Genomic DNA, 57,292 nt, shown 5'->3' with positions numbered 1-57,292 from the left:
AATTGGCAGAACAATATAACATTGACCCTGAATTAATGCATCGTATTGCTTCTTTGGCTTCCGGCGGTTTGGATTCACTACCACATAATGGGGCAATAATAACAATGCTAACTATTTGTGGTTTGACTCATAGAGAGTCCTATAAAGATATATTTGCGACTGCTGTGGTCATTCCATTAATTGCTCTCACTCTAGTCATCATACTCGGTACTATGTTTGGTTCTTTTTAGAAAGATGTGATTTCCTGTCTATGTAGCTATGGACGTTTGTCATACATTCTTAGCTACAACTGCTTTTTCCGATAAAGCTCTATCAATAAGCAATAGCACGCACTATCACTTGATAGCTGGCAAATAGCATCACAAAATCTAAAACTGCATGTTGCCTTAAAGCAATACGAAACGCTTTTCTTATCAATTTTAATGAAACCTCCTAGCTTTCTTATCTCGTCATAAACACCCTCTAAATTCTTAACATTGAGATTTTCGGTCTATGAACAGAATTGTCATCAGTTTTGTCTACAAAAGCTCAGAAGCATAGTAAGACGTCATCAGCTGTCGCTTAATTTAAGTTTTTGCCTCAAAACCTCACAAATTGGCTTTCAATTGTTTGCTAATACTCGTAAGTTATTAGTGGAGGTCAATACACGGGATACAACGACCAAGTCATCAACTCAATATCTTAGTGGGAAAGATATGAAATCACTGTCGATCGCTAAGCTACAAACACTCAATGTGCTTGTATATCCAGAAATCATTAGTCTGTTTGATATTTATACCTGCCATATCAGACCACTTCTGAATAGCCATGCTATCGAACTTGAGCAAAGTAATGCTTGCTCAAAACTTACCTGCTTTATAAAAGAGGAAGAAAAGTGGTTCTTGCTCAATAACTTTGAGCTATTTCATATAGTAAAAAGTCCTTATATTGATTTTGATGTATTAAGAAAAGAAGTAGCCGTGAAATATATATCACAGAATCAGTTTGATTTTGACATTATTTTTTTACGAGCTCATTGATCTCATTGCAAAATACAACAAAAAAATAGATATCAAGCTCATTTACTCGCAGCTAAGCGAGGTCTTGGATCAAGAGATAAACCAAAAATTATTTGGCAAAAATATTTTTGCTATTACTACATTTTGTCGGCTTATAAACATAAGTGAGCAAACTTATTACAAGCGACCTTCTGAGGCTGTTTTATGACTGAGAATGATGATACCTCTCCCAATGAAGAACACTGGCTGTCGGCACAGACCATTGCTCATATAAAGAATAATAAAGCACTTGTTTACCCAGAATCTGTCTTAAAGGTTATCTCTACCATTATTGCTACAGTAGATGGTAGTTATGAACGAGATGACAATGCGATTGAGTATTTATCAGAAACTGTCATACAAACACTACAAAAAAAGGCCAGTTGACGATCAGTATATGCAAATTAATCGTAAGGATTTGGCACAAAAACCATTGATGATGCAACTGCTTATCCTAATGCAAGATATCGTCATTAAACGGCAGTTAGGTCAAGCAGTGCAACAACTAGTTTGGTTATCCATAGCGATGCACACAGCAGCTCTACTTATCGTTCACAATAGAAAAACTGATACTAAAGATATACTGATGCAGTTCAAACAGGCTCAGTTTTCATCATCTTCTAGACGAACATGGATTTGGCGTGAACTACCCGATTTACCTCAGATGGCCATAAGTGTAGAGTACATATCTACCACCCTCAATGATCTATTAAAGCAGAAAAAAAGTGAGAAAGTAAAGAAAGATGAATCTGATGAAAAAGCCAAACTGAGCCAAATAGAAAAAAATAACGACCGCATATCGAAATGCGCATGTGTTACGCAAGCCTAGACCCAAGTATAAGAAGCCGCCTAAACATATTAAAATTATAGCCATCAACTTAGCAGACAACACATCGAGATTGCCCTTAGACTCTACTGCAACGAGTCACAACTGGAATACTACTACACTCAGTAATGATGCATGGGGTTACACACGTGATGATATAGAACACAGCGCTATCGCCATAGATCTTGCATTTTTAGAAGCTAATACTGAAAGCTATGAAGGGTTAACCACCAGCTTTGAAGAGCGTATTGACCACTATGAGGAACCCTATGTTAGCTATGGCGAATATCCAAACCCGTTAATCAAACACTCTATACCGCTCCAAACTATAGATTTATCGCTACAGCAAAACTACATGTCTCAGCGCAATCTAGCGCTTAACTCTAACACGCGCTTACTGTCCCTTGCCGGCTACCAAGCGTTATTTGCTGCACTCAATCAAGACGCAAGCACCTTACCAGAATCAGAGACTGATAAAACCTGTGCGGGTATTTTACTGTTATCTATGATTACCGGGCTGCCAGTTAAGTCCTTACTAATACCCGGCTATATCAGTCATTCTAGTATTTTCAATCTTGAAGGCAAAAAGTATTACATTAAACACAGGTTAGGTATTACTAAAAGGTCCACAAGCCAAACATTGCCCGTAAAGAATTATGAAAATACTTTTGATACCATCAAAGTTCCACTGCCATTGTGGCTGATAGATGATTTACTTGCTTGCGAGTTGCCATTAAAAGAAGATTTTACGGCTTATCTTGCCGTCTTACGTAGCAGCCTTGGATTGCCTTACCTGTCCGTCAATCGTATAGAGACTGCACTACATGTCGTGCTCTCTCGCTATACGCCTGATTGTCATGCGCATATCGCTGATATCATCTGTCGTACGCCTGCGCCCCATGCTCCTGCGATGTACTATAGTAGCCACACCAGCGAAGCACTTATGGCTCACTATAAATCAGCACTGGGTATATTTAATAGCAACAGTGATTTTGACTTAACTTATATCACTCCTTGGCATAAATATACGGTGGGCTCAGCGTTTGCGTTGAAGATTGAAACAGTTTGCGACATCATAAATGAGATGAAGTACTGGACCGATCAAAGTTCAAACGATGAGGAGCACTTTAACAGAACCAGTATTTTTGTATGGTTTGTCTTTTGCCTTTTAACCGGCGTGCGACCGAACAACGGCCTTGGCAAGATGTACGATATCGATCTTGATATGGGTTGGCTGCTCATCAATGACAAGCCTGTTAAGAAAGTTAAAAGTGATCGTCTCATTCCGCTATGCCCCACACTTATACGCCATCTAACAGACTATAGAGCGTATTTGATTAATTATCAGGCAAAGCACCAAGGTCATCATGACATCAGCGCTATCGTTGACAATATCCGTTTGGGTAATGATGAAGCACTATTAAAGCTGTTGTATGAGCGAGCTCCTACTGCTAACTCCCCTACTCTTAAAGACATTAAGCGTGGCGATGCTTATCATATGACCAAGCACATCATTGACGCCAATCCCTACTGGACACGCCACTTTGTTCGTACGCAGCTTGAAAAGCTTGGCGTTTCCTTATCGCTGATTAACACGGTTATTGGTCATGAAAAAGCTCGTCAAGAAGTATTGGGACGTTTCTCATCAAGTAGTAAAGCAGATATTAAGCGTGTAGCGTCCGTGTTTGAACAGATCGCAGCACAGCTTGGGTTATCAGATATCATAATCAACCATTACCCTAATTCAAATCATGTTGGCACAAGCACTGCAGAGGTTGACCATGCTAATAAATGAAATACAGCTGCCAAAAATTATTGATGACTTAGCAAAGTTTGATGGTAGGAAAAAGCGCTACGTGCCTTACCCATCTATACTCAAAGACAGTGACACGGCAAGGACACGTGAGATACAGCTACTCGCCGACTTACAAACCGAATGGGAGTCGTTGAAAAGGATTCATCCTGGAAGTATCGGATTCATAAAGTCTTTCAATAAATACTATCAACAAGCGCTTTGGCCCAATGAACGCATCTTTTCATTTTCGCCAAGCTCTAGCGATTATTTCGATTTGTCATGGCTATCTTGGAGTCAATCTTTGAGCCAGTTTCAGATAGAGCTTTATAGACAATTGGAACCATTGTCTCGAGAGGGTTTTGATGAGTTTCAGTCAATCATTGAAAACAAAATTGCAAAAGCTTACGAGTCATCTAGAACACTCAAACATGTCTGGCAAGTCGTCGTTAAGTTCGTTGACTATCAAAATAAGTACCATATGCTTGCTGAGCATCACTATCCTAAGATAATCGCGCCACAGCCTACTAAAATTAATCCACTAATTACAAATACAGCTTGGTTAAAAGACGGTAAGGCGCTGGTCAAAATTATTCGCGCAGTAGAGCATAATTGGGAGCAAACAGCGACTATAGCCAAGATCAGATTATAGGCTGGCTGATATTCTCAGGAATTGTATATGGTGGCATCAACGAGGTACAAATGCTTCAAGGCTGGCTTATCTCATTGCTCACCAAAGAGTATCAGCCATTCATCAAAGAAAGGATAATGGTCTCGCCGCGCTTTGTACAAAAGCGCTTTGGTAATGAGCGAGAAGAAGAAAGTGACAAGCTTTACAACACCAAGCAAATCGTTGTAGATATGGTCAGTCAGTGTTGGCTGATGCATTATCATACAAAAAGTAGTCAAGTAGAGTTTGAACCTATCATTGCCAAGCTGTCAGAAGATAAGATAAAACAATACTTGGCTGTGGCTTTGTCTGACGTGATCAAGCCTTTGGGTATTAAGCCACTTCCCTTTTCAAGGTTTTTATATTACGCCAGTTACTACTGGGAGGAGCTGGAGGGCGCTGATATTGATCATGCTTCAGTTGGGGTGCTGCGAGGTATGCATAACACGGCTGGACTGAGCACGCAGGACTTTGGTCGTTTTTGAACCAAAAACATCAGCATAAAGAGGAGCCGTATGTTCTAGAACATATTTTGACGCTGTCTATCAGCAAAAACTCTGTTAATCAAAACGAGACATCTAGTAGTAGTTCTACCAAAAAGATAGAGGTTAGAAAGTCTGATTTAATTATGAACCTGACTAAAGACTTCAAAATGGATAAAAAAACAGAAAAAGAAAAAAAACCAGCAAAAAGCCACCTACTCTTATCGAAAGAGTACAAAAACGTTATAAGCAATACGATGATTTAAGTGAAAAGATTTTATTAGATTGGGTACTCAGTTTGCTAAGCCGAGAAGCACCACCGAACAACGTAACTATTTTGAAATATATTAAAACCATAGGCTATGAGTGGTTGTATTTCACAAAAGCGCAGCCGCTTGATATTTGGTCAGAGGAAGAGTTTGAAGAGCTCTATGAAGACATCTTAGAATACAAAGCTGTCGTACGAAACAATACTGACATTGGATATTCTGCCAATTTATTAAAGAGTATGCACAATTTTGCTAAGAGCAAATACAACCTTCCCTCCGTGAACTTTCAACACGCCAAAAATGGTCGGCGTGTACGTGCGGAGCTGATATCACCGCAAGCGTACCAAGCCATTATTACGCAGATACTGGGTTCTGTAGATATATTGGAGCGGGAGATGTTCGCGCTTTTATTTATCTTAGTCTATCGTACTGGGATGCGCAAAAAAGAGCTGTTAGGACTTAAGTATAATGACATCGAAGGTCTAAAGGCAGCCACACCCTCAGTGGTGATCAGCCCAATAGCTATCGTCCAACTAAGACTCAAAGTAGTATTCGCCGCGTTCCCTTATTTGCCCTCCTAAAGCCTAATGAACTGAGTTTTTTTATTAACTTTGTGCAAAGTAATATCGGCGGCAATTCAAACAAATTTATCTTTACCTTATCATCGGATCAGCGCCCTATTGATGACCATGTTCCGTTAAAATTACTCAAACGAATCTTAAAAGACATATCGGTAGATGATAATGTTACAGACCATACTTTTCATGGGTTTAGGCATACGGCAGTGAGTAACCTATCTCTGGTGCTAGTAGGCCATTCAGATCTCGTAGAAGCCCTTACCGATTATGACGAAAGCGATGTACTTCGCATTAAACAAGGCATACTCGGAGAGCATATTAATGCACAAGATCGCTGGTATGCTCTCTCAGGTATTATGGGACACTTATCGCCTGAGCGGAGCTTTGAGTATTACAACCACTTTGCCACACTGATGGCGACCTATGCGCTTAGTAAAGCAGATATAACATTGCCAGAGCGGACGCTGTATAACGTAACAGGTTTTACGAACAAAAAGCTTAAGGAAAATAATGCGACTGTTCGTAATAGTAGCGTCAGCATACCTAGTATCCGTACACTTTTATTTAAAAATATTATAGAAGGCAAACGCAAGTCACCTAAATTTACGATAGAGAACTGTGATAAGCAATTTCTCTTGAGTACCAATACGCTAGCCGCTGATGAATTGTTTGGTCGTTATGGTCTAAACCGAGTTCAACTGCTACTACAGACCTATGATAAAGAGATGCCATTAAGTAAGGCAGCCCAGTTAGCAAATATTTCTATTCACGATGCAAAGGTTCTAATAGAACGTGCCAGCGAGATTATCGACATCACTACCAAACGCGGCAAACCTCGCTTTGTTAAGCTATCAGATTCAAATACCCCTGTACTGAGTCCACTGAACATTCAATACCAAAGTGACTTAAGATTGCTATCGCTTTTGTTAAGTAATGCTTACCGTCTACGAGAAAAGTCAGGGACTGACTGGACTTGGTTTATTGAGATATGTCGTGAAAAACTGTCTAATAGCCGAGCATACCTACCATTTAGAAAAGAAGATGAGAAGGAGTTGCAGCGGTTCATTGGTATTGCTGAGAAACTGCTGCCTTTGAAACGTTGGCTGGTGAGTAGCAACGAAGATTTATTGATGAAAACTATGTCATCTACTGACTATCAAGATATTAAGCAGCAATCTAATGATTCGAAAAATGCTCTCCATATCGGTATTGCTAGCCGAGATCCTAGAGATCAAACGAATAGGTGGCAATACTCACCGCTACTACGGTTTTTTGTGCATATGATGCTAATCACAGATGAGAAACTATCTATTGTGAGTTGATTTTTCTAAATTATTCACAGATTTTTTTAGATGCAAGCCCGATGTAAGTCATTATAAGAACTATAATATGCTTGAAAATCTAATCAACATATATATCCCCATACCAACCATCATGATGTTTTCAGTCAAAGACACAAAACCAAGCGGTACATTTGAGTTACCACCAACGCAGGCACATTTTAACTCACGCTTGTCTATGTAGACGGCCTTAAATACTGAGAGGCCATTGATACCGCCTATAAATATAGCAACCACAGACGCTACTACACTTAGCCATGCGACATCTGCTAACATGGCAATACCTACAAACGCCTCGGCGAAAGGATAAACGTAGGCGTAACGGACCACCTTACGTGCTAACAAATCATATCCCAAAAATTGATTGGTAAAGCTCTCCAAGTCTTGCAACTTTTGAATAGCAAGCACGATCATGGATAAGGCAACAAACCAGATGATAGTTTGTACCGAAAACAATGTGCTGCTAAAACCCCAAGTGAGTGAAATACTAGCGAGTGCTGTGGTTGCGAATATCGCGATCACTGGCGTGTAGCTCATCTCAGTACTTTCAGAAACCTCTTTGCCAAAAAAAGGCTTGCAGATCATCATACCCGCCTATGCGCTCACCATCGATAAAAATTTGCGGCGTAGTTTTAACATTGAGCTTGTCTTTAAGTGCTTGAGTTTCAGCATCATTCGTCAAATGCTTGTCCTCGACCTGATAACCATTACGCTCTAAAAGATCGAGTGCTTTTAAACCAAATGGACAAACATGATCAGGTTTGACCATGCGATAAACCACGGCTGTTTTCATAATACACACTCCTATCTAACATATAGATCCTATCTTTTAAACCTTTTACGCTTCATTCAAGCTCTTCAATCAACTGCTGCATTTCATCAATTTCGCGCTTTTGTGCTTTTATAATGTCGTCGGCAAGCTGCTGCACACGCGGATCTTCAATATCAGCACGACTACTAGTGAGAATAGCAATCGAGTGATGCGGTATCATGGCCTGCATCCAATCGACTTGATCGACAGTTGCTTGAGATCTAACGCCCCAAATACCAACAGCAAACATCAACACGCTCAGACCATAGATCATCAAATTGACCTTGGTCTTCTTATACATATTAGTCATAAATGCCAACATGACCACTGCCATACCAGCACCCATGTAGAGCGCCATATAAGCTCGGGTTTCACTAAAATAAATATGACCCCATTCATAAGTGTTGAAATACATCATGATGTACATCACAATCGTAGACGTTAGAATCATCAGAGTGAACTTTACATAAGGGTTCATGCCCTGTTGATGATTCATGTTGTTTTGATCTGAAGCATTCATAGTATATCTCCTATTATTTTAATAATATTAAAACCAGAACTTAACCCCCGCAGTTAAACTACTGCTATCAACCGATTCATTATGTTGACGTCGTTGACCACGAGCCTTGCCAAGCGCTGTCTCATAACTCACACCGATGTAAGGCGCGAGTTGGCGACTGAATGTCTCATAAGTAAGCCTAACTTCCGTTTCCATCTCATTAAAGCCCTTGGTAATGTCATTATCATGGTCATCTTTACTAAAGGCAGTCAACCCCACCTCCGGTATAACTACCCAATGCTGATCCAAACGCCACTCGTATTCTGCACCTAAATCAAGACGAAGTTGACCATCGGTATATAAGTACGCCCTAGCGTCCGTTTCGATGAAATACGGCGCGGTACCGACAATACCTGCAATCACTGCAGATTTGTCGTTTTCAGTATCGTAAGCGACACCGGCCTCACCGTTCCAAAAAATACTCAGTGGTTTCCAATAAGCGAGCGAGCTCAAACTATCGATTTCTTTATCATCTTTAGTCTGAGCACTACCTTCAGTGCGTAGCCTTACACGATTACTATCCGTACCGTACCAGCCCGTTGCTTCGAAGTTGATTTGATCGTCATCAAACTGATAGCCCAAGTCGTCTACTGACACTCCCCATAATAGCATGCTGCCCATCATCATTGGCTTACCATACTGCCCGTAGGGAACCCCATTTGAATAGTCTGGACTACGAGCATCAGCCGGTGGTTCACCGCCTTGCATACCAGACATGTCCATACTGCTGTGATCCATACCAGACATGTCCATACCGCTGTGATCCATATCAGACATATCCATACTACTGTGATCCATATCAGACATATCCATACTGCTGTGATCCATATCAGACATGTCCATACCGCTGTGATCCATGATGGGCATCTCAGCAGCATTTGCTAAAGGTAACGTTAATAACATCAAAGATGACATGCCAATAAACGGTAGACTTACTTTATAAATTTTCATAATAAGGCTCATATTCGAAGGTTTATTAAACGACGGCCACTTCTCTGAACATACCGGCTTCCATGTGATACAGCAGATGACAATGCCATGCCCATCGTCCAGCTTCTCCTGTCACATCGAAGCTAATCTTTTGCGCTGGCTGTACCATAATAGTATGCTTGCGCACCTGAAACTCGCCGTTAGGCATACGTAAATCACTCCACATCCCATGTAGATGCATCGGATGATTCATCATCGTGTCATTAACCAAGGTAATACGTACGCGCTCACCCGGCTTAATATTCACTGGTGTCGCGTCACTAAATTTGACCCCATCGAACGCCCAAATATAGCGCTCCATGTTACCGGTTAAATGTAGTTCTATCTCTCGGGTAGGTTTGCGCTGCTCCGCAAATATTGCCTCATCGACAGAGCGCAGCTGACTATAATTCAATACCTCTCTATTAACATTGCGCAGGTTGATACCGGGATCATCAAGGTTCATACGTGGACTGTCCACACGCATATCACTCTTAAAATCGTATTCTGTTTTGGCATGACGGGCTTTATAACCATCAGCACCCATAGCGCCCATCATATCTGCATTGTGAGCCATTCAACTTTGTCCATAGCAGGTATCGCAGCACGAGCGCCTTCTTTAGTTGCAAGTGTTGCTGCAACATAGCCTGAACGGTCTATGTTTTGGGCAAATATGGTATGGGCATCTTTGGTCGGGGTAACGATGACATCATAAGTCTCAGCCACACCAATACGAAAATCATCAATCGCAACTGGTGCGACATCGATACCATCGGTTGCCACCACAGTCATTTTGAGACCGGGTATGCGTACATCAAAGATAGTTTGCGCTGAGGCATTGATGAAGCGTAATTTAACGCGCTGTCCTGCTTTGACGATTTGCGCCCAATTAGCTGCGGTCGTTTTGCCATTGATAAGGTAGGTAAATGTGTTTTCACCCGACAAGTCCGTAAAATCAGTGGGCATCATGCGCATCTGATTCCACATTTTGCGCTTATCAAACGCGGTTTTCATATCCGTTTCGGCAATATCAGCAAGCAGTTTTTTGAAGTCTGGTAGATGGTAGTTGTCAAAGTCGGCGCGCTGTTTGAGCAGCTTCAAGAGATTATGCGGGTTGCGGCTGGTCCAATCACTAAGCACGATCACATGGTCTTCGTCGATAGGATGACGCTCACGCCCTTTAGGTTCAATCACAATGGCACCCAGCATACCGGTTTGTTCTTGGAACCCACTGTGTGAGTGATACCAATAAGTGCCTGATTGTTTTAATTTGAATTTATAAGTAAAGGTGCTATGCGCAGGAATGCCCTCAAAGCTAATTCCAGGTACACCATCCATTTCAAACGGCACCAGCAACCCATGCCAATGAATAGATGTTGATTCATCCATCTGATTATGAACACGTATCACCACCGTATCACCTTCACGCATCTTTAGCGTTGGTGCTGGCAGTGAATCATTGATGAGCGTTGCCATGCTCTTTTTACCGTTCACAATAGCAGACTGTTTACTGACGTATAAATCAAACTCTTTGCCTGTCAATACAGGTACTTTATGAGTGTTTTGATCACTATTAATGGTGGCCGCCTGACTGCTCGAGCGATTCGAATGTCCCAATGCGCTACTGGCAATGGTCGGTATCAAGGAAGCACCAAGGACAGCAGAAGATCCAGTCAAAAAACGTCGGCGGTTCAATATGTTCTGTTTATTCATAATGATGACCTAATTTAATTTGCGAGATGGTGGTTAAGCTTTTGGCTGTTATATTTTTTTATATTTAACGAATAATTTAATCACAGTTGCTGCTGAGGAGACTCAATATCCGCATAAACTTCTGTGGTGCCATCTTTATTAAGTTGCATTACCTTGTAAGGCATAAACTTACCTTCATACTCCATACCGGGGCTACCAACAGGCATACTTGGTACAGCAAGTCCAATGGCTTGTGCAGGAGTATTTGCTAAGAACTGTGCCATGTATTTTGCAGGAACATGTCCTTCAAAAACAAAGCCATCGGTGGTAACGGTGGTATGACAAGAACGCATCTGCTGCGGTACGCTATAGCGTTCTTTGAATAAAGACAAATCTTCAACATCGTGTGCGGTTGCGCTTAATCCATTATCTTCTGCATAGCTTACCCATTCTTTGCAACACCCACAGTTGGCATCTTTATAAACCGTCGCTGAAACATTCTTAAGTAGGTCTGATTGGTTGACTACAGGCGTCGTAACCGCTGTAGATTCAGCTTGTGTTTCTGTCACCTGATTGGTTGATGTGGCAACAGTTGGCTCAGGTTGTACGGGTTTTGAATCAGAAGTGCCCGTATTTGATTGGCTACAAGCCGCTAGTAACAGTGAAGATGTCATCATCACTAAAAGCGTACGACCAGATAACTGGTTGTGCTTACTAGAAAACATATTGGTATAGCGTCTCATAAAACACTCCTAAGCATGTATTTGTCTATTGGACATTTTAAAATTTCTACAACCTATCACTAAATAAAGTAAAACAGGCCAAACTTAAATTGCAAAAGGTAGCACTATTTTAGTGCTACGCTTTTTATTAAATAATTAGTGCTGCATTTCAAAGCTATCATCCGACATATCCATATCTCCATCAAAGCTCATGTCCATAATGTCAGTATCTATCCTCGTGGTCAGCATCGTGTACTGAGCTTCATTTAATTCAGGTAACGATCTAATGAAAGCCATCATTGCCCACATTCTGTCATCGTCGTGAGAGGCACCCCATGCTGGCATTCCAGACGCCATGATTCCGTGCTTAATCGCCCAAAATCCTTGCTGTGCGCCAGCTTTCGTTTGATAGCGCTTCACCACATCAGCGTTGGTAAAGTTGGGCGGTTTAGGGTATAGACTTTCACTAAAATCGGTGCTTTCCACCCCAGGTGATAAGTGACAGCCTGCACACATATCTTTATAATCCGCACCGCCTGTACTGATCATATCTACTTTTGCTAGGTTTGGAACGATGATGCCCTTGCTAGCATTTGCTATTGAGCGCGTGCGGGCAGTCTCTAAAAATTTATAAACCAGTGGGCTATGGGCTTGATCAGCGCCAATATTTATCACACCACTAGTCACTACCGCAAAAACGCCTACAATAGCGACAAAGACAGCAAAGAGTATTCCTAGTAAAAACTTCATAGGCTCATCCTAAAAATCCATTTTTATTAATATCCGATTAACCTTTGATGAAAATCATCTAGCAATAATCATGAGCGTATAAAAGGAATCGTTAAGAGTCGCTATCACTGCTCACACAGTGTTTTTGGTACATCTGTTTCATTTTACCCATATTAGCCATCATGGCTTTCATGGCAGGATCATTCATGTCCATCTTGCTGTGATCCATCTTTTGCATCATCTGCATATGCTTTTCCATTTTTTCACAGTTCATCTGATCCTTTTCAGCATGCATCTTAGGGTCATGTGCCATAGCAGACGTTGAAACAACTAAGGCGATAGCGGTTGCTACGATTGATTTAAATAGTGACATGATAGATCCTTATTTGATTGGTATGAAATCGACAAGACTTCAAAGTATTAAGTTACTCTAAAGCATACTTTATTGATTCTGACAGAGACATGACCGCAAGATTACAATATTGTCATCTTGAGAATTTTTGATGTTCAAAGCGGGGTTATGCTTTACTATGCTAGGTAGGCGTGAAATGTATATGGGAAGCTATTATGAAAGTACTGCTGGTAGAAGATGAGTTGAAACTTGGCGAATATATAAAAAAGGGCTTAACCGAAGCTGGGTTTATTGTGGATCATTATCTAACAGGCCTAGATGGCTATCACGCATTGATGACTGAAGAATTTAGCGTGATACTGATGGATGTCATGCTACCGGATATTAGTGGCTTTGAGCTGGTGCGTAACTACCGAGCTGCAGGTAAACATACTCCCGTGCTATTTTTAACAGCAAAAGATGACTTAAGTGACAAGATAAAAGGGATTGAGATTGGTGGCGATGATTATTTAACCAAGCCGTTTGCGTTTGCAGAATTGGTAGTCAGGATGAAAAGTCTATTGCGACGTGCTAATCAAGTCGATTATCAAAGTACGATCATGCAAATAGCAGATCTCAAAATGGATATTGCAAAGCGTACCGTACATAGAAGAGACCAACCTATTAAATTGACCGCAAAAGAGTTCTCGTTATTACAGTTTTTATTAGAGCGCCGAGGTGAAGTTCTACCACGCTCAGTCATCGCCTCTCAAGTATGGGATATGAATTTTGAAAATGATACGAACGTGATTGATGTGGCAATCAGGCGTCTTCGCATAAAAATAGACGATGAACATGAGGCAAAGCTGATTCATACTGTGCGTGGTATGGGCTACCGATTAGATGCTGTCAATACAATCGCTGATAGCCAGCCATCTTACGAAGCTGACGATATCTAATATGAAATATCGGTTAGATAGTCGACGCCTGCCATTACTGTGGCGCACCGTTTTTCTGCTAACTGTATTCGTAATTATCTCTCAAGTGATTATTTACGCGTGGGTGCAGCGTTCTGTCAGTGGACATTTTGAACAAATGGACTCTGAGATTATCACGCATGCAGCTTTTAACCTGCGCAAAAGTATCAATGATGTTGATGCTCAGACAAAGTCATCAGCAGCTTCAAAATCTCAGTCATTAACTAGCGCCAACCATCTACATCCTTCTCGGCTTGACTATGACTTAAAAACTGTCATTGCAAATAAGAGCGGTGCACTATTATCTAGCGATCCAACCAGCTTCATCAACGACCTACCTTCAGATTTTAGCCTGCCACAATTGTGGCAAGTCTATCGTGATCAGCAATTCACGATTGAGATAAAGGGTAGGAATTACCGAGCAATCATCATCGAAAACCAAGAGGTTTTGGCACTTATTGCATTGCCCATCGATGTTCATCACCACTATCTCATGCATTTCAATCGTCAACTCAGTATGATTTTATTCGCTATTACATTACTGTTGGTGTCAGTAGCTGCATTAAGTGTGTATTGGGGTTTTGCACCTTTAGCCACTATCGTACAAAAAATGAAAAGGATTAACCCTGAAAGATTGGATGAAAGAATAACCGTCAGTGATATGCCTTTAGAGCTACGACCACTAGCAAAATCTTATAATTCAATGATGGTCAAACTTGAGAGTAATTTTGAATCCTTGTCTCGGTTTTCAGATAATATTGCCCATGAGCTCCGTACCCCAATTGCGACGCTGAGTACGCAAACGCAAGTCATGTTGAATAAGCCAAGAGATGGCAATGAATACATTGAGCAGCTACATCATCAACATGACACGTTAGAGCAGCTATCGGCTATGATTAATAATATGTTGCTACTGGCAAAAACTCAAAAAGGTTTAAGCGACACGCAAGTTAGTAACGTAGATACCGAGAGTCTAATCACAAAGCTGATCGACTACTATGAAATGCTTGCCGAGGATCGTGAGATAACTTTTGCAAAATCGGGTGAATTTGCGACAGTATTAGGTGATGAAGGTTTATTGCAACGGTTATTTGCTAATCTGCTGTCAAATGCCATCTATTACGCCGCTAGTGCCAGTACTATCACAATATCAGCTACCATCATTACCTCAGATATCACTCTTGAGAACTCAAAAGAATATCCTCTATCCTCAAAACAATCATTATTAAGAATCGCCTTGACTAACCGCTTAGACAAACCGCTAAATCAAAGCGCGGCCGATAAATTATTTGAGCGATTCTATCGTCATGATAAGACAAGCAATCAACATTCAGGGACAGGACTAGGATTGTCTATCGTTCGGGCTATCGCCAATGCCCATAAAGGCAAAGTAAATATTGCGATCAAAGATGAGTATTATTTTGAGGTTACTGTAGAGTTATTGATGGCCAAATATTAACTATCTTCATACTACGATGCTTGGATTTTATGAACTATAAAAATCGATGAGTTAATAAGATATTAAGATAATAATGACGGCACCCTAGTGAGGACTTGAATCTTTGGCTGTGAGCTAATGGTATTAAGGTTTCAACTTGCTGAGATAGCCACAGTGTACTTCATGATGTACTTACCATAGATATTCTATCTATGATCGGTGCGCTAGTGAGGACTTGAAGAGACCATCCCAGATTCTGTGTAACTGACGTTTAGATTAAATACTTACACAAAATTTAGGAAGGTCTCCCAGATTCTTATCAAAGACTTCATCATCTATTATTCGCCAAACGGCAACTTGCTGATGGTCTTTGGTGGTGACTAGATTTAAAGTTTGTTCAATCATTGCTTGAGGTCTCATATCCTTATGATGTTTATTTGCTTCAAACCCAGTTACTTTACACTTAGCGGTTTAATTAAGCTACTTACTTGAGCTATTTGCTTCAGTTATTAGGCTTGGCTACTTACTCAACTTCAATATTCTAAAGGCGCCCTGAATAACTAAAGCAAATACGATGCTACCAATAATCAAATCAGGCGTACTAGAGTGTAACCAATTAACCAAAATCCCTGCAACAATTACCCCTAAATTGATAATCACATCGTTTGAAGTGAAAATCATACTGGCTTGCATATGGGCTTCTTCTTCTTTGCTTTTCGATTTTTGTAGTAAATAGAGGCAAATCGAGTTTGCAATTAGCGCAAGAATCGATATGACTATCATGGTAGAAAAGTCAGGTAACTGCTCATTGCCAAAGAAACGTCTTAGTACTTCTAAAAAAACCAAGAATCGCTAGCGTAATTTGAAAATATCCGGCAATTCTAGCAATCCGTTTTTTTCTTAATGACCGTTCCACCGACCGCAAATAAGCTAATTCCGTACACGAAGCTATCTGCTAACATATCTAAGCTGTCGGCGACCAACCCCATCGAACGAGAAATCAGTCCCGTGCTCATTTCAATAATAAAGAAAGCAAAGTTAATGACCAGCACTATCCATAGTAGCTTTCTTTGCTCAGCATCTTTTTTTGTGACTAGAGTCAGCATCAATTTTAAAATTATTGTTGGGATCAGAGGGGTCAATGGTTTCGGTCGAGAGTAGGGTGTCTCCTAATTTTAGGTCATGAATAGCAGTCTCTATCCCTTCTATATTGTCATGATGAAACACAGTTAATTGACGGTTAGGAATGTCGAACTCAAGATGTTCAATATTCGAGTGGCCCTCTAATTTCATTCGGATTAGGTTTTCCTCCGAAGGGCAGTCCATCTTCGATATTTTAAAAGTTGTTTTATTCATAGCTACATTTATATCCGGGTGGTGGTTCAAAAAGTAGGCTGAAAAAAAACAGGCTGAGAAATTGATAAATAGTGAAATGCAAATGACACTATACATCAAATGCCCAGCCTGTCTAAGTGACAATATAAAGAAAAATGGTTTCAAAAGCTATACCCCAGCGGAACCAGTTATTTCGCCCTTCAAACCTATTAATAGACTACTTAAAACAGACTGGTATAATGGAACCACTTATACCAGACTGCTGAACTCACTCTTACTGTACCCAAAGTCATGGTACCTTGCATCATACTCTTTTTATTACATCGTCTACTTTTTACATGCGTTTTAGTATTTTGTAGTAGTCATTACCCTGTTTAATAATTTGTGCTGACATACTATAAAAGTGCTAAGCACTAGTATGCTTCTATCCTACGTGACAACCTCCAAATTACTGACTAAATTATGACTGCTAACAACGTTTTGAACGTCAATAAAGGTACTTTTACCTAACGCCCCAAGATTGTAGCTTGCAAACTCATAGTATAAATTAACCACATCACCCATAATCAATAGCGCAGGGGTTGGTAGTTTTGCCTCAGCTTGCTGCTCGGCGATATTACCAAGCGTACCGATAAGAAGCTGCTGCGTTGGCAAACTGGCATGACTAATCACAGCAAAAGGTGTATTACTGTCGCGCCCTGCGGCAATTAGCCCTTGAGTCATCTCATCTAGTCGATTCAACCCCATATAAAAGACAACGGTTTGCGTACTGTCCAAAAGTTCACCATAATCATTATTGGGTGCACCTGATTTTTTGCATGCTGTTACAAACTTCACGGCTTGTGCATGATCACGGTGTGTCAATGGAATACCTGCTCTGCTTGCAGCCGCACTAGCAGCAGTGATACCAGGAATAGATTCAAAGTGGATACCATGACGCACCACTTCTTGTAGCTCCTCACCGCCACGTCCAAAAATAAAGGGGTCGCCACCTTTGAGCCTAACGACCGTTTTACCCGCTAACGCATGTTTGACTAGCAGCTCATTGATACCTTCTTGTGGTAGCGCATGATTGGCACGGCGCTTACCAACGAATATCTTCTCTGCTGTCAGCGCACACATATCTAAAATATCCTCTGAAACCAAGCTGTCATAGAGCACGACATCTGCTTTTTGCATCACTCGCAGTGCTTTTAACGTGAGTAGTTCAGGATCACCAGAACCTGCACCAACCAAATGTACCGTGCCTACTTTCATATTTTTGTCTATACCTAATGGCTTGTCGCGCCCTGCGGTATGACAATTAGTATTAGACAAATGATTTGCAATCAATGTGGTAATAAAGGGAGATGAATCAGTCATGGTAATAACTCCTAATAACACTGTTAATAACGCGCAAACCTGCACCTAACAATGGCATACCTGAGAAAAGAAGAGCCTACAAGATACAGTGCAAACCCTATGCCATATTAGTAAGCAAGCCTGATCTTAGAAAGTTTTTAAGACGCATACTTTTCGATTAAGGTATTGATTTGACTCACGCATGAACCGCAGTTAGTCCCTGCGCGGCACGCTTTGCCAACCGCGTGGGCACTCATACATTGCTGCTTAGTAATCGTCTCAATAATAATATTCTCTCCAACTGCCATACATGAACACACCAATGGACCTGGATCAACATAACCTGTCGCTGGACGACCTGCTAGCAACCACTTATGACGTTGATTTTCTGGTATCGCATCAGTACTGGCAAAGCAACTATTGAGCCAATGAATACTGGGCAGCTGCGCCACTTGTGGCGCAAAACAAACGCTTAGTAGAAGCTGATCGCGTGGTATGTCAGACTTTGACGTGCTAATCGATGCATGATCTATCGCTTTACTATCTGCATCTACCTGCGTCGAGACGAAGCGAAGCTGCTTTGCTTGCTTGCTGCAAGTAAACGCACTATTGATGGACTCATTGGCTAGAGATGTTTGATAGGTATGGATGAAGTGCTGCCAATAATCAGCATCAAGCAATTTACTGACGACGCTGTCTATGGGACTGGCCAAGGTAATCAAAACGCTATTAGTTTGACGACTTAAACTCCATGTCAGTGCGGGCAACGCAGGCAATGCGTCTGCTATTTCAAAATCTGCATTGGTATCACAGGAAGATATCGGCGTATTTTTATCCTCGGATTCTGTTTCAGAGTTCAATATGGTCTCACGCAGATGCACTATAATGGTGTCTTGTAAATCAGGATGCACCAAAATCTTGCCATAAGTTTTCATCGGTACAGGCATCACGCTGATTGCGGAATTTTTTTAATTCAGGCTGTCCTGAATGTGGATCAACGACTGTTGGAATCAGCGTACCTACGCGCGCAAAACGAGCGAAAGCTCTACTCCAATGCATCGGCATAAAAGCATCTCCTGCGATCATACTATCGCTGATGGCAACTTGTGCGAGCACCTGACTGTCTGTAGTGGTATTACTAGAAACCATGTACTGCGGCTGGCTCTGTATTGATAAGTTTTGCTTATCGCTTTTCTCGTCGCTTTTATCATAGCAAGGACGTAGCTGTACATAATCGCCTTGGTCAACACCGAGCTGCTTGGCATCATGGGGGTGCACGGTGAGCGTTGGTACAGATGCGTGTTGGTTGAGCTGCGGTGCAAGTCCTGTGCGCGTCATCGTGTGCCATTGATCGCGAAGCCTACCTGTAATAAGCCGTAGATCTACCGCCCCTGAGTGATGCTGATGCAACGTATGACTGTCATTGTTTTTTTGACTATCCGCGCTTTTCGATCTCAATCGTTGCGGATGCCTATTGGGTAAGCTGCCGTGACTGGGAGGCGTAATGGCAATAAACTTTGTTTTGCTGGGTGTAATACGTGCGCCGCCCCACTGAAACGGGGTCATGACATCGTATGCGTCACGGCTGAAAGAAACTACGTCTTTATTTTGCTGCTCAAGATGGTCTGGCTTTATCAGTCTAGCGACCCTACTGGCTCTAGCGAAAGATCTTTTGCCAAATTAAGATAGCGCGGTTGATTGCTATCTGACAAAGCTTGGCTAGCATCATTTCTATAAGCAGTTAGAGCGATATGCTCATTAAATATCTCACTAGGATGGTGGTAATCAAAACCTAATAAACCCATACGTTTAGCGACTTGCGACAGTATCCACCAGTCAGGCTTTGCTTGTCCGAGTGCAGGCATTAACGCCCGTTGGCGCGAGATGCGACGCTCCGAGTTGGTCACTGTGCCTGATTTCTCCCCCCAACCTTGTGCCGGCAAAACAATATCTGCACACTTAACCGTATCGCTATCGACGGAGCAGTCAGATACAATCACCAAATCACAGGCCGACAGTGCGCGGCGAAACTTATCGGCTTCAGGTAAGCTAACGACAGGGTTGGTTGCCATAATCCAAATGGCTTTGATACGACCATCTAGTATGGCATCAGCGGCATCGCAAGCTTTTACCCCAGTCTCTGCGGCAATTGCCTGCGGTGCTTGCCAAAAATCAGCCACCAAATGACGATGCTGCTCGTTGTCTAGGTCTAGATGCGCGGCAAGCAGGTTAGCTAATGCACCGACTTCGCGCCCGCCCATCGCATTTGGCTGACCGGTAAGTGAAAACGGACTTGCACCTACTCGGCCCACTCGCCCAGTATATAAGTGAGTATTGATAATGGCGTTGACCTTATCAGTACCACTTGCAGATTGGTTGACACCCATGCTAAATGCCGTGACGGTTTTATCGTTTGCAGCGACCAGCGCATAAAACTCCTGTACCAGATCCGCACTGATACCACATGCCGTCGCCACCTTATCAATCGTCCATGTTTTTGCAGCATCTAAAGCGGGCGTGACATCCTGACACTGCTGAAGATAATCCTTATCAGCATAGCCGTTTTGTTCAAGATAGTGTAGCAGACCGTTATATAAGTGAGTATCTGTGCCGACAGCAATGGGCAAATGTAAATCGGCGAACTCACAAGAATCAGTACGACGCGGATCAATCACAATCAGTTTTTTTATTGCGATCACCCTTTTTGACTGATAAAAACCGCCCAAATAAAATAGGATGACACCATGCCATGTTGGAGCCTACCAATACCAACAAATCACAAGACTCTAAATCTTCATAATTACTAGGCACTAAGTCTGCACCAAAAGCGCGCTTATGCCCTGCAACCGCTGAGGACATACAAAGACGAGAATTGGAATCGATATTATTATTACCAATAAATCCTTTAATAAACTTATTGGCAACGTAATAATCCTCAGTAAGCAGTTGCCCTGACACATAAAACATCACGCTGTCACGCCCGTGTGCCGCGATGGTGTTGTTCAAACGACTGGCAATATCATCTAACACCGCCTCCCACTCGGCAGGCTGCGTATCGGTAGGTTGTCCCTCTGCCATCGATCGCTGTTTGTCTTGATAATAAGGCTGAGTCAACCTGCGCTCAGTACGCAATGTTTGTGCCAATGCACTGCCTTTTGAGCAAAGTTTACCAAAGTTTGCTGGATGATCAGGATCACCTGTCACGCTGACGACACCTGCCTCATCAATGTTTGCTAGTACGCCGCAGCCCACACCGCAGTAAGGACAAGTGGTACGAATAGGACTGATCAAGCCCTCAGTGTAAGTCTTAATGCGAGAGGACGGTACAATATTGAGGTCTTGATCGTCATTTAAGATGACGCTGCTCATGATGTCTCTCCTATTAGGTGTGCGACACTTGGCAAGGCCGATTTGGCTCAGCTGCTTCTATTTTCTCTAAATTGCAATAGGCTTCGCCAAAGATAAGGTCTTCTTTTATCAAGGATATATCACTGCCATCGGTGATCAGCTGACTATAAAACCCGCTTTCACTCACATCCCCATATAGTACCGTGCCAATAAGTTTGCTTGCTTTAATATAGAGACAAAGATAATGATTAAGGCTCGTCTGCTGATAGACAATGCGCTCTACCTGTGCCATTTCACTATCATCAAAAGCAATCTGACCTGCTGAAAAAGCCGCGATGCCAGATACTTTTAATTTTAAAGATAAAGGCTTACTGATAAAGGGACACCAGTTATTTTCAGATTCGTGTGGTCGCGAGTCACTATTGGCTGTCTTACGACTTGAGATGCGTGGCGCTTTTAAGACAGACACCAAAGTATCGACCTGTTGATTGACAGGAGCCACCATCCCGAATAGCTCCCCGTCCAGCTCGACACACTCCCCGATCGCATAGACATGCGGGCAGCTAGTATGCATAAAGTTATCTACAAGGATACCTCGGTTAACCTCAAGACCACTTTGCTGCGCCAGTGTCATATTGGGGATGACGCCAACTGCCATGACAATAAAGTCTGCTGGCAGTGTGCGACCATCCTTTAACAACAGACCATTAACCTCGTGTTGATCATTGACCGTAATACATTCTGTGTTGGCTAATACCTCCAGCTTGACACTTCGACTGAAGAGTTCTGCTTGTAGCAGATGAGCGGCGGGCATATCAAGCTGTCGGTTGAGAACACGACTATCGACATGAACCACTGTCATATCTGCCCCTTGAGATGCCAAAGCGCAAGCGGCCTCTAGACCTAGCACCCCGCCACCAATGACGAGACCTTTTTTTTGCTTGGCGCGCGTACTCCGTCAATACCTGCACATCAGCAATATCTCGAAATACATGAACACCCTTAGCATCATGATTGGCAAAAGGGATGACGCGAGCTTGCGAGCCAGTAGCCAGCACCAGCTCGGTATAATCTAGGACTTGTCCATCACTCAATTCAATACACTGTTGCTTGGTATCGATGGCATCTACCGACGTGCCAGCCAATACCGTGATACCCAATTGCTCATATTCTGCTAGCTCGTATAAATATGTCTCTTCAAAAACCGACTCTCCTGAAAGTACTGGTGACAGCATGATACGGTTATAGCCAACTTGCGGTTCTTTACTGATTAACGTAATTGGCAAACGGGCGGTGTCATCATTTGATTGCGTGCGAGCAAGCTCAATGGCAAAACGACTGCCTGCCATGCCCGCTCCGATAATAACGATGCCAGCAGTAGTCCGACGTTTAGGAAAAGAAGTATGGGTTGGTTCTTGTGAAACAAGTGACATAGGAAAATCATTCCTTAGCCGCAACACGCAGCGTTGAATAAAATGGCTTGTCGTACTATTTACGTTTAACAAGGTTTTATAAAAAATAAATCAGCAACGATATGATAATGACAAATTGAATAAAGCAAATGCTGTGCCAAACCAATAAGGGATGACGTACAATCAGCGGTTCAGGGTCTCTGATATCGTTACTGTTATCAGGGCTGAAGTCTTGTAAGAACTCACCAATCGCTTGATACCTTGCCTGCGTACTAGAATGTAGCGCACGCATCAACGCTTGTTGGCTAGCAGCTGGCACTCGGTTTTGACGTAGGCGTTCTGCAGGTACGATCAGTGAGGCGGATGGGTTCATCAAATCTTGCGAGCTAAATGGCAGCTCACCTGTGAGTAACTCATAACCAATCACGGCAATAGAAAACAAATCAGAATGCACGCCTTTTGGGGCATCGGTGTAGTATTCTGGTGCAGCGTAGTGCAAATCACCATTAGGAGGACGCGTACTGTCTTTTAGTATGGAGGAGCTAGCAGAGCCAAAGTCGATTAACTTGACCGCACCTGATTGAGTTAATAATATATTTTCAGGCTTGATATCTTGATGCAGTAGATAGTTCCGATGCATCACACGGACCGCCATGCCGATCTTAGTAAGTAAATCGTAAGTTTGCCAAATATCAAAAGGGGCTTGACGATCCATAAACACTCGTAGGCTCTCCCCTTCGATATATTCCGTTAAATGATATAAATAAGTGCTACTGGCAGGCACTGGTAGTAGCGCAAAAGCCCCGACGCATTAGACGCATTAAAGGTCGCACTCAGTTTTTTAGAGACATCACTGGTTAAAAGCGGATCATGGGAGGATACGCTATTGGGGTCTACTTGATTGTAAGCGGGCTCACCAATGCGTTTGTGCTTGGACAGGCTCAAACCGATTTTGCGTTCCTTTAAAAACTCACGTAGATAATGCCCATCAGCAATGACATTGAGACTTGGCGACTTCAAAACAAATGCATGCTGGTCATCATCCTCTACTAAATACACCTCACTGCGAGCCGTGCGCGCGATGATTTTTTTGACCAAAAAATTATCAATCTGTGCCCCTACTGCCAAGCCCGTTGGTAAGCGATAGTGATTGATATCCTGAGCGTGACTACTGTCGCTATCCACACTTTGATCAAGAGCAATGCCGTTGTCTGTTTCTCTATGCGTTTTGCTCTTTGTGAGTGCATCGTTCATGCCCAGCATGATCACACTGAGATTATCATGGCTACCCTCGCTAAAGGCATGCTCACATAAGCGCTGGCTTATCTGAAGATGGTCGATGATTTGATTGGGACATCCCACTGATTGGTGCATATCTGTACCGCAGCACACAGCTCAAACTGTAACTCTGCGGGCGCGATAGACTCATAAACCCCATCAGTCATGAGCGCCAGACACTCGTTTTGATGCAAGGTAAACACCGACTGTTGCAGCTCAACTCGGGTATCAGCACCGATAGCAGCAGACAACGCCCCTTTGTCTCGTCCGTGGTGAATGTGATGGTCTTTGGTCAATAGCACCATACTGTCGATACCGATACGATAGATACGAGAGTCGCCTGTATGAAACAGATGAATACGGTCGCCTATGCATAGCAGTCCTGATAAGGTGGATAATAAAGCTGGCAGGCGCTCATACGCCTGCGGGAAATAAAGCGCATCATTGGCTTGGTGCACCGCCTCCTTAATCACGATGGCAACTTGATTGTCATCAAAGCGTTGTAGTGAATTTGGCGATTGCTCTTGCGCTTTGCTTGCAGAGTTTCTTTGCGATTCGCTTGATGCCTCATTTGCTTGCACCCTATCTGTCTGTACCATCTCTGCAAGTTTTGAGGTGATATAGTGTGTCACTGTGTTTATCACTGACTGACTGGCTTGTTTGGGAAACTGGCAAGCACTGACCCCATCAGCCATTAGCACCAATAAAGGCGCTGTAAAAGAGGGATGATCGCCACTATGCGCTGACGATGATGAAAAGGATGATAACGATGGGAACCCATAAGGCAAGCAGGTCGTTATGAGTAGGCTATCTTGGTTCTCAGCTTTGCGCCCTGCCATCGTATAAAAATCAGGCAGCCACAATGCAACTTCCGCATCATGACTGCTTACTTGACTTGTCTCTTTAGGAGCTTGTTTGACGCTCTCATACATAATTTAGCTCACTTGTATTTGAGCAAAGCTGCCATCTGGCATCTCTTCAATAATAACGCCTTCAGCTCTTTTAATAAAAACAGCGCCAAGAAGCCAATCACTGCTGTTGCGGCAATCACAAAGAAGAATGCCTGATACGATACCAGACTCAGTACAGTTAGATAGACCACTGACCCGACGTTACCGTAAGCACCCGTCATTCCTGCAAACTGACCTGTCATACTACGTTTAATCAAAGGAATCACAGCAAACACTGCTCCCTCACCCGCCTGTACAAAGAAAGAGCAGAACATGGTAATCAACAGCGCAAGTGCGATCGGCCATGAAGAGTCAACGACACCCATCAACAGATAACCAACAGCCAAACCTGCGGTAAGAATCAACAGCGTGATTTTGCGGCCGAATTTATCACTCAACCAGCCGCCGCCTGGACGTGACATCAGATTCATAAAGGCGTAGCTTGATGCCAAGACACCTGCCATGACAATCGATAAGTTAAAGGTTTCTTGATAGAAGAGTGGCAGCATAGAGACCACAGCCAACTCTGAGCCAAAAGTCGCAAAGTATAAAATATTCAAAATACCGACTTGCTTAAAGTCATATCGGTGCGCTTTTGGCACAGGCGTGGTAAATACTTCCTTATTAAAACGATAACTACTGATAAATTCATAAACGTATAACACCACCAACGCAATATAGACGATGTTGACACTTGCCTGACTCAGCAAACTCACACCAGCTGGTGATAATTTCCACGCCAATAAGGCCAATGCCAAATACATTGGCAGTTTAAATACCATCATGAGCCAGAAGTCACCTGATGAAGTCACCATCATGGCACCCGATTTTTTAGGTTTGAAATACGTAGCACCCTTAGGGGTATCACGTACCATCTTATAAAAAAATCACACTATAGAGCATCATAACCACCCCTGAGGTAGCCGTTGCATAACGCCAACCTTCCTCACCGCCAAAGATGGCAGCGGCCGCAATAGCGACTGTCGGTAGTAGCAGTGCCGCGGCGGCAGAGCCGAAATTTCCCCAGCCCCCATAGATACCTTCAGCTGTACCCAGCTCATTAGCAGGGAACCAGTCACTCATGAGACGAATACCAACCACAAACCCTGCACCAACGAAACCTAATAAAAAGCGTGATAGCGCTAACGTGTTGTAATCTTGCGCAAAAGCGAAGGTGAAACAAGGAATTGCGCCAATGGCTAAAATTGCAGTGTAAACAAGTCGCGGACCAAAGCGATCGGTCAACATACCGATGATGACTCGGGCTGGAATAGTCAAGGCAACATTTAATATCAATAAGGTTTTTACCTGGTCTTTGGTGAGGTTCAAGCTCTCCCCTATCGCAGATAAGAATGGTGCATGGTTAAACCACACAAAAAAAAGGTGAAAAAAAACGCCATCCACCCAAGATGGAGAATTTTGTTTTTACCGCTAAAAGAAAAGATATTCAGCTTGTTTTTATTTGGCACATCAGGTTTCGATGAAGGCATAGACGATTTCCTCAAATGGCTAACATTAAAGTTATAAAAACACGTTATGAGTCAAAAACTTATCAGTTGCGACCATTAAGAGAGTGCAATGGATGTGCCAGCTACAAATATAAAATTGATATAGATATGAAACGTTATCTTTTTTTATAGGGCTACGCTTTGTACCAGATGGCTCTAAAGGCATCCCAATTAAATAATATTGCTTAGATAAAACCAAGTTACCTCTCGGTTAAGTAAAGTAAGCGATGCACCTTTAAAGTAACAATCAAAACCAATTTGGTGCATTTTTGTAACTATTTTGGTGCATAGGATATAAATGACAATTGTTAAAAAGATTATATTAAGCAACTACTTACAACAGAAAATAGCATCACCAAAAGTACTGGCATGACCTTATAAACTGGTGAGGCTACATATTTTTTTAACTATATAAGGGTTCGATAATTGAATGTCATTAATTGTGTTTGGCACGATTATTGAGGGCTTAATAGTTATAGCCATATAAGTATTAACGACTATCTATCACTGAATCATCTAAAAATTAACTTGCGACTTTTGGATGGGACATTATATGAAAGTATTTAAGCAAACCCATTACTGAGGATAGGCATATGAGTAGCACTATAGTAAGTACGATGAATAAAGCTAAATTAGTGGTGATTGGTAACGGTATGGTGGGACATCACTTTATCGAGCGAGCCATAGAGAAAGGCTTACACGATCAGTTTGAGATTCACGTATTTGCTGAAGAGGATCGCCCAGCTTATGACCGGGTGTATCTATCGAGCTATTTTGAACATAGAGATGTGAGTAAACTAAACTTAGTGGACTTGAGCAGGTATGAGGATGCTCAGATTCAGTTGCATCTTAATCAGCGAATCACAAACATCGATGCCGCCAATCAATGTATCAGCACGGAAGACGGTACCCAGATAGACTATGCTGAATTGGTACTAGCAACAGGCTCCTATCCGTTTGTGCCGCCGATTCCAGGGCGCGAGCATCCGCACTGTCATGTCTATCGTACGATTAAAGATTTGGATGATATTCTCAGTACTGCTGAGCAGCCAAAAGTCAAAAAAAAGGTGTCGTGGTCGGTGGTGGTCTGCTGGGTCTTGAAGCCGCCAAAGCCCTAGTCACACTAGGATTAGAGACTTACGTGGTCGAGTTTGCGCCTCAGCTGATGGGCGTACAGCTCGATGCTGCTGGCGGTGATATTTTAAAACGTAAAATTGAAGCCCTTGGTGTCAAAGTACTAACAGGTAAGAATACTAAGGCCATTATCGACAATACACTGTCGGATGAAGCATCATGTCATCTAACCATGCAGTTCGCTGATGATACGTCGTTGGATACTGACATGATCGTCTTTAGTGCGGGTATTCGTCCGCAAGATGGCATTATCAAAAGCAACCCTGAATGCGGTATCGAAATCGGCACCCGTGGCGGTATTCTGATTGATGAAGCCTGTCGTACCAATGCGCCGCATGTATATGCCATTGGAGAATGCGCCGTATGGGACAACACCGTTTTTGGCCTGGTCGCGCCAGGCTATAGCATGGCCAGTATTTGCGCCGCTCAAATCGCAGGCGATCACGCTCAGACCTTTACAGGCGCTGATATGAGCACCAAGCTCAAATTAATGGGCGTCGATGTGGGTAGTATCGGTGACGCCATGGCACAACAGAAAACAGCTTGAGCTACTTATACCAAAACCCTGCTGAGGTATCTATAAAAAACTGGTAACCACAGCAGACAATAAACGGCTACTGGGCGCTGTACTGGTAGGCGACACTGAGGACTACAACAATCTCTTGCAGCTATTTCTAAACGATATTGACCTGCCTGCCCATCCTGAAAGCCTGATCCTACCCAACGTAGAAAAACCCACCATGGGTATCGAGAACCTGCCCGATAGCGCCACGATTTGCTCTTGTTATAACGTCACCAAAGGTGCTATTTGTGCCGCCGTTGAAGAAGGTGCTTATACCATGGCAGAGGTGAAATCATGTACCAGTGCTGGTACCGGCTGTGGCGGCTGCGCACCTATGGTAAAAGACACATTAGGCTATCAGCTAACCGCGCTTGGTTTTGAAGTCAATAATGATCTGTGTGAGCATTTTGCTTACTCACGTCAGGAGTTGTATAGCTTGATTCGAGTACAAGGCATTAAGACATTTGATGCGCTATTAGATGAGCACGGTAGTGGTCATGGCTGCGAAATTTGCAAACCAACTGTCGCCTCTATTTTGGCGTCTTGCTGGAATGATTATGTACTCAAGCCCGAACTCACGCCACTGCAGGACAGCAACGATTACTATCTAGGCAATATTCAAAAAGATGGCACTTATTCGGTCGTGCCGCGCGTACCTGGCGGTGAAATCACTGCAGATAAACTCATCATCCTCGGACAAGTCGCCAAAGAGTTCAATCTGTATACCAAAATCACTGGCGGTCAGCGCGTCGACTTATTTGGCGCACGTTTAGACCAACTGCCCGATATCTGGACCCAACTGGTAGATGCTGGGTTTGAAACAGGGCATGCTTATGGTAAATCTCTGCGTACAGTGAAATCTTGTGTGGGTAACAACTGGTGTCGCTACGGTGTCGATGACAGCGTGGGCTTAGCCCTCAGACTAGAAGACCGCTACAAAGGCGTGCGCTCACCACACAAAATAAAAATGGGCGTATCTGGATGTACCCGTGAGTGCGCTGAAGCGCAAAGCAAAGATTTTGGGATTATTGCCACTGAAAACGGCTGGAATCTCTTTGTCTGCGGTAATGGTGGCATGACCCCACGTCATGGCGAGCTATTCGCAACGGATCTCGATACGGATACGGTTGTCAAATATATTGACCGTATTATCATGTTTTATATCAAGACCGCAGATAAGCTTCAGCGTACATCCAAATGGCGCGAGAGCTTGAAGGTGGACTTGAGTATCTACAGGCAGTCATTATTGAGGACAGTTTAGGTATCGCTGAGGAGCTAGAGTCGCAGATGCAATTACTCATCGACAACTATGTTTGTGAATGGAAAGCCACCATTACTGATAGCGAAAAACTCAAACGTTTCCGTCATTTTGTTAATAGTGAGCAAGGCGATGATAATGTGGTATTCGTCACTGAGCGCGAGCAGATCCGTCCTGCAACTGACACTGAAAAAAAACGCAAATAAAAGTGACCGAATTGGCGTAATCTTAACGTGTCAGCGTCTATTGATATTAGACGCTAAAAAGCATTTTTTGTTGTTGGTCTCATTTATATTTTACTATTAAGGATCTTCTGATGACTCAGCTCACTGTGTGCAAAATCAATGATATTATTCCCGAGACAGGTGTCTGTGCGCTCGTAAACGGCAAACAAGTGGCTATTTTTTTGCACCAAGCAAACACAATTATTTGCGCTTGATAATTATGACCCGTTCAGTCAAGCCAACGTCTTGTCTAGAGGTCTGATTGGCGGCACCACTATTACTAACGAGGATGGCTCTGATGAAAATGTACTATATGTCGCCTCACCTATTTATAAGCAACGCTTTAATCTTGTCACAGGTCAATGTTTAGATGACAAAAGCATTATACTTGACACGTATAAAGTCGAGCTTGAGGGTAGCGATGTCATCGTAAAATATAACTAGGTACTTGTGTGTCTAGTACATACTACCTTCTAGACTATTGAAGCAGCCTTTGACTTTAAGAGTCGAAGGCCGTTTTATTCTTCATCAAACCTTTTGTCATCCCCTAATAAATTAATGAGATTGATGTCTGCTAGTAAGTTATCGATATTAAACAAGATTAGAAAAGCTATTTGTGATTATTTATAAATCAACACTAAAATGACAATGCACATTTATCACACAGGAATAAGGCATCTTACTTTATTTTCTACAATCAATAACTGCATAGTAGATGTATAGCAAAGTCTAAGCGCTTTTATCCTCTTGAACAATCAGCTTGGACTCTATGTTGATCCCTTGTACATACAAAGAAGACCTTCTAAATGCAACCCTCTTATAAAGTTAAGACTTCCTTATCGTATCGAATATTTTAGATCTTCATAATGGAACCACTCATATTATGTCACTGAATGGGTTGTCTCTCTTGCAGTTTGTTCGAATACTTTCTTGCTGTCATAGCGGAATTAAAAAATACTATTTTTATCATAAAACCAACTCATAACTCGTACTACGCCCTGATGCTACAGATTTTTGCATCATACCCTTCTCTATCAAATCATTAATATCTCGTAGTGCAGTGTCTATAGAGCACTTGGTCATAGTCGCCCATTTCTTAGTGGTAAGCTTGCCATAAAAATCAGTCAGTAAAATATTTAGCATTTCTACTTGCATATCATTCAGAGCGTGCTGTCGATGCGTCTGCCAAAGGCTGATTTACTGATAATTTTATCTGTGGTTTCTTGAGCCGCAGCAAGTGACTGCTCTAACGTTTGTAAAAACCACACCAACCAATCCGTGATATCTTTATCACCTTTTTGTGTACGTTCTAGTATTTGGTAATAGTCATTACGCTGTTTAAGAATTTGCGCTGAAATACTATAAAAGAGCTGGGTACTGTTATCGCTTTTTGCCAGCATTCGTTCTGTGAGTGCTCGTGTTAGTCGTCCATTTCCATCATCGAATGAGTGTAAAGTCACAAACCATAAATGAGCAATACCTGCTTTTACGACCAAATCCATATCGTCTTGCTCATTTGACGAAGATTAAACCACAATAAAAATTTGCTTAACTCATCTGGCAACCTATCCGTACTCGGGGCAACAAAATGAACCCGCTCTCGACCATACCCACCAGACACTACTTTCATTTGTCCTTTACTATCATCATGGATACTAATACGATATAGCCCACTATATCCATCTGGAAATAATCCTCGATGCCAACCAAGTAAATCATCTCACAATAGTGGCTGTTGATAATGATAGGTGGCACTTAGCATCATCTCTACCACCGCATCAATTTCACGAGTAGTGGTTGGCATGCTGGCACTATCTAACCCTAAATACCCCGCAACTAAGGAGCGCATTTGTTCACCATTTAGCGTTTCACCTTCTATCTCAGAATTTTTAATAATCTCTAGGGTCACCGCATCTAACTGTGCCTCAACTTTCAGATCGAATCCTAGTGTTGACAGCTTTCCTAGTAAACTTCTTTGTAATATCCGCACACGACTGATAAATGGCAACGATAGCTTTTGTCCGACCATTGCCATTCAGTTCAATTTGAATGCTAATCAATATAAGTAATACGCTTCTTATGTTCCCCAGAGATATGCAGAGATTAGAACATTAATCTCCTTATATCATGCAGAGAATAAGCAATAGAAACAATATGTATAAGTTCAAAAGCGACAATAGTAGACGTAATAAGAATAGATTCTCAACGAACACACATATTCTTTTATTCTGGTAAGAGCTTGAGTAGAGGTAAAAATACTATAAAAATACAGTGCCCAATTACGAGTTAAATTTTATTCTATTACAATTTACATTGTGATTATTAAATTGTATAATATATACAGGCTACGAATATCAGTGTATGTAAGATAATATCATTTTTTACACGTTCGTTGACCTACCTTGACATGGTAGAGGTCAGCAGTTCGAGTCTGCTTATGCCTACCAAATATTTAGAAAGCCCCAATCGTGAGATTGGGGCTTTTTTTGTCCGTGAAATATGGGCTGTAGAGAAAAAGGAAACTATACGTCGATGCAAATTTCCTCTTTTCTCACTTTCCGCAAACGTCATCAAAAAATGTGTGTGCCTAAATTGTGCCTAAGTTGCGCCTGCTCTCTATTTTGCCTTTCTTTCAGAGTAGCATTTTCGACCTCTACCCTAAATTATCTAAAACACTCTCAATATTTATTTACTTCTCTTTATCTAGCAAGTCGTTAGGTACATAAGTAAATAAATCACCTACTTCAATATCTAGTGCCTCACAAATTTTATCCATAGTGTCAAAATCTATTCTTGAAGTCTGTTCGTTATAGATCTTGTGCACTGTCGACTTGCTAATTCCTGTCATTCTTATTAAATCTGCCACCTTCATACGTCGTTCAGCTAGTAGCACTGGTAAATTACATAAAATCATTAATAGTTCCTTAATAGACTAAAAAAAGTGAGCTATGCTGAAGAAACCGTAGAGATAAACTTGGTAAACTAATGACTCGATGAGGAGCTTGCTTGCCATGACTAAAAAAATCAGAACTGACAGGGCAACCTTCAAAGCTAAAGCCTTTCATAAGGTAGGGTACTATAACGAATGGCAATATCTCAGCTACCGCAAAGCAGCTTTGTATCGCCATGCAGACCTTATCTAACTGGCACAAGAAAACCAACCAAGGCAAACTTGAGGGAACAGAACAATATGATTCTGAGCTTATGGCGGCGCTTCAGTAAATGAGGCAGCTCAAGCGACAACTTAAAATAGCTGAAGAGGAAAGAGATATGCTAAAAAAAGTCCACCGCATACTTTACTAAACACAGCTTGTGAAGTGAGCCTATATTGAAGCCAATCAACAGTTTTTGAACAACTAAATATTGCATCCTCTAGCTAATACAACTAGACGAAACGTAATATCAGTCATCAACAAACCTGCCGCAATCAGCGTGAGCTACTGTGAGCGAGGAATAATCTTAGAAAAATGATAAGGTATTGATTTAGTTAGAGTGTAGAATCGTTAAAAATAATAAAGCACCATCCTGCGTTTTGCTAAATAATTCTAGATAGGTAAAGACATTAGTCTTTTCGACTGATACGAATATCAGACGTATATCTCAATTAAGTTGTCTGATTAAAATATCCCAAGTTAATTTCTACGAGATTAGCGGCAGGGGTCAAAACTGCTTTCATTTTAATAGAAAAAAGTCCTACACGTGATTAATCGTATAGTATAAATACTTGAGTTTTAAACCTTCCTCTTCTTAGGTTAAAACAGTCTCTTGAACTCTCATAAAAAACAAAAGAATAGTTTTACTGGAGAGTTTACACAAACACCAAGCCATCTTCAGTCTGATGCACCTTAATATCGACATCATAAACATCGCTTAATTGTGGACGTGTCATCACCTCACTAGGCGTTCCTTGTGCAACAACTTGTCCACCGCTTAATAGCACCACTTCATCAGTATAGCGATGCGCATGGGTCAAATCATGCAACACAACCAAGATACTTTTGCGTTGCTGTCGCACCAAATTATGCAAATAATGTAGTAAAAAACGCTGATGGCGAATATCGAGGTGATTGGTCGGTTCATCAAACATCATGATTTTAGTGTCTTGCATTAGCGCACGCACGATAGCCAAGCGCTGTTTTTCACCGCCTGATAAGGTTTGCACGCGAGCACTAACCAAACTTGATAACTCAAAATCCTGTAGTAAATGTTGCGCGCGCTCAACATGATGGCTATTTGGGCGCTGATACCATGCAAGATTTGGTGAAACGCCTAATAGCACATAATCCAATACCGTTAGTGGCAGCTCAAAACGCTCATGTTGTCCAACCCAAGCGATATGACCATTATTCATGACCTCGTTGATAGGCTGACCGTAAATCGTAATCTGACCATCCGTTTTGAGCGCGGTTCCTGTGTGTTGACCCAAAACCGTGTGCAGTAACGTGCTTTTACCCGCGCCATTTGGTCCGATAAAGGCGACCAGCTTTTGACTTGGCACGGTTAGCTTGTCTATCTTTAACAATGTTTTATGGCCGTGCGAGATATGAATATCTTGCATCGACAACAGCTCGCCTGCATTACTACTATTTATACGACTATCTTGATTCGCTAGCGATGTCTTTGATGTAGCCGTAAAAAATGAATGAAACATAAACACTCTCTTTGATTAACGGCGGCTACTACGCACAAACAGCCAAATAAAGAATGGACCGCCAAGCAACGCTAAAACGATGCCAACGGGCACATCCACTGGATAAGCAACATGCCGCGCCGCGCCATCAATGATCAGTAATAATATCGCCCCAAGCCAGCCAGACCAAATCATGAGACGCATCCGCCCGCCGCCAAACAGAATAGCCAATAGGTTGGGCACCATCATGCCAATAAAACCAATGACGCCTGCTAAAGACACCGCTGCCCCTGTTAATAATGCCGAGGCAATCACGACCAAACAACGAACCACACCCACTTTGATACCCAAGGATTTAGCAGCGGCTTCACCAAGCATCAGCCCATCCAACTGGCGACCTAATGGTAATAAAATTGCTAACCCCAATAACATAGAGGCAATCGAATAACGCAGCGGCACAAAGCCCGCTTCCGCCATACTACCTGACAGCCAATTGGTAGCGGAGCGCAGCACCATGTCATCAGACATAAATAAAATCAGGCTGACCACCGCCGCACAAAAAGCGCTGATGACAAATCCCAATATCAGCAAGCCCATCTGCCCACCACCCAAAAACCGATGACAAGCGAGAATAAACAAGCACACCAATACGCTTCCAGTAAACGCTGCAAGCGGTATCCCAATGCCACCAAATCCCAATGCCAGAACCAAAACAACACCAAGCGCTGCGCCACCTGATGTACCGATTAAACTTGGATCCGCTAAAGGATTTTCAAATAAAGCCTGTAATGCTGCACCACTAACTGACAACGCCAAGCCAACCAACAATGCCGTCACTACGCGCGGATAGCGTAGCTGCCAGATAGTATCGTCAAGATGGCTAGGGCTTGACCATTCGCCAAAGCCAATACCAAGCGCCAACCAAATTAGCAGCACAGATGCGACAGTAGCGGCAACATAATAGATGCTATGTCTGTATTTTCCAGTTTGTATAGGGATAGAAGCGGAAATCGTATTTGCCATGTGAGATATCGTTTTATTGAATATAAAAGAGATTATGCTATATATTGCTTAAGCTATTTTGCTACAGCGTTCAGCTTTTTTAAGACTTGCGGTGAATTCAGACCATAACGTAAAAAGTCATCTGCTGGCCAAAAGTGGACGCCAGCATTTTTACCAGCCGCACTTGCCGCAACCTCAGGACGTTTACTAAATTGACTGACACCGCCAACCACTGCCTGATTATGATCAGCAATGATAATGACATCAGGCTTAGCAGCCAGCCAGCCTTCGCGTGACATAGGTTTTAACCCCGATACGTTTGCCGCATTGATTCCACCAGCACGCCGAATCAACTCATCGCCTACCGTGCCCTTACCTGCAACGATACGACCATCGTAACTTAATAAATAACGCTTACCCGTCTTTGCCATTGCTCATTCCTGCATTCCAACGCTTCGCAAGCTGCGATCCTTCAGCTTTTTTATCAACGTAACTGCCGATGGTTTTAATACTGCTAGCAAAGGTATTTACTTCTTCTTTAGGCGCGACATTCACGGCTTTGACCTTTAAACCGGTCAAGCGCTGATAGACGCTAGCGGGCTGCACCATATAGCTACCCAACACTAAATCAGGCTTAACCGCCAACACAGATTCAGCAGTGATGTTGCGGTGCATACCAACCGCTGGCACATTTTTTTAAGGCGGGATTGGTGTTGGTCGCATCTTTACCAACCAACTTATTGGTCGCTCCTAGTGCCACCACGACGTCTGCAACATCGGGACTCATCGCGACAATACGCTCATAAGCTTGGGCAGAAAGTGAGGGCACGGCAAATGCGCCAATAATAGCCGCAGTGCTGATAGCACGACTCATCAATTTTTTTATTTATCACTGAGTGAGTGATTACTGTTTTTGATAATTCAGAAGACATAAGCATTCCTAATTTGCTAACCTAAAAAATGACACTATTAACAGAACCATTAACGTGTATTAAGCATCCCAAATAACTCACACAACAGCTATGACTTATCCGTTATGTGAGTGTCAATATCGCAAAATTTGCTGATTTTTTTTATGACGGGTTTACACGCTCTCTGCTTCAGCCATTGCAACTGCTGCTAAGGATTCTGCATACGAATGCGTTTCGATGATCGTCGAGACAATTTGCTGCCATGCTTCAAGCTCAGGCGTGCCTTCAATTCTCTGACCGAACACGCTAAAAATACTGACGCCGTGACCATCAAAACCTTCGATACAAGTCACGATACCGTCTTTGGTTGGGCGCTTAACGCTCCACAGTTGCGCCAATGCCTTGTCTTTTAAATGCAGCGTAAAGTCATTATGGTCTTTATCTAAAATATTAAACCAATCACCCATACGCTTGAGTGTCTGCACCGTGCCAGTCTGAATCTGCACCAGACCACTATTACCGACAAATATCATAATCGGGCATTTGGCATCACGCGCTTGCTCAAATACCGCTTCGACCGCGCTAATATCAAGCTGCTGCGTCATCTGCTCTGGTGCTTGACGGTAGCTACTAGCACGATCGATATCGAGATTTTTTTAATAATGAGTGAAATTGATGCACGTCTGTCATTGCCTGCCAGCCTTGTTGTAGCTGCGCACGCCCCGCCTCGCTCAGCGCCTTGTAACGCCAGTCATTTAGCGGCTCTTGTGCTTCTAACGTCAGCGTATCATTACTGACCGTTTGCTGCTGCTCCTGAATCATCGCTTGCCAACGGCTGATATTCTCATCACTCAACTCTCGTAGATACACTTTGTCGATAGCAGCACCTTGGGCGTTATAAAACTGAATACTATAAGATGGCTTATCGGCGCGGCTGGTATCCGTTACCGCCAGCATATGCTGCCATTGCCACATAAAGAATCGCAAATCTAGACCACCCACATTGAGTGCTAATCCCATCTTTTCGCCAAGCTTAAGATTATGATATGGCGCGGTTTTTTTCATGCACGGCCAGCTCGTTTCTGACAATACTTTCCATGTCACCAAATTTCTCAAATTGCTTTAATACAGCTTTGCACTGATCACCTATATACTGACTATAAGGCGAAGCTAACATCAGTTCAAACTCGCTGATGCCTAGCGCAGCCGCTCCTTCTGTGGGAAATAACATCGGTGTTTTTGCTTTTAATGCTTGGTACTGTTGCCACAGCTCAGTATTTTTTTTGGTTAACGATAACGGTTGACTCATGATGGTCTCCATAAAATAAATAGCAGTAAAAAAGCCAATGATCTTGGCTATGTAGTATTGAGATATGAATATCTTTAGAAAATAGCAGCGACGATGATGATTGATGTTTGATAAGACCAATGCCTGCTGTACTACAGTTCTTGCAATGATGCAGCAAGGGTGTATTTATCAAGCAAACCTTTAGCAATTATCGCTTCCAATTCATCATTTATAATTTTGTCTCTAGGCTTCGGGCGAGATCATTATGGCAACATTTTTTTTCACTTTGTAAATAATAATAATTATCATTTACATCTTGATAATTATTATCTTTTGAAATACTATGTCTGGGCTTTGTTGCTTAATCTAGTGAATCAAGTAACCAAACCTTTAATAATTAATACTATGAAACGGTCGCTTTAGATCACTCTTTTTGTAGCAAAAGGTGTTTAAGTAACACGACTTTCTTACTCTCTCTTTTTACGATGGCTGTTTTATTTATGTCAATTTTAGCGTTTAATTTATCGTTGACTCATACGGGACTAAACACCCATCCTTCACCGCTGCGTCGTAGCCCACTAGCCATAAGTGTGGCATTAGCATTGTTTGCATTCACGTCAGTTTCAGCCCAAGCAGCGCCGCTTCTCGCAGAGACGAATGGTGATATGCCCGACGATGCAGCCATGCCGAGCACACGTTTAGATCCTATCGTGGTAACGGCCACACGCTCTGAGCGTGCATTGAGCGATGCGCCAGTTGCCCTGCAAGTACTCAGCCGCCAGCAGCTAGATGACAACCATGCTCATACTTTAAAAGAAGCGCTAGCCTTGTTGCCCAATGTTTACTTACGCGAAGTCCATGGTAAAACAGGTTACGAAGTTAGTATGCAAGGCTTTACCGGTGATCAAGTATTGGTGTTGATTGACGGTTTACCGATCACAGCCAGCACTGGCTCGACAGTAAATTTGAATCAATATATGAATATGGATATTGAGCAAATAGAAGTGGTGCAAGGAGCGGCGTCAGCGCAGTTTGGTAGCGCGGCGATGGGCGGCGTTATCAATATCATCACTAAACCCATTGGCGCGGCAACAGGACATATCACCACCGAGATTGCCAGCAATGGTCGGCAAAATCCATCTGGTAAAAAGTTAGATGCTAACAAACGCTATGTAGAAGCCAGCGTAGAAGGCGCTTTAGATAAAAACCAGCGTTTTCATGCGCGTTTATCAGGCTCGTATCTGGATAATGATGCTTGAGCTTAGATCATGAAGCATGGCCGAGATTAAAAGACGCCAGCGAGCAGTCACAAATCAGTGCCCGATTTAGCTACCGCCCGGATGGTAAAGGCATATCAAACAACAATAGTGATAACGATAGCCGAATGGTCAAAAACGCTCAATATTGCTAGAGGCCAGCCACTATAAAGAAGACGATGTTAGCCGTTTCAATTACTATGTCGCGCCGCGCTATTTGGCACAGCAAAGAGATGAGCACATCAGCAAGCAGCGCTTTAGTATCGGTGCACGCGCTGATATCGCGCCGCATGTCGATGATCGCAGCAAGACTTATCGATTGTCCGCTCAAGCGCTGCATGAGGAATATCAAAGCGAATCCAATACTAAAACACAGCAAGCCATCACTAGTGCCCGTGATACAGAGATTAGTACGACGTTGGCGCAAGCCCAGCTCGACTTACCTGAGCTATTGCTATCCGATAAGCACCTTCATCTTATCCAAGTCGGCGGTCAGGTTCAGCAAGACAAGTTGAGCCAAACGAAAAACCAAGTCAGCGAGCTTATCAGCGATGACGTCAGCCGTGATGTCGGTGAGCTGTATCTACAAGATGATTGGCTGATCGGCGATAACTGGGAAGTGTTGAGTGGTATTCGCTATCAAAACGATGAAGACTTTGGTGGTCATACGGCGCCAAAAGTATCACTCAAATACAACCATTTGGATGCCAGCGGTCGTGACCATGTCTTTCGTAGCAGTATTGGCGGTGGTTATCGCGTGCCCAACCTGAAAGAACGCTACTACGTCTTTGACCATAGCAATTTGGGTTATAAAGTCATGGGCAATCCTGACTTGCAGCCTGAAACCTCAACCAGTTACCAGATCGGCTATCAAGGTCAACTGAGCGACACCATGAATTTGACGGTCAATGGTTTTTATAACGAGATAGATGATCTGATTCAGACCGATGAAGACAATGCGAGCTTTGAAGCAATATCGCCATTTATAAATATATGAACGTCGATAGTGCCAAAACCTATGGCGGCGATATTGGCCTTGACTGGCAAGTGGACGAGCGCGCCAAACTACAAGCCAGCTACGCTTACCTCAAGACGCATAACAATGTCACCGATACCGAGCTGACCTATAAGCCCAATCACAAAGCGATGCTGGCACTAGATTATCAAATCAATGACAAATTACAGCTGATCCCGCGCCTCAATTATGAATCCAAACAGCTGATTAGTACCAGCGAGCAAGCGTATTCACCCTCTTGGTGGACACTCGATAGCAAGCTCAATTATGACGCCACTGCAAACTTGAGCTTGTATGCAGCGATTAATAATATCTTTGATGTGCAGCGTGATGTCACCGATACCAGTGACTACCGTCCCATTGATAATCGCGAGTGGTTACTTGGCGCCAGCTACCATTGGTAAGCCTTTGATTCACAATCATTCTAAAGCAAGTGTATTTGTACCGCTATTTTTACCCTTATTTTGTACCTTCTATCTGAAACCACAACCTTCAAGGAAGCTGATATGACCCCCATTTCCCCAGCAATTCACACCAAGCCGACCAAATTGGCATTACTGTTTAGTGGCAGTATTTTAGCACTCAGCATGACTGGCTGCGGTGGTGGCGGTGATGGCACCAGTAGTGACAGTAACGGTAATGGCGGCACTACCCCGCCTGTGAGCAGTGCCAGCTTTAGCGAAACGGCTACTTGGCAAGTCACCAATCTAGCGCCTAATACTGCGACCTGTTATGACTTTGATACCAAAGCTGAAAGCTCGTGTGCTGAAGATAAATGGGATATCAAGTTTGATAATCAAGCGCGTTCGGTCAAGCTTTGGTCAAATAGCGGTGATTCTGGCACTGGCAAAGGCGGCGTTTTTGGTTTAATCGATTGGTCAGATTTGAGCCGTTATAGCAATGCAACTCAAGATCCTGATACCAGTCGTGATATTACCATGCACTACAATGAAGACCATAGTGGCGGTATTTTTGATGCGCAGCCTTGGTTTGAGTACAACTTACAAGGCAATCATCAGCTCTACCCGAACAATCGCGTCTATATGGTCACCACAGACAGTAGTAGCGACATGACAGACAGCAGCGTCCAGCAGCCGATCTATGCCTTGCAGATTACCAACTACTATAATGATGCTGGAAAATCTGGCTACCCAACCATTCGCTGGATTGATACAGCGCTACCAAATCAGGTACAGACTCAAACCTTCAACGCCACCAGCAATGATGATTGGGTATATGTTGACCTAAAAACAGGCCAAAGCAGCACGGACAAAGACAGCACTTGGCAGATCGGCTTTAAGCGTAATGATGTGATTTTAAATGGTGGGGATTCGGGCAGTGGTAAGATTGGCGGTTATCTTGCCGCCACACCAGCAGGATATTATGATGCAAAAGACGAGCCTATTGTCAGTCAATTTATCACCGATGGTAGTGCAGCGACCTTAGCCGACCTTACCAGCACAGCAGACTACGACAAGCCGCTGAGTGCCAGAAGTTGGGTGATTGACAGTAAAGGCTCGGATCTCAACCCTGCGTATACTGGCAACTATCCGAACCTAGATTTTGGTTGGTATACCTACAATGGCATGACCCATCAACTAAATGCCAAAGCGGTTGACAGCGCTCAAGGCGCGCTCATTAGATCCGCTGAAGGCAATAGCTATGCCCGCGTGCGTTTGGATAAAATCAATTACCCTGATAGCTCAGCGACGACTGCGACCTCATGGGAATTTAAAATAGACATTCAACCTGCTCCTTAGTTTTTTTTACCTTTTGAGTTTCGCTCAGCTAAGTTTAACTTATACATAGCGCATTATTTCAGAAAATAAACACATCATTTTAACTGCCCTTCGCAAGCTATCATACTTTACGAAGGGCAATTAAATTGGACAGCTACTAAGCTTAGATCAAAACCCACTTATATTGTCTCTGAAATATCTTCAGAGTTTCGGCTCTCCTTCACTAATTCGACACCATCAGGATCACCATACGCTGACGTACATTCAGAATTCTTAGTCTGACTGTTAATTGCTTATGCAGCTTTAATTGGCATAATAGGAGCATTAGTGTTCTGGAATAAACAGCTACTTAACAATAAGGCTGTAGGTAAAAAAGTATCGCTACTATTTTTGGACTTCATAAGGGCATACTGGCTATACCACAGCATTTTCAGATAGGCGATCAACTCATTATTCATAAGCAATAAAGCTTGCCCTATTTACGCTGCAAACAAGGCACTCAGGTGTTCCTGATACTGCACAATATCGTTATCAATGGTCGGATTCTTAATGGCATCATTCACCATGAATGTTGGCATTGGCTCCATTCCTAGAAACTGATATGACTTATGAGTAGCGATATATACGCCATCAACGCCAACACCTTCAAAAAACTGCTCGGGATCAGTGAATGCTTCTGTAGGTGCATTCCAAGTTACTGAAAGCATATACTGTTTACCTTGCAGTAGACCACCAGAACCATATTTATCTTCTGAGTTTTGACGAGAACGTCCATCACTTTGATAGAGACTGCCATGACCAATGGTGAAAATCTCATCGATATATTTTTTAATAGTCCATGGCACACCCATCCACCAAGCAGGAGCTTGTTGAATGATGATATCTGCCCACAGCCATTTTGCAATTTCATCCTGAATATCATAACCTGCATCAATGTTTGTCACTTTTACGTCGTGACCTAAACTGAGTAATTGTTGCTCAGCGATATGGGTCATAGTGTCATTGAGCTCACCTATAGAATGCGCAAAACGTTTGCTACCGTTTAATATCAATATTTTTTTCATGATTAGCTGCCTTGTATAAATTAGATAGATTGATCCAAATGGGTGCCAAACCTTCAGGATTGACTTCACGACTATTGCTATCGAGTTGGTCAATTTTAATTAATTGCTCATCGCTCAATGTGATGCTTTGTGCTGCTAAGTTGCTCGCTAGATTTTCTCTTTTAGTTGAAGAGGGAATCACAGCGTAGCCTTTAGCGAGTGCCCACGCTAAGATCACCTGTGCTGGCGTTTGTTGATTGTGACTGGCTATTTCTTGAATGACAGGATCTTTTAATGCTTTGCCGTATGCTAGTGTCATATAGGAAGTAACGTTAATACCTTGCTGATCCATGAAATTCACCAATCGGCGATTTTGTAGATAAGGGCTTAGTTCTATTTGGTTGGTCTCAATATTTTCAGCCCCTACTACTGCTATAGCTCGTTTTAACAAATCGATAGTAAAGTTAGACACCCCTATTTTTTTGGTCAGCCCTAATGTTTTTGCTTCGAGCAAGGCGGTCATATACTCTTCAACAGCTACTGGGCTTGAAGCGCTGGCCAATGGATTAGGGCTAAATCAACAACATCGACATCTAACTTTTTTTAAGCTGGCCTTTAAGCTAGGAATGAGCTTTTCTTTTGATAAATTATCAACCCAAATCTTAGTGGTTAGGTATATTGAGTCAGAAGAGACACCGCTATTTTTGATAGCAATACCAATAGCCTCCTCGTTATCGTATGCTTGAGCCGTATCTATCGCTCTATACCCCAAATCTAAGGCATTTGTCACAGAGTGAATAACCGTATCACCTTGTAATCTAAAGGTACCTAAACCAAATTTTGGCAGTGTCATATGCTTCACCTATATCTTATTTATGAAAGTATTCATTGGATTGGCAGTCATTATATAGATGCTTATAATTGATAAGAAGGCACAAAAAATCAAAATACTATTGCATAAGGATCAATAATGAAAGTCACGATTAACGAGCTTGATACCTTTGTTAGTATTGTCGATGAAGGCACCATCAGTCAGGCAGCTGAACACTTAGGAGTTACGGTTTCAGCCGTAAGCAGAGCGTTATCAAGACTAGAGAAGAAGCTCAATACCGCACTATTTAGGCGCACAACAAGGCGCTTGGAGTTGACGCAGGAAGGTGAGAAGTATCTCGCACGTGTGCGCAGTATTCTGAGTGATTTAGAAGATGCGGAAGATATGATGGTAAAGAATAAGAAGGTGCCATCTGGTAAGTTGCGAATTGATGCAGCTACTCCTTTTATGTTGCATGTGATTGCACCCTTAATTGATAAATACAGTAACGCTTACCCACAAATCGATATCGAGTTGGTCAGTAATGAAAGTTTAGTAGATTTATTAGAAGCACGTACAGATGTGGCTGTTCGTATCGGTGAATTAAAAGACTCTTCATTGAGTGCTACCTCGCTCGGCTTAAGCCAGATTCGTATTTTAGCCAGCCCTGCTTATTTAAAAAAACATGGTACGCCCAAAAATGTGGAGGACTTGGCTCATCATCAGTTATTAGGTTTTAATTCATTGGAGAAGTTAAATGATTGCCTATCTATGATGCGGCTAATAATTTATTGCATATTCATACGAATATAAAAGCAGATAGCGGTGAGACACTAAGACAGCTGGCCTTATGCGGGACCGGTATCGTGTGTTTGTCCGATTTTATGACTTATCAAGATATCCAAAAAGGGGATTTGATTCCGCTATTAGTGCCTATTACGATTAAAATGCAGCAGCCTATTAATCTGGTTTACTACAAGAATAGAAAATTATCAGAGCGTGTTAGCTCCTTCATCGAGTTTTTGAAGGCAGAAGTAATGCCTTAAGATAGGTAAAAAAAACACTTAACGTCATATAATGAAAATGACTTTCTTTTAAAAAGGCCTTGAATATTTTATAAGTGATTACTCCAATGTTGCCAACTCTGGCTAGCCACCAATTCCTATTACGATGAGATAAAGGTATTGATAACAGTTTGCGTTATAATGGCACTCTACAAATCAGAAATTGATAGTGATTGTCATGGCTAAAGTGCCTTTAGATCGACCCAGCCTTGCTAACTGTCCTATTGCTCATAGTCTTTCGATAGTTGGTGATGCTTGGTGCTTACTCATCTTACGCGATGCACATATGGCTTAACCCGCTTTGATGAATTTCGTAGTAGTTTAGGTATCGCGCCATCAATGCTCACCAAGCGCTTAACAACCTTAGTTAAAGAAGGCTTGTTTAAAAAAATACGCTACTCAGAGCATCCGCCGCGTGAGGAGTATCTACTGACACCAGCGGGGCAAGATATATTGCCAGTATTATTTGTACTAGGTGCTTGGGGACAAGCTCATAAACTCTGTGAAACAGGAGCTCGTATGCCTGTCTTTATAGACTCAGAGACAGGTTTGGAGATTGAGCCTATAGTTGTTGATAAAATTACTGGGGTCGAAATTGGCAAAGCTACCATCAAGAGAAAAAAAGCATAGTTTACTCCATAACTATAATCCGCTCATTTACAACTCTGCTATACCCTTTAACGTCAATCTTCTCTTATCGTTAGGGTATGTTCTCATTTTAAAAATAGTGATAAAAATGAGATGAATGGTAGCCAAACAAGAAAAATAGCGTAACTAATATTAGGATAGTGACCAGCTATCATTTTAAGTCACACTATTTAAATGTTGGCACGCCCAAATAAAATTAATTTTTTTTGCTAAAAAATCCAGCGTCTGTTTCACAAAGTCTTTATGATATTGAAAAATACCACCATGTCCGGCATCTGGGTATATGATTAACTGACTGTTTGGTAAACGCTTTGCTAAGTCATGGGTGTTTGGCGTAGGAACCATACGATCATGCTCGCCATTAGCCACTAAGGTAGGATGTTTAATAACAGAGAGATCGACCGGTTTTTTTGTTGCCCCATTTTTTTTAGGGCTCTAAGTTGAGCGCGATACGCTGAAATCTTGATTTTTTTTGTCAGGATTTTCAGTCCGTTCATTAATACGTTTAATAAACGCTTTTGCCGCACGCTTTCCATTGTTAGAACGAGTGAAAAACAGAAAAACCTTGGGATCTTGACATGTAAGTAAACCCTTGATGAACTCTCTATCAGCAACTCTATTAACTTTAGCGATACCCTCTCCCCCAGCAGGCCCTGTACCCGATATCACCATTTTTCTCACCAAACTGGGTTTTTTCATTGCTATTTCTTGTGAAATCATACCGCCCATAGAAAAGCCAAATAAATCCACCTTATCAAAGCCTTTTGCTTCAATGAAAGTAATAGCATCATCAGCCATTTGCTCTATCGATTCAGCTACTCTCCCTGTCGAAGCACCCACGCCGCAATTATCAAACGCCACAACGTAATGTGTTTTGGCGATACCATCCATAATGCGAGGGTCCCAATTGTCTAATACCGCTGCCAAATGATTTAAAAATATGATGGGTGTGCCACCATTTTGCTGACCATACTCACGATAGGCAAAGCTAATGCCATCTGCACTGATAAATTCAGTAGGTACTGTTGTCCATTGATAGAGCGATGTTTGTACTGACATTGAGGTGTCTCCTATGGCGTGTGGATCAAATCTTGTAATATCAGTTAATACTAAAAAGATAGTGACTATAATACAAGAAATTATCATAGTCACTATCTTTTTAGTATTAACTAGTCTATTTTTATATTATTATCCTATTACTGAATAAAATCTGTAAGAGTACCTTGCGTTGTCGTAGGCTACTTTAACCCCATTTACGCTCATTAGATTTAGGTAGAATATTATGAGAGCCGCTTATATAGATCACTATGGTAAGCTCGACCAGATTCAATTTGGCGACCAACCCAAACCGACGATTCAAAGCGATGAAGTTTTGGTTAAAGTGCATGCTGTCAGCATCAACCCACTTGATTTGCCCATGCTAGAAGGAGAATTTAAAGCGGTGATACCCGTGCAGTTTCCTTTCATCTTAGGCAATGATTTAGCAGGTGTCGTTATTAAGATTGGCACAAGCGTTCATAAATTCAAAGTGGGAGATGAGGTTTTTGCTAAGACAGATGAGCAAGGCTCTTTTGCTGAATATACTTCTCTAAAAGAAACGTCAGTTGCTCTTAGACCTAAAAATATTTCTATGACCCAAGCTGCTGCTCTGCCACTGGTTGCTCTGACAGCATGGCAAGCGCTCGTGGAAATAGCACAGCTAAAACGTGGTCAAAAAGTCCTGATTCATGCGGGTTCTGGTGGTGTGGGCTCCATTGCCATTCAGCTCGCTAAGCATTTAGGCGCCTATGTTGCCACAACGGCAAGTGCTAAAAATGCTGATTGGCTGACAGACTTAGGGGCAGACCTCGTCATCGATTATAAAAAGACTAATTTCACGGATATCGTGTCTGATTATGATGTAGTGTTTGATACACAAGGGGGCGACACTTTAGAGCAGTCTTTGCAGGTTCTAAAGCGTGGCGGTATCGTTGTCAGTATAGCGGGACAACCCGATAAGAATATGGCAGAAGCCATCAATGCTAACTGGCTCATGAGCAAAATCATCCCCTTGCTCAGCTTACCTATTAGAGCTAAAGCCAAAAAAACACGGCGTTCGCTATCACTTTTTGTTTATGCAGCCAAATGGCGAGCAGTTGTCCCGTATTGCTGAGCTTGTAGAAGCAGAAAATATTATTCCAGTATTAGATCAGGTTTATGATTTCACGGATTTCGCACAAGCCATTCAGCATGTAGATAGAGGGCATAGCAAAGGTAAAGTAGTGGTCAATTTACTTTAAATTTACCACCAGAACACACGTAGCAGAATTAAGCATAAAAATGACCACTCATACAAAGGATTGCAAAATGGATAATGCAAAAATAGATATAAACGACGTGTTGGCGACATGGGAAGCGGACGAGTTAACAGTACGTGCCAAATTAGGCGCTTCAGGGATAACGTCGCCTGCTCAATTAGCTAGCATGAGTGGCAAGGCGCTCTTTGACGCGATGTTTGCTGGGGAGTTGCCCTCGCCACCGATTGGTGAGACGCTTGATTTTGTTCCTATTCATATAGAAGACGGTCATTCTGTTTTTCAGGGTCGGCCAGGTCAGCAACATTACAACCCATTAGGCAGCGTACATGGTGGTTGGTTTTGTACTATGCTTGACTCTGCTGTCGGCTGCGCTATTCATTCTACCTTACCGGCTGGTAAAGGCTATACCACGTTAGAGATCAAAGTGAATATGATTCGCGCCTTGACTAAGGCCATCCCATTGGTGCGTGCTGAAGCTAATATCATCCATATCGGAAGGCAAACCGCCACTGCTGAAGGACGTATCGTAGGGCCTGATGGCAAACTATATGCTCATGCCACCACAACTTGTTTAGTATTTGATATGCCAAAGTGATAATAATATCGACTTTTTACGCAAAATGACTTTTATTATGAACCAACACTAAGGCCAATTTTATGCAAACATTCGAACGCACCATCACGTTAGATGACAAACAAGCGCGCTATTATGACCTGTCTGCATTGGGTAATAGGGATAAAAACATATCGAGGACGGCGGCTCATTTCTATGGTGGCAATGGTTTTACGGCTGGCGTCTATCTCCCTTTATTAACTAAGCTCAGTGAGAAATTCACTATCACTAGTCTCGCCATGCGCGGATATTGGCATGATTTACCCACCGCCAAGAAGCTCACTCGCGAGCAAGATGCCGATATATTGATTGATTTTTTTAGAGAAAACTCAAGACAAACCTGTGATCGGTATGGGACATTCTCAAGGCGCTACTGCAACCGCGATTGCGGCGGCCAAACGTCCAGAACTATTTTCGCAGTTATACTTAATAGAGCCCGTTACGCTTACTAAATCACAGAAACTCATTATTGATCTGTTACCTAGTAAGTTCAAAATAAGTCGAGAACCCTTCAAAAGTACGCAAGCTAAGCAAGCGAATTGGTCTAGTGTTGAAACATACTATGACTATTTACGGTCACATCGTGCTTTTAAGCGTATTGATGACAACAATCTTTATGTCTTTGCAAAAAATAGTCTGGTCGAAAATGAGCAAGGGAAATATAGTCTGCTTTTCGCACCTCAGCAAGAACTGGCAAGCTACTTTGACATCCCTTTCGTCAATGACGCCTTAAAAGATCTGAATACTCTCAATGTCCCCTACACCATTATCGTTGGTAAACCCTCTATGTTCATTAGCGATAAAGTTCGTAAAATTTGGCAGCACCTTGTGCCAAGTGAGAGAATCATTGAGCTGTCAGATAATGGGCATCTTCTGCCAATGGAAGCGCCTGAACAATGTGCAAATATCATTATGAAAAATTTTACGAGCTACTGAGCCTCTTTAGGTTCAGACTTGCTACTCGCATAAATAAAATAAAGCGCGATTGCCAAACAAACCAAAGCACTGATTCGACTACCTGAACGGCTAATGACCTCATTACCAAGCAAACCAAAATTATCAATTAATACACTCATACTCAACTGACCAAAAATAACGGCTACCGTTGCCACAGCAGTTCCAATACGCTGGACCGCAACCACCATAATGACAATATAAGGAACACCGCACAAAGTGAGCTATGCTGAAAAAACTGTAGAACCAAACTTGGTAAACTAACGACTCAATGAGGAGTTTATCATGACTAAGAAAATCAGAACCTATAGTGCAGCATTCAAAGCTGAAGCCGTTAAAAAGATAGCAGATAATAAGGGCAATGTTTCAGCGACTGCAAAGCAGCTTGGCATCGCCATGCAGACATTATCTAACTGGCAAAACAAAGCTGATAAAGGCCAGCTTATTGGTACTAAAGAATATGATCCTGAGCTCATGGCTATACTAGAAGAGAATAAACGTCTTAAACGTGATCTCAAAGTTACTCAGGAAGAGAGAGATATTCTAAATGAGGAAGGATAAAGCGAAGCACTGCTTCGCCCGGACGCAAGATGAGAGCTATGCGCGAATGAGGCCACGGCGTACTTCGCCAATGAGGAACGTTAAGAAACAGTTAAGAAACAGTCTAGTAGACTGTTTTAGTGACGCAAGACGTAGGGCTATGCCCGCAGTGACAGTTGATGAAGTACATCTTTATCAAGGATAATCAGCAGATATTTAGCATCACTTGTATGTGTCACGTATTAGATGTCAAGCCATCAAGCTATTATAACTGGATAAATCGTGGTGTTAGTAATCAGCAGATCCACCGCAACCAGTGTGAGCTGCTGGTTCGCGTGGCTCATGATGAAACTAAGCAGCGCTATGGCTGTGAGCGATTGCATGCTCATCTTGCAGAGCAAGGCCATCATATCAGTCAATACATGGTAAGACGCATTAAAGAAGAATACGGCATTGTTTGCCGTCGTCACAAGCGTTTTAAAGTTACCACCAACTCAAACCATAACAAGTTTATTTATCCAAACCTGCTCGATCAAAAATTTGATACCAGTCGTCCTAACGAAGCTTGGGTTAGTGACATCACTTACATATGGACAGATGAGGGTTGGCTATACTTAGCAGGTGTTAAAGACCTCTACACTAAAGAGCTTGTCGGCTATGCTATCCACAAGCGTATGACAGCAGATTTAGTTTGCCGTGCACTCAATATGGCCATCAAGAACAAACGACCCAACCAACGGCTGATTGTGCATTCTGATAGAGGCAGTCAGTACTGTAGTTATGACTATCATAAGATCATTAAGAAGCATAAATTTAAGGGCTCAATGTCCAGACGTGGTAATTGCTTTGATAATGCGCCATAGAAAGCTTCTGGGGCATATTAAAGAATGAGTTGGTGTATTACGAAGACTATAAAACAAGGTTCGAAGCCATCAGTGATATCACTAAATATATTGAGCTTGAGTATAATGAGGAGCTATTAGCAAAGCACTGCTTTGCAGCGACGCAAGGCAAGAGCTATGCTCGCAGTGGGACTAGAATCCAAAAGGGTTTGGGCTATAAAACGCCAAGACAGGTGTGGTTTGATTTTTATCGTCAAGCTGCGTAACTAAAATCTCCCAAGTCAATGTCTACAGATTTGACAGCATAGGTCAGTGTATCTCTGTTGTTATCCTCAAAATATCAGTTATATGTACACTCACAAGTACACTGGAATTATTTCAATAATTCAAACTCTTGATACTATTATCCTACAGCCCCTTAATTTTTTCCCCATTGCTCGTCACGTAAGGCATGTCGTCTTGTCATAATAGTTGAACTCAGTTTGATATACATGAAGGCAGTATAGCTTATGTTTCATCAACTGTTATATTCGATGACATGCCCTAATTAAAATTTAAGACATGGTTAAGGCATGGTTGCTGTGGGTGTTTTTAAAAACTTAGGATTGGCATTGCCCCAATTCGCATATATCTCGGTAAATAAGGTATCCACAATTTCTTCCACCTCGTTTTGAGTCACTTCCACATTGCCTTGTTTGCCAAAGATAACCACCTCATCGCCCGATTTAATGTCCGGATAATCGGTTACATCCACCATTGTGGTATTCATTGAGATTTTGCCCACCGCCGGTACTTTATGCCCATTGATAAGTATGTGCCCTTTATTGGTAAAGGTACGGCGATAGCATCAGAATAACCAAATGGTAAGTTTGCCAAATAGCTGTCGCGCGTCAATTTATAAGTGCGGTCATAGCCAACTGTTGAGCCTTTGGGGTAATAATTAACGCTAGCAACTCGGCTTTTAAAACTCATAATAAATTTAAAGTCTTCACGCTCAAAATACGGCTCGCCAAATAATATTGCCCCCGGGCGCACCATATCAAACCAGCCTCTGGCACATTTAATGACACAAACGAGTTGGCGGCGTGAATGGTCAAGTTATCCCTGTTTAAATTAGCGGCTTTTATCAACCAGTCGGTTTGCTGTTTAAAAGTTGTTAGCCCTTTTAGCACATCTTCGCGGTCTTCTTCTGGAAAGTGGGTCATAATGCCAACAATGTCAAGGTTACTCATCTTGGTTATCGCGATAGCATCTTGCTGCAACCGGTTAACGCTAAGATCAATACCGTTACGGTCCATGCCGCCAGCGTTTAATGCCATATGAAACTTAATGTTTTTACCGGCTTTTTTAGCAAGCTCATTGACAATTTCTGCTTGTTTTAGGCTGCCAATTAACTCTTCAACGCCATATTGCATGGCGTCTTCGATTTCAGCATTGGTAGCGGCGCGCACACGCATGATGCGCCCTTTATAGCCATGGCTGTGAGCAATGCGAATCTCTTCATTACTGGCAACACCAATACAAGGCACATTATGCTGCATAACGGTGGGCATTAAGTTGTTAATACCAAACCCGTAAGCATCTGCCTTTAAGATGGCGCAAATCTCAGCCTGCCCATTTAAGTGGTGGCGCATTGCCTCAATGTTGTCGCCATAAGCGCCAGCGTCCACCTCAAGCCAAGCGTTGGCATTGTCGATATTAAGCGCGCGAGTATTGTGGGAATTATATATATTATGGGTATTGGTATCTGGATAATCGCCGATATAAGTCAACGCTGGTGCGGCGTGGGCAACAGTGGAAGGCACGCTTACCCCGTAGGCAACTGCGACAATGGCAAGCGATAAAAAAACTGGATTTAGTATTAGATGTGGTCATCATCATCCTTGATTATTGATTGATAAATTAATTGACTAACTGATAAAAAAACAAAATTTATAATAGCACTTATTTAGTTTAACGCAGTGGTTATAAATTCAAAGTTAAAGTATTTCTATTGATATATCAGATATTAAGAGACATAAGAACCGACTATCAAACTATCAGTGTTTCTCCATTAGGCGCTGACGAGCCTATCATGCCGGAGAGAGCAGTTGTATTTTCAAAATGATCGTCTTATGAGTAGCTTGATGCTAATAGCAAAAACCAGCTTGATAGGCGGTTTTTGCTATGAATATCATTAAAAAAATCATATGAGCACACACCGCAATGATTGGTAATGAGATAATGGTTCTCAATAGAAAAATGACTAATAACTGGAAAAAGCTTACTGGAATTTTTGTCCCTAAAATCAATCCACCTACTTCTGACATATAGATTAACTGAGACACTGACAAGCAAGCGATAACAAATCGAGTTAGTTCTGACTCTATTGAAGAACCAATAATAGCCGGTAAGAACATATCTGCGAAACCTACCATGATCGTTTTTGACATTTCTGCGGCAAACGGTATATTCAATAACTCTAAGAATGGAATAAACGGCATACCTAGATAATCAAATGCAGGTGTTTCTTCTGCAACGATTAGACATAGTGCCGATTGCCATAACGACAGGTAATATCCCAATCCACATATCCAAAATATTTTTTTAGCCCATCTCTTAAGAAAGTAAGAAAACTTGGACTCTTATCTGCTTTTTGGACAGCTTTATGTAAACTATGGGTAAATAGTGTTTTTCCTTCGGGAATGGTTTCATGATCTCTATCACTGTTTTCGATAGTATAAGTATCTTCAATTCTAGATAAAGGTAATAACCTTGGAACTATTAGCGCACAAACAATGCCGCATAGAGCAACGACCCCAATCATATTGATGAAGTAGCTCTCGAGCTTAACCTGAGAGATGACAACCAAACAGAATGTAATCGACACTGCTGAAAAACTTGTAGCGATAATTGCCGCTTCTTTTTTTGGTATAGAACCCGCCTTCCAATTGTTTATCGGTTAATAAGACCCCGATAGTGCCATCGCCCAACCATGACGTTAAGCAATCTACAGATGACCTACCTGGTAAACCAAATAAAGGTCTCATCACTTTACTTAGTAGAACCCCAAAAAATTCTAATAAGCCAAAATCAAGCAATAACGGTAGCAGCAATCCAGCCAAGAAAAATACGATAAAAAGTATTGGCATTAACTCATATAATATTAAGCCGCCAATATTGTCTGAATATATTGACTCAAACCCAAATTTAAAATAGGTCACGACAACAAAGAACGCACCAAGCATCCTAATAATAAGCCAAGGCGTTGTAACGTTTAATAAATTATTTAGAAACGCATTATTCAGAATAAATGCAGGTTTCATGATTTTAGTATATAAGGTGCAACACAAGGTAATCATGATTGAGGTGACAACCAATAACGGCAAAAGATCACCGATATAACCCTGTATATAATCCTTCAATACAGATATAGGAATGGTAAATCCTTCTGCATAAGTGACAAACTTACCGTCAACATAAGGAATTGGAAATACGAAAAGCATCAAACCTATGATAGATGGGATAAAGAACTTCAAAAACTGTTTGATATTGATACCGCTAACATCTCGACTTGCAGCGCTGGCTTTAATAATGTCCATATTATTTTTACTCGCAGTCCCTTTTTAACCAACCTAAAGAAGGTTTTAACAAACCCCTTTAGGCTAGATTCTTTTACTCATTTTAAATATTCAGTACTAGTAATTGCTCAAAAGTGTGTGGGTCACTTTTTCTAAAATTTTAAATATTCTGGTCGAGTCATCTTTTGAGTTGTTATACAAAGGATTTATCTCTGCCATTTCCCAGCAGCATACTTTCTTGTTCTTAATTAACTCTATATTAAGTTGCATCGCTTGCTCGTATGACAGGCCATTCATTGCAGGTGTACCAGTTCCTGGCACATATAAAGGGTCGACACTATCAACATCGAACGAAACATAGATATGATCGCAATATTCTAGTTTTTTTGAAGATTTCCTCTACGGTAGAACTGATGCCTTTTTGGGTTATCTCAGCAACGCTATATAAAGGGATTTTATGTCTTCTGATTAAATCCATCTCTTCTTCTTGATAGTCTCTAACCGCACAAAACACCACATTTTCTGGCTTAATTGATGCTCGCTTGATGCCATAAATTTCAACTTTTCCCAATACTCTTTTTCTTTTTCAGAAAGCTCGTTACGCTGACATTCCAAATTATCAATGGCACAAGCCATCGCCAAAGGCATGCCATGCATATTTCCTGATCCGCTGGTATATGGTGAGTGAAAATCAGCGTGAGCATCTATATAAACCACGCCGATTTCCGCATCAGGATGCGCCATTTTTAGACCATGCATCGTACCTGCACAGCTAGAATGATCACCTGCAATAACAATTGGAAATTGATTTTCATTTCTTATATCTTTGATTTTATGCGCCAATTTAGAAATAACAGGTTCAATTACATCGGCGTATTTTGCATGCTTAAATGATGACTCTTCTTCATGTATATATTCATTTTTTTATACTATCAAGTTGCAATTTTTCATAGTAGTCTGCATTCATCTCTTTTGATGATGCGCGCAATGCATCGATTCCTAGTGACGCGCCTTTTTTTATGCCCTGCGACATCTGAATAAACTTCTACTATTCGCACGTTTTTCATTAAATCATTCATTATTTTGTCTCTATTAAATAAAACAATTTTTTTCATCATTTGAGTCCACATCTGGCATTGAACTCCTATTTTTCTATATTCAAATGACTTATGATGCAGCCATCGCTTCATCCGTCTCTAGGCTACGATCTTTGCTATGAGCTTTGACGACCGAATAGAGGTTTTTAGGGTCTTGTTGCTGAGGAATCAAGTCAAGCAGCTCATATGCATTCTGTTTTTTTGATCAAATCACGCAAAAATACCAAAGCCGTAAAGTCTTCTGAGGCAAAACCAACACCATCAAATACAACCAAGTTATCCTCATTAGTGCGTACTGCTTTTTCACCGTTGACGATGCGGTGAAACTCTGTCACAGGGAAATCTTGAGAGAGCTGTTGAATGTCGCCTTCAATACGGGTTTGTGGTTCAAACTCCACAATGACATGATCGGCTCTTAACAAGATGTTGGCATCCAGCTCCGTTTTGCCAGGCAGTCACCACCGATGGCATTGATATAAACGCCTTTTTTTGACCATATCATCACGCAGAATCGTGGCGTTTTTCTTATCTGCGGTACAGGTAGTGATGATATCTGCACCTTCAACTGCTTCTTCTACCGTTTTGCAAATAGTAATCTCTAGGCCTGAATCGACAAGGTTGCGCGCTACTTTTTCAGATGCGGCTGGGTCGACATCATACAAACGTACTTTTGAGATACCCACGACTGCCTTCATACCCATTGCTTGGAACTCTCCTTGAGCACCATTACCGATGAGCGCTAAAGTCTGGGCGTTTTTGGGTGCACAATGTTTGGCAACCAGTGCTGAAGTCGCTGCCGTACGCAAGGCGGTTAAGATACACATTTCTGTTAATAAAATCGGATAGCCTGTATCGACATCAGACAATAAGCCAAAAGCGGCTACCGTCTGCAAATCGCGCTTGGTGTTGATCGGATGGCCATTGACATATTTACAGGCAAACATTTCACCATCGCTGACAGGCATCAACTCTATGACGCCGTCTTTGGAATGTGAAGCAAAACGACTGGATTTTTCAAAACTATCCCAACGAGAAAAATCTTGTTCTAAAGCATCTACCAATTCTTTTATGGTCTGTTCTATACCATAATTACTAATGATTTCAGCCATCGCCTGTACGCTAACAAATGGCACACCCTGCTTCTGTGATACGATAAATTTAGACATTAATTTTGCTCCATTCCATGAATATTATTTATTTAACCGACAATTAATATGCTACCAATTATAATTGTCAGTTAAAAATGTCAATAATTTACCAAATATGGACATTTTTTTGACACATTGTTAGGTACCACTTAGCATAATGTCAAAATCTAATGAAGGAAGCATTTTTATGGCGTATTACACTTATGACTCTTTAGATAGCGAACTGATATCTGAACTTCGACAAGATGGTCGAGCAACCATCTCAAACCTGGCTAAAAAAACTTAAAGTCTCTCGTGCCACTGTCCAGAATAGATTGGATAGATTGATTCACAACGGTGCTATTTAGGGTTTACGATTCGAGTGCATGAAGCATTAGATAAAGAAACGGTCAAAGCGATGATGATGATTGAAGTAACAGGAAAATCTACTTCACAAGTGATCAGGAAACTGCGGGGTATCCCGCAATTGATTAAGCTGCATACGACCAACGGGGCATGGGACTTAGTAGGAGAAATACACACGACGAGCTTGAGAGAATTTGATGAAGTGCTGCGTCAAGTCAGAGAAATTGATGGTATTTTGAATAGTGAAACAAGTGTTCTGCTTTCGAGTTTGTAATGTCATTAAACTCAAAATCGCATAAGCGATGCTGTTTATCTGATAGATATTAACTTAGGATGTTGTGACTAGGCCGCCTGAAGGTAAGCGTAAAAATAATATATTGGCGTTTTATAACCTAGATTTTTTTAATTTTTATTTGACTGGTACAATAAAACTAAAGAACGTATCTTTTACTACGTTCTTTAGTATGAGAACACGATGGTATTTTTAACTCAGACGATAGCTTACCTGAGCTTAAGACAAGAAATCTACTAATGGCTTACTACTTATTAAATAATATTAACTTCATAGCTGAACTTCTCCGCCATTCCATATGACTCTCTATATTCGATAGGATCACCTTCTAGACTCTTAGCAATACGGCATACCTTCACTAAGTTTTCTTGCTCATTATTATCTAAATAAGGGTCTACGTGATTGGCTACAAAAAAATAGTGTCTCTACGGCAGATGAAACAAACTGACCACACTTAGTATAGTAGAACGGATATAGCAGATTCTCAAAATCTTCAGGCTCTAGACTTACAAAGGCTTGATAACGACTCTTAGGTAGCCAGATTTTTTTTCACTGAGCGAAACTTTGCCTTCAATAATGCGCACACGTTCTATATAAATAAGCGCTTTATTCTTACCAATATCTA

The 57,292-nt window shown here is 42.0% G+C and carries 66 protein-coding genes and 14 pseudogenes (1 of these 80 cut by a window edge); 33 read left to right on the top strand and 47 right to left on the bottom strand.

Going from position 1 to position 57,292, the window contains the following annotated elements:
- From TT11_RS06410 to TT11_RS06365, 10 genes are all read left to right on the top strand, one after another.
- Positions 1-230 carry the 3' portion of a GntP family permease gene (locus TT11_RS06410; RefSeq protein ID WP_261869629.1) on the top strand. Its footprint begins 1,138 nt before the window's first position, so the window shows 230 of its 1,368 coding nt (coding positions 1,139-1,368); its start codon lies beyond the left edge, outside the window; the stop codon is at positions 228-230.
- Between the two features lie 375 nt (positions 231-605).
- Positions 606-1,019 (top strand): hypothetical protein, encoded by a 414-nt coding sequence (locus TT11_RS06405; RefSeq protein ID WP_261869628.1) that lies wholly within the window; start codon positions 606-608, stop codon positions 1,017-1,019.
- A 183-nt stretch (positions 1,020-1,202) separates the two neighbouring features.
- Positions 1,203-1,424 (top strand): hypothetical protein, encoded by a 222-nt coding sequence (locus TT11_RS06400; RefSeq protein ID WP_261869626.1) that lies wholly within the window; start codon positions 1,203-1,205, stop codon positions 1,422-1,424.
- Positions 1,425-1,434: 10 nt separating this feature from the next.
- Entirely contained in the window at positions 1,435-1,866 is a 432-nt protein-coding gene (locus TT11_RS06395) for a hypothetical protein (protein ID WP_261869624.1), read from the top strand.
- Positions 1,850-3,658, top strand: a complete 1,809-nt coding sequence (locus TT11_RS06390; RefSeq protein ID WP_261869622.1) for a hypothetical protein — start codon at positions 1,850-1,852, stop codon at positions 3,656-3,658. Before TT11_RS06395 ends, TT11_RS06390 begins: the two co-directional genes overlap by 17 nt.
- Positions 3,645-4,307, top strand: coding sequence for a hypothetical protein (locus tag TT11_RS06385; protein WP_261869620.1), 663 nt, complete (start codon positions 3,645-3,647; stop codon positions 4,305-4,307). The genes TT11_RS06390 and TT11_RS06385 overlap by 14 nt, the downstream gene beginning before the upstream one ends.
- Before the next feature lie 50 nt (positions 4,308-4,357).
- Positions 4,358-4,810 (top strand): hypothetical protein, encoded by a 453-nt coding sequence (locus tag TT11_RS06380; protein ID WP_261869619.1) that lies wholly within the window; start codon positions 4,358-4,360, stop codon positions 4,808-4,810.
- Positions 4,807-5,073: a hypothetical protein gene (locus tag TT11_RS06375; protein WP_261869617.1), complete on the top strand. Its 267-nt coding sequence runs from the start codon at positions 4,807-4,809 to the stop codon at positions 5,071-5,073. The genes TT11_RS06380 and TT11_RS06375 overlap by 4 nt, the downstream gene beginning before the upstream one ends.
- Before the next feature lie 71 nt (positions 5,074-5,144).
- Positions 5,145-5,657 carry a hypothetical protein gene (locus TT11_RS06370; protein WP_261869616.1) on the top strand — a complete coding sequence of 171 codons (513 nt, stop codon included), beginning with the start codon at positions 5,145-5,147 and terminating at the stop codon, positions 5,655-5,657.
- 203 nt (positions 5,658-5,860) lie between these two features.
- Entirely contained in the window at positions 5,861-6,976 is a 1,116-nt protein-coding gene (locus tag TT11_RS06365; protein WP_261869614.1) for a hypothetical protein, read from the top strand.
- A 60-nt stretch (positions 6,977-7,036) separates the two neighbouring features.
- Here TT11_RS06365 and TT11_RS06360 read toward each other — a convergent pair whose 3' ends face one another.
- From TT11_RS06360 to TT11_RS06320, 8 genes and pseudogenes are all read right to left on the bottom strand, one after another.
- Positions 7,037-7,531 carry a MauE/DoxX family redox-associated membrane protein gene (locus tag TT11_RS06360; RefSeq protein ID WP_261869612.1) on the bottom strand — a complete coding sequence of 165 codons (495 nt, stop codon included), beginning with the start codon at positions 7,529-7,531 and terminating at the stop codon, positions 7,037-7,039.
- Between the two features lie 10 nt (positions 7,532-7,541).
- Complete coding sequence (locus tag TT11_RS06355; protein WP_261869611.1) at positions 7,542-7,787, bottom strand: glutaredoxin domain-containing protein; 246 nt, start codon at positions 7,785-7,787, stop codon at positions 7,542-7,544.
- Positions 7,788-7,839: 52 nt separating this feature from the next.
- Entirely contained in the window at positions 7,840-8,325 is a 486-nt protein-coding gene (locus TT11_RS06350; RefSeq protein ID WP_261869610.1) for a DUF305 domain-containing protein, read from the bottom strand.
- Between the two features lie 27 nt (positions 8,326-8,352).
- On the bottom strand, positions 8,353-9,315 hold the full coding sequence (locus tag TT11_RS06345; protein ID WP_261869608.1) for a copper resistance protein B: 963 nt from the start codon (positions 9,313-9,315) through the stop codon (positions 8,353-8,355).
- A gap of 25 nt (positions 9,316-9,340) precedes the next feature.
- A pseudogene (locus TT11_RS06335) lies at positions 9,341-11,046 on the bottom strand (copper resistance system multicopper oxidase).
- An 80-nt stretch (positions 11,047-11,126) separates the two neighbouring features.
- Entirely contained in the window at positions 11,127-11,768 is a 642-nt protein-coding gene (locus tag TT11_RS06330) for a DUF411 domain-containing protein (protein ID WP_238036689.1), read from the bottom strand.
- Positions 11,769-11,903: 135 nt separating this feature from the next.
- Positions 11,904-12,497, bottom strand: coding sequence for a cytochrome c (locus TT11_RS06325; RefSeq protein WP_238036686.1), 594 nt, complete (start codon positions 12,495-12,497; stop codon positions 11,904-11,906).
- A 91-nt stretch (positions 12,498-12,588) separates the two neighbouring features.
- Positions 12,589-12,849, bottom strand: a complete 261-nt coding sequence (locus TT11_RS06320) for a hypothetical protein (protein WP_238036683.1) — start codon at positions 12,847-12,849, stop codon at positions 12,589-12,591.
- A gap of 194 nt (positions 12,850-13,043) precedes the next feature.
- On the opposite strand from TT11_RS06320, the gene TT11_RS06315 reads away from it, so the two are divergent.
- Together TT11_RS06315 and TT11_RS06310 are read left to right on the top strand one after the other, a co-directional pair.
- The gene (locus tag TT11_RS06315; RefSeq protein WP_238036680.1) at positions 13,044-13,766 is read left to right on the top strand and encodes a heavy metal response regulator transcription factor; all 723 of its coding nucleotides are present in this window, start codon (positions 13,044-13,046) and stop codon (positions 13,764-13,766) included.
- Position 13,767: 1 nt separating this feature from the next.
- Positions 13,768-15,243, top strand: coding sequence for an ATP-binding protein (locus TT11_RS06310; protein WP_261869602.1), 1,476 nt, complete (start codon positions 13,768-13,770; stop codon positions 15,241-15,243).
- Positions 15,244-15,498: 255 nt separating this feature from the next.
- On the opposite strand, the gene TT11_RS06305 is transcribed toward TT11_RS06310, so the two are convergent.
- The gene (locus TT11_RS06305) at positions 15,499-15,642 is read right to left on the bottom strand and encodes a hypothetical protein (protein WP_178377961.1); all 144 of its coding nucleotides are present in this window, start codon (positions 15,640-15,642) and stop codon (positions 15,499-15,501) included.
- 99 nt (positions 15,643-15,741) lie between these two features.
- Positions 15,742-16,578 (bottom strand): annotated as a pseudogene (locus tag TT11_RS17120) (cation transporter).
- 76 nt (positions 16,579-16,654) lie between these two features.
- On the opposite strand from TT11_RS17120, the pseudogene TT11_RS06285 reads away from it, so the two are divergent.
- Positions 16,655-16,729, top strand: a pseudogene (locus tag TT11_RS06285) (IS1 family transposase); the annotation flags it as partial.
- 257 nt (positions 16,730-16,986) lie between these two features.
- On the opposite strand, the gene cobA reads toward TT11_RS06285, so the two are convergent.
- The 12 genes from cobA to TT11_RS06225 all read right to left on the bottom strand — a co-directional run bounded on the left by cobA (position 16,987) and on the right by TT11_RS06225 (position 26,260).
- Entirely contained in the window at positions 16,987-17,919 is a 933-nt protein-coding gene (gene cobA, locus TT11_RS06280; protein ID WP_261869597.1) for a uroporphyrinogen-III C-methyltransferase, read from the bottom strand.
- Positions 17,920-18,056: 137 nt separating this feature from the next.
- Positions 18,057-18,833: a (2Fe-2S)-binding protein gene (locus TT11_RS06275; protein ID WP_261869596.1), complete on the bottom strand. Its 777-nt coding sequence runs from the start codon at positions 18,831-18,833 to the stop codon at positions 18,057-18,059.
- Entirely contained in the window at positions 18,799-19,464 is a 666-nt protein-coding gene (locus tag TT11_RS06270; protein ID WP_261869594.1) for a molybdopterin dinucleotide binding domain-containing protein, read from the bottom strand. The genes TT11_RS06275 and TT11_RS06270 overlap by 35 nt, the downstream gene beginning before the upstream one ends.
- 68 nt (positions 19,465-19,532) lie before the next feature.
- A complete protein-coding gene (locus TT11_RS06265) occupies positions 19,533-20,573 on the bottom strand; it encodes a molybdopterin-dependent oxidoreductase (RefSeq protein WP_261869593.1) in 1,041 nt (346 codons plus the stop codon).
- Positions 20,566-21,267 carry a molybdopterin-dependent oxidoreductase gene (locus TT11_RS06260; protein ID WP_261869592.1) on the bottom strand — a complete coding sequence of 234 codons (702 nt, stop codon included), beginning with the start codon at positions 21,265-21,267 and terminating at the stop codon, positions 20,566-20,568. Before TT11_RS06260 ends, TT11_RS06265 begins: the two co-directional genes overlap by 8 nt.
- A gap of 13 nt (positions 21,268-21,280) precedes the next feature.
- Entirely contained in the window at positions 21,281-22,156 is an 876-nt protein-coding gene (locus tag TT11_RS06255; RefSeq protein ID WP_370587805.1) for an NAD(P)/FAD-dependent oxidoreductase, read from the bottom strand.
- A complete protein-coding gene (locus TT11_RS06250; protein WP_261869590.1) occupies positions 22,086-22,679 on the bottom strand; it encodes an FAD-dependent oxidoreductase in 594 nt (197 codons plus the stop codon). The genes TT11_RS06255 and TT11_RS06250 overlap by 71 nt, the downstream gene beginning before the upstream one ends.
- Before the next feature lie 76 nt (positions 22,680-22,755).
- Entirely contained in the window at positions 22,756-23,373 is a 618-nt protein-coding gene (locus tag TT11_RS06245) for a protein kinase (protein ID WP_261869589.1), read from the bottom strand.
- 35 nt (positions 23,374-23,408) lie between these two features.
- Positions 23,409-23,912, bottom strand: a complete 504-nt coding sequence (locus TT11_RS06240) for a hypothetical protein (RefSeq protein ID WP_261869587.1) — start codon at positions 23,910-23,912, stop codon at positions 23,409-23,411.
- 68 nt (positions 23,913-23,980) lie between these two features.
- Positions 23,981-24,868, bottom strand: a complete 888-nt coding sequence (locus tag TT11_RS06235) for a PP2C family serine/threonine-protein phosphatase (RefSeq protein ID WP_261869586.1) — start codon at positions 24,866-24,868, stop codon at positions 23,981-23,983.
- An 8-nt stretch (positions 24,869-24,876) separates the two neighbouring features.
- Positions 24,877-25,761 (bottom strand): MFS transporter, encoded by an 885-nt coding sequence (locus TT11_RS06230; RefSeq protein ID WP_261869584.1) that lies wholly within the window; start codon positions 25,759-25,761, stop codon positions 24,877-24,879.
- A 1-nt stretch (position 25,762) separates the two neighbouring features.
- On the bottom strand, positions 25,763-26,260 hold the full coding sequence (locus TT11_RS06225; protein WP_261869583.1) for an MFS transporter: 498 nt from the start codon (positions 26,258-26,260) through the stop codon (positions 25,763-25,765).
- A 727-nt stretch (positions 26,261-26,987) separates the two neighbouring features.
- Between TT11_RS06225 and TT11_RS17115 the strand changes: the two are divergent.
- The 5 genes and pseudogenes from TT11_RS17115 to TT11_RS06210 all read left to right on the top strand — a co-directional run bounded on the left by TT11_RS17115 (position 26,988) and on the right by TT11_RS06210 (position 30,016).
- Positions 26,988-28,075 (top strand): annotated as a pseudogene (locus TT11_RS17115) (FAD-dependent oxidoreductase).
- A 28-nt stretch (positions 28,076-28,103) separates the two neighbouring features.
- On the top strand, positions 28,104-29,351 hold the full coding sequence (gene nirB, locus TT11_RS17110) for a nitrite reductase large subunit NirB (protein WP_370587812.1): 1,248 nt from the start codon (positions 28,104-28,106) through the stop codon (positions 29,349-29,351).
- On the top strand, positions 29,288-29,554 hold the full coding sequence (locus tag TT11_RS17105) for a hypothetical protein (protein WP_370587804.1): 267 nt from the start codon (positions 29,288-29,290) through the stop codon (positions 29,552-29,554). The genes nirB and TT11_RS17105 overlap by 64 nt, the downstream gene beginning before the upstream one ends.
- A 110-nt stretch (positions 29,555-29,664) precedes the next feature.
- Positions 29,665-29,787 (top strand): nitrite reductase (NAD(P)H) small subunit, encoded by a 123-nt coding sequence (locus tag TT11_RS06215; RefSeq protein WP_261869581.1) that lies wholly within the window; start codon positions 29,665-29,667, stop codon positions 29,785-29,787.
- A gap of 31 nt (positions 29,788-29,818) precedes the next feature.
- Positions 29,819-30,016 carry a nitrite reductase (NAD(P)H) small subunit gene (locus TT11_RS06210; RefSeq protein WP_370587803.1) on the top strand — a complete coding sequence of 66 codons (198 nt, stop codon included), beginning with the start codon at positions 29,819-29,821 and terminating at the stop codon, positions 30,014-30,016.
- Positions 30,017-30,538: 522 nt separating this feature from the next.
- On the opposite strand, the gene TT11_RS06205 is transcribed toward TT11_RS06210, so the two are convergent.
- The 4 genes from TT11_RS06205 to TT11_RS06190 form a co-directional block, all read right to left on the bottom strand.
- On the bottom strand, positions 30,539-30,727 hold the full coding sequence (locus TT11_RS06205) for a cell filamentation protein Fic (protein ID WP_261869579.1): 189 nt from the start codon (positions 30,725-30,727) through the stop codon (positions 30,539-30,541).
- Positions 30,728-30,732: 5 nt separating this feature from the next.
- Positions 30,733-31,074, bottom strand: a complete 342-nt coding sequence (locus TT11_RS06200; RefSeq protein WP_261869578.1) for a Fic family protein — start codon at positions 31,072-31,074, stop codon at positions 30,733-30,735.
- A 218-nt stretch (positions 31,075-31,292) separates the two neighbouring features.
- On the bottom strand, positions 31,293-31,601 hold the full coding sequence (locus TT11_RS06195) for a DUF4172 domain-containing protein (protein WP_261869576.1): 309 nt from the start codon (positions 31,599-31,601) through the stop codon (positions 31,293-31,295).
- A gap of 660 nt (positions 31,602-32,261) precedes the next feature.
- Entirely contained in the window at positions 32,262-32,486 is a 225-nt protein-coding gene (locus TT11_RS06190) for a helix-turn-helix transcriptional regulator (protein WP_261869575.1), read from the bottom strand.
- A gap of 97 nt (positions 32,487-32,583) precedes the next feature.
- Here TT11_RS06190 and TT11_RS17100 point away from each other — a divergent pair.
- Positions 32,584-32,869: pseudogene (locus TT11_RS17100) on the top strand (IS3 family transposase); the annotation flags it as partial.
- Between the two features lie 511 nt (positions 32,870-33,380).
- Here TT11_RS17100 and TT11_RS06185 read toward each other — a convergent pair.
- The 8 genes from TT11_RS06185 to TT11_RS06150 all read right to left on the bottom strand — a co-directional run bounded on the left by TT11_RS06185 (position 33,381) and on the right by TT11_RS06150 (position 37,424).
- Entirely contained in the window at positions 33,381-34,223 is an 843-nt protein-coding gene (locus TT11_RS06185) for an ABC transporter ATP-binding protein (protein ID WP_261869573.1), read from the bottom strand.
- A 15-nt stretch (positions 34,224-34,238) separates the two neighbouring features.
- Positions 34,239-35,225, bottom strand: a complete 987-nt coding sequence (locus TT11_RS06180) for an iron ABC transporter permease (protein WP_261869572.1) — start codon at positions 35,223-35,225, stop codon at positions 34,239-34,241.
- A 53-nt stretch (positions 35,226-35,278) separates the two neighbouring features.
- Positions 35,279-35,635: an ABC transporter substrate-binding protein gene (locus TT11_RS06175; protein WP_261869571.1), complete on the bottom strand. Its 357-nt coding sequence runs from the start codon at positions 35,633-35,635 to the stop codon at positions 35,279-35,281.
- Positions 35,619-35,879 (bottom strand): ABC transporter substrate-binding protein, encoded by a 261-nt coding sequence (locus tag TT11_RS06170; protein WP_261869569.1) that lies wholly within the window; start codon positions 35,877-35,879, stop codon positions 35,619-35,621. Before TT11_RS06170 ends, TT11_RS06175 begins: the two co-directional genes overlap by 17 nt.
- Entirely contained in the window at positions 35,857-36,078 is a 222-nt protein-coding gene (locus TT11_RS06165) for a hypothetical protein (RefSeq protein ID WP_261869568.1), read from the bottom strand. Before TT11_RS06165 ends, TT11_RS06170 begins: the two co-directional genes overlap by 23 nt.
- A 210-nt stretch (positions 36,079-36,288) precedes the next feature.
- Positions 36,289-36,720, bottom strand: a complete 432-nt coding sequence (locus tag TT11_RS06160) for a ChuX/HutX family heme-like substrate-binding protein (protein WP_261869567.1) — start codon at positions 36,718-36,720, stop codon at positions 36,289-36,291.
- A 25-nt stretch (positions 36,721-36,745) separates the two neighbouring features.
- Positions 36,746-37,180 carry a ChuX/HutX family heme-like substrate-binding protein gene (locus TT11_RS06155; protein ID WP_261869565.1) on the bottom strand — a complete coding sequence of 145 codons (435 nt, stop codon included), beginning with the start codon at positions 37,178-37,180 and terminating at the stop codon, positions 36,746-36,748.
- Positions 37,155-37,424, bottom strand: coding sequence for a ChuX/HutX family heme-like substrate-binding protein (locus tag TT11_RS06150; RefSeq protein ID WP_261869563.1), 270 nt, complete (start codon positions 37,422-37,424; stop codon positions 37,155-37,157). The genes TT11_RS06155 and TT11_RS06150 overlap by 26 nt, the downstream gene beginning before the upstream one ends.
- A 479-nt stretch (positions 37,425-37,903) precedes the next feature.
- Here TT11_RS06150 and TT11_RS06145 point away from each other — a divergent pair, with 479 nt between their 5' ends.
- From TT11_RS06145 to TT11_RS06125, 5 genes are all read left to right on the top strand, one after another.
- Positions 37,904-38,662, top strand: a complete 759-nt coding sequence (locus TT11_RS06145; RefSeq protein ID WP_261869561.1) for a TonB-dependent siderophore receptor — start codon at positions 37,904-37,906, stop codon at positions 38,660-38,662.
- A complete protein-coding gene (locus TT11_RS06140; protein ID WP_261869560.1) occupies positions 38,659-38,814 on the top strand; it encodes a hypothetical protein in 156 nt (51 codons plus the stop codon). Before TT11_RS06145 ends, TT11_RS06140 begins: the two co-directional genes overlap by 4 nt.
- A complete protein-coding gene (locus TT11_RS06135; RefSeq protein ID WP_261869558.1) occupies positions 38,808-39,656 on the top strand; it encodes a TonB-dependent siderophore receptor in 849 nt (282 codons plus the stop codon). The genes TT11_RS06140 and TT11_RS06135 overlap by 7 nt, the downstream gene beginning before the upstream one ends.
- A complete protein-coding gene (locus TT11_RS06130) occupies positions 39,653-40,078 on the top strand; it encodes a TonB-dependent receptor domain-containing protein (protein ID WP_261869557.1) in 426 nt (141 codons plus the stop codon). Before TT11_RS06135 ends, TT11_RS06130 begins: the two co-directional genes overlap by 4 nt.
- A gap of 102 nt (positions 40,079-40,180) precedes the next feature.
- Positions 40,181-41,434, top strand: coding sequence for an HmuY family protein (locus tag TT11_RS06125; protein WP_261869556.1), 1,254 nt, complete (start codon positions 40,181-40,183; stop codon positions 41,432-41,434).
- A 458-nt stretch (positions 41,435-41,892) separates the two neighbouring features.
- Here the strand turns inward: TT11_RS06125 and TT11_RS06120 are convergent, their stop codons facing one another.
- Together TT11_RS06120 and dkgB are read right to left on the bottom strand one after the other, a co-directional pair.
- Complete coding sequence (locus TT11_RS06120; protein WP_261869555.1) at positions 41,893-42,477, bottom strand: NAD(P)H-dependent oxidoreductase; 585 nt, start codon at positions 42,475-42,477, stop codon at positions 41,893-41,895.
- A pseudogene (dkgB, locus tag TT11_RS06115) lies at positions 42,449-43,309 on the bottom strand (2,5-didehydrogluconate reductase DkgB). The gene TT11_RS06120 and the pseudogene dkgB overlap by 29 nt, the downstream one beginning before the upstream one ends.
- Positions 43,310-43,426: 117 nt before the next feature.
- Here dkgB and TT11_RS06110 point away from each other — a divergent pair.
- The 3 genes and pseudogenes from TT11_RS06110 to TT11_RS06100 all read left to right on the top strand — a co-directional run bounded on the left by TT11_RS06110 (position 43,427) and on the right by TT11_RS06100 (position 44,961).
- Positions 43,427-44,080, top strand: coding sequence for a LysR family transcriptional regulator (locus tag TT11_RS06110; RefSeq protein WP_261869554.1), 654 nt, complete (start codon positions 43,427-43,429; stop codon positions 44,078-44,080).
- The gene (locus tag TT11_RS06105) at positions 44,029-44,313 is read left to right on the top strand and encodes a LysR substrate-binding domain-containing protein (RefSeq protein ID WP_370587802.1); all 285 of its coding nucleotides are present in this window, start codon (positions 44,029-44,031) and stop codon (positions 44,311-44,313) included. Before TT11_RS06110 ends, TT11_RS06105 begins: the two co-directional genes overlap by 52 nt.
- 196 nt (positions 44,314-44,509) lie before the next feature.
- A pseudogene (locus tag TT11_RS06100) lies at positions 44,510-44,961 on the top strand (winged helix-turn-helix transcriptional regulator).
- Positions 44,962-45,135: 174 nt separating this feature from the next.
- Here the strand turns inward: TT11_RS06100 and TT11_RS06095 are convergent.
- A pseudogene (locus tag TT11_RS06095) lies at positions 45,136-46,038 on the bottom strand (alpha/beta fold hydrolase).
- Between the two features lie 223 nt (positions 46,039-46,261).
- Between TT11_RS06095 and TT11_RS06090 the strand changes: the two are divergent.
- The 3 genes and pseudogenes from TT11_RS06090 (at position 46,262) to TT11_RS06080 (ending at position 48,825) form a co-directional block, all read left to right on the top strand.
- A pseudogene (locus TT11_RS06090) lies at positions 46,262-47,258 on the top strand (NADP-dependent oxidoreductase).
- 67 nt (positions 47,259-47,325) lie between these two features.
- Positions 47,326-47,871, top strand: a complete 546-nt coding sequence (locus tag TT11_RS06085; RefSeq protein ID WP_261869552.1) for a PaaI family thioesterase — start codon at positions 47,326-47,328, stop codon at positions 47,869-47,871.
- Between the two features lie 327 nt (positions 47,872-48,198).
- The gene (locus tag TT11_RS06080) at positions 48,199-48,825 is read left to right on the top strand and encodes an alpha/beta hydrolase (RefSeq protein WP_261869551.1); all 627 of its coding nucleotides are present in this window, start codon (positions 48,199-48,201) and stop codon (positions 48,823-48,825) included.
- Here TT11_RS06080 and TT11_RS06075 read toward each other — a convergent pair.
- Positions 48,819-49,061 (bottom strand): annotated as a pseudogene (locus TT11_RS06075) (DMT family transporter); the annotation flags it as partial. The gene TT11_RS06080 and the pseudogene TT11_RS06075 overlap by 7 nt on opposite strands.
- Before the next feature lie 67 nt (positions 49,062-49,128).
- Between TT11_RS06075 and TT11_RS06070 the strand changes: the two are divergent.
- A pseudogene (locus TT11_RS06070) lies at positions 49,129-49,402 on the top strand (transposase); the annotation flags it as partial.
- A gap of 154 nt (positions 49,403-49,556) precedes the next feature.
- A pseudogene (locus tag TT11_RS06065) lies at positions 49,557-50,491 on the top strand (IS3 family transposase); the annotation flags it as partial.
- 299 nt (positions 50,492-50,790) lie between these two features.
- Here TT11_RS06065 and TT11_RS06060 read toward each other — a convergent pair.
- The 9 genes and pseudogenes from TT11_RS06060 to TT11_RS06020 form a co-directional block, all read right to left on the bottom strand.
- Positions 50,791-51,197 (bottom strand): annotated as a pseudogene (locus tag TT11_RS06060) (alanine racemase C-terminal domain-containing protein).
- Positions 51,194-52,030, bottom strand: a complete 837-nt coding sequence (locus tag TT11_RS06055) for an alanine racemase (RefSeq protein ID WP_261869549.1) — start codon at positions 52,028-52,030, stop codon at positions 51,194-51,196. Before TT11_RS06055 ends, TT11_RS06060 begins: the two are co-directional and overlap by 4 nt.
- A 324-nt stretch (positions 52,031-52,354) precedes the next feature.
- A complete protein-coding gene (locus TT11_RS06050; RefSeq protein WP_261869548.1) occupies positions 52,355-52,789 on the bottom strand; it encodes a hypothetical protein in 435 nt (144 codons plus the stop codon).
- The gene (locus TT11_RS06045; RefSeq protein ID WP_261869547.1) at positions 52,747-53,031 is read right to left on the bottom strand and encodes a hypothetical protein; all 285 of its coding nucleotides are present in this window, start codon (positions 53,029-53,031) and stop codon (positions 52,747-52,749) included. The genes TT11_RS06050 and TT11_RS06045 overlap by 43 nt, the downstream gene beginning before the upstream one ends.
- A gap of 22 nt (positions 53,032-53,053) precedes the next feature.
- On the bottom strand, positions 53,054-53,806 hold the full coding sequence (locus TT11_RS06040) for a nucleoside recognition domain-containing protein (RefSeq protein ID WP_261869545.1): 753 nt from the start codon (positions 53,804-53,806) through the stop codon (positions 53,054-53,056).
- A 96-nt stretch (positions 53,807-53,902) separates the two neighbouring features.
- On the bottom strand, positions 53,903-54,148 hold the full coding sequence (locus TT11_RS06035) for an arginase family protein (protein ID WP_370587811.1): 246 nt from the start codon (positions 54,146-54,148) through the stop codon (positions 53,903-53,905).
- Positions 54,126-54,299 (bottom strand): hypothetical protein, encoded by a 174-nt coding sequence (locus TT11_RS06030; protein ID WP_261869706.1) that lies wholly within the window; start codon positions 54,297-54,299, stop codon positions 54,126-54,128. The genes TT11_RS06035 and TT11_RS06030 overlap by 23 nt, the downstream gene beginning before the upstream one ends.
- Complete coding sequence (locus TT11_RS06025) at positions 54,254-54,628, bottom strand: arginase family protein (RefSeq protein ID WP_261869544.1); 375 nt, start codon at positions 54,626-54,628, stop codon at positions 54,254-54,256. The genes TT11_RS06030 and TT11_RS06025 overlap by 46 nt, the downstream gene beginning before the upstream one ends.
- A 436-nt stretch (positions 54,629-55,064) precedes the next feature.
- Positions 55,065-55,991: pseudogene (locus TT11_RS06020) on the bottom strand (ornithine cyclodeaminase).
- Between the two features lie 400 nt (positions 55,992-56,391).
- Between TT11_RS06020 and TT11_RS06015 the strand changes: the two are divergent.
- A complete protein-coding gene (locus TT11_RS06015; RefSeq protein WP_261869543.1) occupies positions 56,392-56,649 on the top strand; it encodes an Lrp/AsnC family transcriptional regulator in 258 nt (85 codons plus the stop codon).
- Positions 56,650-57,292: the final 643 nt, after the last annotated feature.

The sequence above is a fragment of the Psychrobacter sp. JCM 18901 genome (assembly GCF_000586435.1).
Taxonomy (GTDB): Bacteria; Pseudomonadota; Gammaproteobacteria; order Pseudomonadales; family Moraxellaceae; genus Psychrobacter.
This window is presented reverse-complemented; position numbering and strand designations above follow the sequence as displayed.

Coding starts and splice junctions, on each gene's coding strand:
- TT11_RS06400 (WP_261869626.1), top strand. CDS start 1,203: ATGACTGAGAATGATGATACCTCTCCCAATGAAGAACACTGGCTGTCG.
- TT11_RS06395 (WP_261869624.1), top strand. CDS start 1,435: ATGCAAATTAATCGTAAGGATTTGGCACAAAAACCATTGATGATGCAA.
- TT11_RS06385 (WP_261869620.1), top strand. CDS start 3,645: ATGCTAATAAATGAAATACAGCTGCCAAAAATTATTGATGACTTAGCA.
- TT11_RS06380 (WP_261869619.1), top strand. CDS start 4,358: ATGCTTCAAGGCTGGCTTATCTCATTGCTCACCAAAGAGTATCAGCCA.
- TT11_RS06360 (WP_261869612.1), bottom strand. CDS start 7,531: ATGAGCTACACGCCAGTGATCGCGATATTCGCAACCACAGCACTCGCT.
- TT11_RS06355 (WP_261869611.1), bottom strand. CDS start 7,787: ATGAAAACAGCCGTGGTTTATCGCATGGTCAAACCTGATCATGTTTGT.
- TT11_RS06350 (WP_261869610.1), bottom strand. CDS start 8,325: ATGAATGCTTCAGATCAAAACAACATGAATCATCAACAGGGCATGAAC.
- TT11_RS06345 (WP_261869608.1), bottom strand. CDS start 9,315: ATGAAAATTTATAAAGTAAGTCTACCGTTTATTGGCATGTCATCTTTG.
- TT11_RS06330 (WP_238036689.1), bottom strand. CDS start 11,768: ATGAGACGCTATACCAATATGTTTTCTAGTAAGCACAACCAGTTATCT.
- TT11_RS06325 (WP_238036686.1), bottom strand. CDS start 12,497: ATGAAGTTTTTACTAGGAATACTCTTTGCTGTCTTTGTCGCTATTGTA.
- TT11_RS06320 (WP_238036683.1), bottom strand. CDS start 12,849: ATGTCACTATTTAAATCAATCGTAGCAACCGCTATCGCCTTAGTTGTT.
- TT11_RS06315 (WP_238036680.1), top strand. CDS start 13,044: ATGAAAGTACTGCTGGTAGAAGATGAGTTGAAACTTGGCGAATATATA.
- TT11_RS06310 (WP_261869602.1), top strand. CDS start 13,768: ATGAAATATCGGTTAGATAGTCGACGCCTGCCATTACTGTGGCGCACC.
- TT11_RS06305 (WP_178377961.1), bottom strand. CDS start 15,642: ATGAGACCTCAAGCAATGATTGAACAAACTTTAAATCTAGTCACCACC.
- cobA (WP_261869597.1), bottom strand. CDS start 17,919: ATGACTGATTCATCTCCCTTTATTACCACATTGATTGCAAATCATTTG.
- TT11_RS06275 (WP_261869596.1), bottom strand. CDS start 18,833: ATGAAAACTTATGGCAAGATTTTGGTGCATCCTGATTTACAAGACACC.
- TT11_RS06270 (WP_261869594.1), bottom strand. CDS start 19,464: ATGACCCCGTTTCAGTGGGGCGGCGCACGTATTACACCCAGCAAAACA.
- TT11_RS06260 (WP_261869592.1), bottom strand. CDS start 21,267: ATGAGCAGCGTCATCTTAAATGACGATCAAGACCTCAATATTGTACCG.
- TT11_RS06250 (WP_261869590.1), bottom strand. CDS start 22,679: ATGTCACTTGTTTCACAAGAACCAACCCATACTTCTTTTCCTAAACGT.
- TT11_RS06245 (WP_261869589.1), bottom strand. CDS start 23,373: ATGGATCGTCAAGCCCCTTTTGATATTTGGCAAACTTACGATTTACTT.
- TT11_RS06240 (WP_261869587.1), bottom strand. CDS start 23,912: ATGAACGATGCACTCACAAAGAGCAAAACGCATAGAGAAACAGACAAC.
- TT11_RS06235 (WP_261869586.1), bottom strand. CDS start 24,868: ATGTATGAGAGCGTCAAACAAGCTCCTAAAGAGACAAGTCAAGTAAGC.
- TT11_RS06230 (WP_261869584.1), bottom strand. CDS start 25,761: ATGGTACGTGATACCCCTAAGGGTGCTACGTATTTCAAACCTAAAAAA.
- TT11_RS17105 (WP_370587804.1), top strand. CDS start 29,288: ATGGCGCGAGAGCTTGAAGGTGGACTTGAGTATCTACAGGCAGTCATT.
- TT11_RS06215 (WP_261869581.1), top strand. CDS start 29,665: ATGACTCAGCTCACTGTGTGCAAAATCAATGATATTATTCCCGAGACA.
- TT11_RS06205 (WP_261869579.1), bottom strand. CDS start 30,727: ATGCAAGTAGAAATGCTAAATATTTTACTGACTGATTTTTATGGCAAG.
- TT11_RS06200 (WP_261869578.1), bottom strand. CDS start 31,074: ATGGATTTGGTCGTAAAAGCAGGTATTGCTCATTTATGGTTTGTGACT.
- TT11_RS06195 (WP_261869576.1), bottom strand. CDS start 31,601: ATGGTCGGACAAAAGCTATCGTTGCCATTTATCAGTCGTGTGCGGATA.
- TT11_RS06190 (WP_261869575.1), bottom strand. CDS start 32,486: ATGATTTTATGTAATTTACCAGTGCTACTAGCTGAACGACGTATGAAG.
- TT11_RS06185 (WP_261869573.1), bottom strand. CDS start 34,223: ATGTTTCATTCATTTTTTACGGCTACATCAAAGACATCGCTAGCGAAT.
- TT11_RS06180 (WP_261869572.1), bottom strand. CDS start 35,225: ATGGCAAATACGATTTCCGCTTCTATCCCTATACAAACTGGAAAATAC.
- TT11_RS06175 (WP_261869571.1), bottom strand. CDS start 35,635: ATGGCAAAGACGGGTAAGCGTTATTTATTAAGTTACGATGGTCGTATC.
- TT11_RS06170 (WP_261869569.1), bottom strand. CDS start 35,879: ATGCACCGCAACATCACTGCTGAATCTGTGTTGGCGGTTAAGCCTGAT.
- TT11_RS06165 (WP_261869568.1), bottom strand. CDS start 36,078: ATGAGTCGTGCTATCAGCACTGCGGCTATTATTGGCGCATTTGCCGTG.
- TT11_RS06160 (WP_261869567.1), bottom strand. CDS start 36,720: ATGACGCAGCAGCTTGATATTAGCGCGGTCGAAGCGGTATTTGAGCAA.
- TT11_RS06155 (WP_261869565.1), bottom strand. CDS start 37,180: ATGAAAAAAACCGCGCCATATCATAATCTTAAGCTTGGCGAAAAGATG.
- TT11_RS06150 (WP_261869563.1), bottom strand. CDS start 37,424: ATGAGTCAACCGTTATCGTTAACCAAAAAAAATACTGAGCTGTGGCAA.
- TT11_RS06145 (WP_261869561.1), top strand. CDS start 37,904: ATGTCAATTTTAGCGTTTAATTTATCGTTGACTCATACGGGACTAAAC.
- TT11_RS06130 (WP_261869557.1), top strand. CDS start 39,653: ATGAACGTCGATAGTGCCAAAACCTATGGCGGCGATATTGGCCTTGAC.
- TT11_RS06125 (WP_261869556.1), top strand. CDS start 40,181: ATGACCCCCATTTCCCCAGCAATTCACACCAAGCCGACCAAATTGGCA.
- TT11_RS06120 (WP_261869555.1), bottom strand. CDS start 42,477: ATGAAAAAAATATTGATATTAAACGGTAGCAAACGTTTTGCGCATTCT.
- TT11_RS06110 (WP_261869554.1), top strand. CDS start 43,427: ATGAAAGTCACGATTAACGAGCTTGATACCTTTGTTAGTATTGTCGAT.
- TT11_RS06085 (WP_261869552.1), top strand. CDS start 47,326: ATGGATAATGCAAAAATAGATATAAACGACGTGTTGGCGACATGGGAA.
- TT11_RS06045 (WP_261869547.1), bottom strand. CDS start 53,031: ATGATTGGGGTCGTTGCTCTATGCGGCATTGTTTGTGCGCTAATAGTT.
- TT11_RS06040 (WP_261869545.1), bottom strand. CDS start 53,806: ATGGACATTATTAAAGCCAGCGCTGCAAGTCGAGATGTTAGCGGTATC.